Origin of the sequence: Pseudomonas sp. GW456-L13 (assembly GCF_017350115.1) — a bacterium.
Taxonomy (GTDB): domain Bacteria; phylum Pseudomonadota; class Gammaproteobacteria; order Pseudomonadales; family Pseudomonadaceae; genus Aquipseudomonas; species Aquipseudomonas jessenii.
On sequence record NZ_JACNAS010000001.1, the window covers coordinates 56,180 to 113,333 of the forward strand.

The window sequence follows — 57,154 nt, forward strand, 5'->3', positions numbered from 1 at the left end:
TTGTGTCGGGGGACAAGATCAGTGTCATCGTCACACCCATGAGAGGCAACCTGGGCTCCGCCGAGGATCCGATTATCGGCGCGGAGTTCGAGGCCGACTTTACGCTCGGTACCACCGGGTTCCCGGTGACGGGATTCACGTTTCTAGTGCAGCCGTACGATAAACATATCCTGCCGCTTTACGACGAAAACCCAACTCGTGTAGGTCGCCTGAAGATTCAGTATTTCTTCAATGACGGCACCGAAGACATTGAATCGGTGCCGTGGATCGTGCGCACAGCGTTCGGCACACCGACGGGATCCTGCCCGATTACGGGCCCCTAGCTTGATGATGCCGGGTCGGCACGGACTGCTTCGGTTCGTATCGACCCGGATCCGGCGGCAGGTTTGTTCACACTCAAACCAAACGGCCCGTTGAGCGGTGCCAAGCGTTTTGAGGATAAATCCTACATACCGCAAGTACGCATTTTACTTAGGATCGCCGTCCCTAAACCGCCCGACCCGGTTCAACGGCATCCTGTCGGCGCGAATTTACAGTCCGTTGGTGTATTCAGGAGCGACCCTATGCGACTCACTCATTCATTTCCCGTCACACCGCTTGCGTACTGGTTCAAACTGGCCACGTTGACGCCATTATTCCTGATTGCCCCAAGCGCGCTGGCGGACTTGATTGATGGCCGGAGCAAAACCATCGACGGCTCTGTTGCGGCTGATGAGTATCGACTGATCAACGCGGCCAGCCTGACGGCGAATGGCGCCACCACCCGGGAAATTAGCGCGCAAACCGGTTCGAAGGTGACGCTCAACGGCACGGCGGTCAATGCAACGGGTACCGCCAATGGCGTTCGGCTGTCCGGGAGCGAGGCGACTATTGCCAATAAAAGCAGAGTGGTCAGCGCCAGCACCGGGTTGAGTCTGATACGTGCTGGCAGGTCAGCCTCGAGTGCGACGGTCAGCGACAGTGAAATCGTCGGTGGTAACCGTGGCGCCACCGTCAGCGCCGAGAGCCAACTGACGCTGCAATCCGGTGCACGCGTCATCGGTACCAATGCCGCCAGCATCGGCATCGAAGCGTTTGGCAGCAGAATATCCGCCACTGACAGCACCGTCATGGGTGGGCTCAATGGGGTCAGGCTGTTCAGCAATGATTTGATTACCGACGATGCGCTGGTTTTGAACAACAGCCATGTCGAGGGAGTCAATGGCTCGGCGATTGTTATACAAGGCGTGAACCAGACCAACAGTGAGCAGGTCAATATCGAGGTCAATAATGGTTCCACGCTCAAAGGTGGCAACGGCATATTGCTGGAAGTGCTCAATGGCGCGGCGGCCAACTTCGCGGTCAACAACAGTCACCTCGTCGGCGATATCGTCGTGGCCGACGGCAGCAGCGCCGAAGTGCTGCTGGACCGCGCCGCAACCTTGACCGGGCGCCTGGAAAACGTCGAGAACCTGACCGTCAACAACGATGCACGCTGGGTGATGGTCGGTGACGGCAGTGTCAAAAACCTTTCGCTAAACGGCGGTGGCGTCCAGTTCGGCAACCCGGGGCAGTATTTCAATCTCTCCGTGGAAACCCTGTCGGGTACGGGGGGAACGTTCTATATGCACAACGACTTCACCACCGGGCAGGTGGATACCCTGACCGTGTCTGGCAATGCCAGTGGCAACCATCTTGTCGCCCTCGACAGCCAGGGCACTGAACCGGTAGGGGCAGGCTCCAAGGCCGTGGTGAGTATCGGCTCGGGTGACGCCACCTTTGCCTTGGCCGGTGGTGCCGTGGACCTCGGGGCGTTTTCCTACGACCTGATCAAGCAAGGCGACAACGACTGGGTCCTGGACACGGCCACACGGGCGATCAGCCCTGGTACACAGTCGGTCATGGCGTTGTTCAACGCGGCCCCGACGGTCTGGTACGGTGAACTCAGCACGTTGCGCACCCGCATGGGCGAGGTGCGCATGGATCAGGGCAAGGCCGGTGGCTGGATCCGTGCCTACGGCAATAAATACAACGTGAGTGACAGCGCCGGCGTAGCCTACAAGCAAACCCAGCAAGGTATTTCGTTCGGTGCCGATGCGCCGCTGCCCATGGGCGACGGGCAATGGTTGGTCGGTGTGCTCGGCGGTTACAGCCAGTCCGACCTGGACATGAGCCGTGGCACGAGCGGTGAAGTCGACAGCTACTACCTGGGTGCCTATACCACCTGGCTGGACGCGCAGAGCGGCTATTACTTCGACGGTGTCGTCAAATACAACCGGTTCCAGAACGAATCCGACGTTCGACTCAGCGACGGCAAGAAAACCAAGGGCAATTACGACACTGACGGCATCGGTGCGTCGCTGGAGTTTGGGCGAAACATCAAGCTGGCGGATGACTACTTTGTCGAGCCCTACGCTCAACTGTCCGGTGTGATGATCGATGGCGCCGATTACGACCTGGACAACGGCCTGGCCGCCAAAGGTGATCGTGTGCATTCCTTGCTCGGTAAAGTGGGTACCACGGTGGGTCGCAACTTTACCTGGGCGCAAGGTAAAACGGTCCAGCCGTACCTGCGTGCCGCGTACGTACACGAGTTTGCCAAGAACAGCGATGTCGAGGTCAATGACAACCGTTTCAGTACCGACCTGTCGGGCTCTCGTGGCGAGTTGGGCGCGGGCGTGGCCATGGCGGTGACTGACAAGGTTTCCATGCATTTGGACCTTGATTACAGCAATGGCGACAAGATCGAACAATCGTGGGGAGCCAATATGGGAGCGCGCTATAAATGGTGATCATGCGCCGGTAGTGTGGCGTGCAAAGAACTAATCCACCGGCCGGCTAATGTCTGAGTGACAGTAACCAGCCTGCGATGCGAGGTTGAGTTTTCATTGAACGGTCGGACCTCGGCGGCTAGTTTTTTTTCCTGTGTCTGGCACTTGGCGAAGCACAACACCAGCGAGCTATGAAGGCCTATACCTCCCGAAAGGATCAGACCGTGCGGTTTACTAGCAAACCACGCGCAATGAAAAGAAAAGGTACTGAATAGCGGCTCTTGTAAAACACGGCCGCTGGGGCGTCCCCATTCTGTTGGCTACTCAAGCAAGCGCTGCTGCTATGTTTGAATTTTTCGAAGGAGTCGAAATTATGGCGAAAGACTATTCATTATTGGAAGTTCTTGAAAGGATTTACCACAACCAGTTGGCCTTAGAGGCGGCTTTGATGGAGCTGACAGTCTGGGTGGAGCAGCGGGGCTCAGCTGAGATCGGAGGGAATGTTCGAGGAGCATTGGAGGCAATTGGTGATAACGCGGGTCATATAAAACAGGGATTGGCTCGACTGAAGAATCTCAACATCGACTGAAAAAAAACGCCCATTGAACGATCCTACCTTCCTTAGGCAAATGGCCTCAGGTTGATTGCCGCAGCGTAGATGCCAGGGTGTATTTGCACTTTGAGAGTCTGCCTGGCCGATGCAACAGGTGGGTAACTCATTCAGTGGGCGTTTCGTAGTTTGGTGTTTTCCGTGGACGACAGTCGGGTTGCCTTGCGTTCCCGAGGGTGCATTGCACGCTGTAAATACTGGTGCAAGCCCTGCTCGATCTGGGTGATGAAGTGATCGGCACTTGCGGAGCGAAAGTGGTGCCGGTGGCGGAACGTCTGGAGAACAGCTTTCAGGTCGCCTCGGTGGACGTGGTGGCACTGATTACTCCCCCCCAGGCCAGTGCCATTTTGCTCAAAAGTCCGAACAATGCTTTCGGCGCCAATTTTCCGCTGAAGGTCTGGCTGGGATTGGCGTCGCTGTGATTTCGTCATGACCTGTGGCTAATCAGCGACGAGGTCTACAGCGAATTGCTATATGAGGTCCAGCAGCCCAGCGAGTTTGCCGGGAATGGCCGAGCGTATGGCGACGATCAATAACCTTTCGAAATCCCACACCATGAGCGGTTGGCGAGTGGGATGGGTGATCGGACCGAAACTTATATCCGAGCATCTGGTGAATTTGTCGTTTTCATTCTGTTCGGCATTCCGGATTTCATTCAGAACGCTGCGTACATGGGCCTGGATGAAAATCTGCCGGAAGTGGCGTTGATGCGCGAAGAGTATCGCCAGCGCCGTGATCTGGTGTGTGCGAACTTGAACCATTATCCGGGTATCCGGGCGATTCAGCCGGTTGGTGGTATGTTCGTGATGGCCGATGTGCTTCAGATCGAGTCGTCTGCCCAGCACTTCGCGGAGCGGCTGCTGGTAGGTTATTGCTTGTCGGTACTGGCCGGTGAGGCGTTCGGGGGCGAGCGCGATGGCGCATATTCGTTCGGGTTGGTGGTGGATTAGCGGGAACTCTCGGAATAGTTGATGGCGCGGTGGGCCTGACGGATTTGCATTGCCTTTTCTGGCCTCATCGCGAGCAGTCTCGTTCCCACATTTGATCTGCGGCGCTCACAGATATCCTGTGGGATCGAACTTGCTCGCGATAGTTACTTACAGGCAACAAATCTCTCAGGCTTTCCACACCTGTATGTTCACCAGATTCTCCGGCCGCTCACCCGCCAGCGCCGCCAGCAGGTTGTCCACCGCACAGCGGGCCATGGCTTCCCGTGTTTCATGAGTCGCCGAGCCCATGTGCGGCGTCGCCACCACGTTGTTCAATTGCAATAACGGCGAATCAAGGTTCAACGGTTCGCGCTCAAACACATCCAGCCCCGCCGCGCGAATCTGCCCACTGCGCAACGCCTCGACCAACGCCGCTTCATGCACGACTTTTCCTCGAGAAATGTTGATGAAGATGCTTTCCGGGCGCATCAGTGCAAATTCCTCGGCACCGATTAACCCTTCGGTTTCGGCCGTCAGCGGCAAGGTCAGGCAAATGAAATCCGCTTGCTGCAACAGTTCGGGCAGGCTGCGGTATTGCGCGTTGAACCGTTTTTCGACCGCCGGTTTCGGCGAGTGGCTGTGATAGATCACCGGCATGCCGAAGCCGAAATGCCCGCGCTGGGCCAGGGCCTCGCCGATGCGGCCCATGCCAATGATGCCCAGGGTCTTGCCGTGTACGTCACTGCCGAAATGTGCGGGGCCGATGTTGCGGGTCCACTGGCCGTCGCGAACCATGTTCGCCAATTCCACCACGCGCCGCGCAGTGGCCAGGATCAGTGCGAAACCGGTGTCGGCGGTGGTTTCGGTGAGCACGTCCGGCGTGTTGCTGAGCAGGATGCGCCGCTCGGTAAGGTAATCGATGTCGTAGTTGTCGACGCCCACCGAAACGCTGGCGATGGCTTCAAGGTTGGGCGCCAGGTCCAGCAGTTCGGCATCGAGTTTCAGGCTGGCACCGAGCAGACCGTGGGCATGGGGCAGGGCGTCGCGCAGTTTGCCGAGACCTTCGGCATCGAGGCTGTCGATCAGCGTCACATCGGTGTGCTCATGCAGACGAGCCATGAGCAGCGGCGAGAGTTTCTTGTACAGGACGACCTGCTTTTTCATCTTCGTGATCTCAACTTCAATTCAGGAATGAGCCGTGAGGGGGCGCGCTACCGTGGGCCGCTCCCGGTCGCTGGCGCCGGGCTTGAGGAACACCGTGAGCACCACCGAAAGCATCAGCGCACCGCTCATCAACAGATAGGATGCACCGGGCGAACCGGTGGAGCTGTTCAGGTAACCGACCAGATAAGAGCCGCCAAACGAACCGAGCGCGCCCATGCTGTTGATCAGCGCCATGGCACCGCCCGCGACGTTGGCCGGAAGGATTTCCGGGATGATCGCGAAGAACGGACCGTACGGCGCATACATGCAGGCACCGGCAATCACCAGCAGGGTGTACGACCACCAGAAGTGTTCGGCGCCCAGCGCGTAGGAACCGTAGAAAGCAATCGAGGCAATCAGCAGCGGCGGCCAGACGAAGCGTTTGCGCTTTTGCAGTTTGTCCGAACCCCAGGACACCAGCAGCATGCCGATCACCGCCGCCAGATAAGGCAGCGCCGACAGCCAGCCGGCCTCGACCATGTCCATCTGCGCACCCGCCTTGAGGATCGACGGTAGCCACAATACGAAACCGTAGACACCGATGCTCCAGCAGAAAAACTGCAGCGCGAGGATGATCACTTTGGGTGAGCGAAACGCTTCGGCGTAGTTTTTCACCGCCTTGATGCCGACCTGTTCGGCCGCCAGTGCGCTTTCCAGATCTTGTTTTTCCTGATCGTTGAGCCACTTGGCCTGGGACGGACGATCATCGGCCAGACGCCACCAGATGAAGGCCCAGAGCACTGCCGGCAAACCTTCGACAATGAACATCCAGCGCCAGCTGTAATGCTGCACCAGATACCCCGAGACCACCGACATCCACAGCATGGTCACCGGGTTGCCGAGGATCAGGAAGGTGTTGGCCCGCGAGCGTTCGGCACGGGTGAACCAGTGGCACAGGTAGATGAGCATCGCCGGCATCACCGCGGCTTCGACCACGCCGAGCATGAAGCGGATGACGATCAGCCAGTAGGCGTTGGAGACGATCCCGGTCAACGTCGCCAGACTGCCCCAGAGGATCAGGCTGACGAAAATCAGCTTTTTCACGCTGTGTTTCTGGGCGTAGATCGCCCCCGGCACCTGGAAGAAAAAGTAACCGAGGAAGAACAGCGCGCCGAGCATCGACGACAGGCCCGGCGTGATCATCAGGTCGGCGGCCATCCCGGAGGCGGCGGCAAAACCGTAGTTGGCGCGATCGAGGTACGCCAGGCTGTAGGTGATGAACACGATGGGCATGATGTACCACCAGCGGCGGGTGGCGAGCGTTGCGGTTTTCATGGGTGATGCTCCTGAGCTTGTTGTTTTTGTCGCAGCAGGTAACGGTTTGTTCTTCAGTGCCTGTATTGGCCTCATCGCGAGCAAGCTCGCTCCCACAGGGGAATTACATTGGAATACGATCCAGTGTGGGAGCGAGCTTGCTCGCGATGGCGGCCTCAAATTCGCTGACCATTTCGGATCGGGTCGGCAACCCCTCCATATCCCCCCGACTCTGCACCGCACGGCTGCCAATCCAGTTGGCCCGCCGCACGGCGTCGGCAAAGCTGTGGTTTTCCAGAAGTGCGCTGATCATGCCGACGGCAAATCCATCGCCGGCACCCACGGTGTCGACCACCGTTTGCACCGGTACACCGGCGACGAAACCTTGATCAAGATGCGTGCGGTAATAAGCACCGTGGGGGCCGAGCTTGATTGCCACGGCTTCGGCGCCCTGGTCGAGGTAGAACGCGGCGATGTCGGCCGGGTCTTCGAAGCCGGTGAGCAGGCGACCTTCGCTCAGCCCTGGCAACACCCAATGAGCGAGGGCGGCGAGGCGGTTGATCTCGGTGATCATCAGGCGCTCGCTGGCCCACAGGCTCGGGCGCAGGTTGGGGTCGAACGACACGCTGCGCCCGGCATCGCGCATGCGGGTCATCAATTCGAAGGACATCTGCCGTGCCGTTTCCGACAACGCCGCAGGAATGCCGGTGGCGTGCAGATGGCGGGCCTTGAGCAAGTCGGGCACGATCGAATGCGACGACAAGTGACTGGCCGCCGAGCCACGGCGAAAGTACTCGACGACAGGATCGCTGCCATCGTCGGTGCGCGACTTGAGTTGGAAACCGGTGGGGTGCGCGGGGTCGATGTCGACGTGGCGGCAATCCAGGCCTTCCTTTTCCAGCGTGTCGATCACGAATCGGCCCAGGGAATCGGCGCCGACGCGGCTCAGCCATGCCACGTTGAAACCCAGGCGCGACAGGCCGATGGCGACGTTGCTGTCGGCGCCGGCAATGCGTTTGTGGAACTCGTTGACGCTGGCCAGGTCGCCGGTCTGCTCGGCAACGAACATCGCCATGGTTTCGCCGAACGAGAGGATATCGATCTCAGACATGAGCGTTCTCCAGCGACGATTGGCCGAGGTGGGCGAGGGCGGCGACATGCTCGTTTGTCAGCTGCACCAGGTCTTCGCCTTGCAGCGGATATTCCGCGGCTCGCATAACGCCTTGGTCCATGTGCCGCAGCAGGTGTTCCCACTGTTGCAAGTCGCTGGCGGCGGGTGGGATGGCAACCAGTTTGCCGTCGGCACGGCGCGTCACCGCTTTACAGTGCACATAACCGACGTGCCGACCGAGCAACCGCGCGGCGCTGGCGGCGGACTGGTCCTGCCACTGCCAGTTGCCGATATCGAAGGTCATTTTGATCGGCAGGTTGTGTTGCTCGACTTCATTGAAGAAACGCTGGAACGGTTCGATGCGGCCACCGTGCAGGGTCTGGTCGTTCTCCACCAGCAATTGCACCGCACTTTCGCCGAGCATGCGGGCGAGGCGTTGCAGGTCGCTGTTGTCGGTGAAGTAACCCAGCGAGACTTTCAGCCATTTGGCGCCGAACATTTGGGCGCGTTGCAGTGCTGTCAGCAATTCGGGATTGGGTCTGGATTGACCGGCCAGCCACAGCTCCATCGGTGATGAGTACACGCTTTCCAGACCCTCGGCCTGAGTCGCGTCGGCCAGGTGCTCGGGGTTCTCAAAGGTCAGCAGCTCTTCGCGCCATTCGATGCGCGTGGCCCCGGCGGCGGCCAGTACTGCGATGAAGCTGCCCTGGCCGCGTTGGCGCACCAGATCGGCGCCGTAGCTGGACAGGCTGATGGAAACGGCTGGTTTATTCATTGTTTTTTTACCTCTGAAACCGGTTTCATTTTTGTTCAAAAAAATATCAGTGAGTGATGTGTTGTTCTGTCGGGCCTCATCGCGGGCAAGCCCGCTCCCACAGTGTTTTGTGTCGTACATAAATGTTGTGTACCCCAGAAATTCCTGTAGGAGCGAGCTTGCTCGCGATGGGGCCAGCCCAGTCATCTAAAAACGCCAAGGGTCGACCCCCGCACAACCAGCTGCGGCGAAAAATCCAGCGTCCGCACCGCCCCGTCATCCCCTCGCAACCGCTTGAGCAAACACTCGAACGCACTCGCGCCAATCTCGGTGGTCGGCTGGGCCAAAGCGGTGATGCCACTGCCCACCAACGGATACCAATCCAGGTCATCCAGGGCTATCAGCCCCACGTCTTCAAACAGATTGCACTTGAGCTCACGCAAGGCATGGGTGCTGGCCAGCGCCGCGATCCCGTTCGCGCAAAACAGCGCTTTCGGACCGGGGCCTGGCGTGTCGAGGAAGTTTTTCAGGTGCGCAGTCAGTTCGCTGCCGGTCTCAATCATCGTGCCGCGCAGGGCCGGGCGCTGTGCGATCTGTGCCTTGAAACTGCTGACCCGCTCGATCCGCGAACTGGTGCCGTCAAACGGCTCTGTCACCAACAGCACGTCGCGATAGCCGCGTTCTTCAAGGTGGGCAAGGGCCATCTCTACAGCCGCCGGGTTATCCAGGCCGACCATGTCACTCTCAAGATGCTCGACTTTGCGGTCCACCAACACCAGAGGCATTTCCCGGTGCAGTTCATGCAACTCGTCACGGTGATGGCCGAGGGTGTTCACGATCAGGCCTTCGATGTTGTACGAGCGCAGCAGGGCCAGGTGCTGGCGTTCCTGCTCGTCGTCGCGATCGGTGTTGCACACCACCAGGCTATAGCCGTGTTGACGGCAGGCGGTTTCCACCCCGTGCATCACGGCAATCGAATATGGGTTGCGGATATCGGCCACCAGCATGCCGATCAGGCGGGTGCGCCCCCGTTTCAGGCCACGGGCCATCTGGTTCGGGCGATAACCCAGTTCGGCAATGGACTGTTCGATGCGCTGGGCAATGGCATCGGAGAGCAGGGCGCGGTCTTCGCCGATGAACCGCGAAACGCTGGCCTTGGAGACCTTGGCGTGTTCGGCCACGTCGAGCATGGTCACGCGGCTGCGCTGGGCGGCGGAGAAATCGTTCACGGTCTGAAACCTTCTTATTGGATTTATAGGGTCGAGTGGTTCGTGAGATCCACCTGAAACCGGTTTCAGAAGACACCAAAAGCCAATTCGCCGTCAAGCCCCGAATGATGGATTGTCGAACAACGACCGAGAAGTGGCCGTCAGGCCAACACGCTCAACCATGCCGAACCCAGCAGCAACAGCGCCACACCGCCCCATTTAACGTCCGCTCCGAGGGCGATGACTAGAACGTTTGTGCAGCGTTCAGTTGAACAGCCCGGCGGCAATATTAATCGAAAACCCGAGAATGGCCGTGTTGAACAGAAAACCGATCAACGACTGCGCCAGCACGATCTTGCGCAATTCCCGTGTCGCCACGCCGACATCCGAGGTCTGCACCGCCACGCCGACGGTGAACGAGAAGTACAAAAAGTCCCAATAGTTGGGCGTTGTCAGGCCTTCAGCAAAACGCAACGCCGGCTCCTTGCCTTCCCAGGTGTAAAACAGGCGCGCGTAGTGCACGCTGAAAATCACCCCGATCAGCAGCCACGAACCGATCACCGTCAAAGCGGTGAAGCCGTAGTGCAGCAGTTTGCGGGTGGTTTCCAGGTCTTTGCCGCCGGCCAGTTCGAGGGTGATGGCTGCCAGGCTGGCAATTGCCGCAACGCACACCACGAACAGCACCAGCCCGGCGTTCTCGTCCTCGATTTCGGCAATGCGTTTCACATCAGTCGCTTTCGAACGCACGACGAGCCAGGACATCAGGATCAGGTAAGTCCAGACCCCGGCATTCCAGCCGATGAGGATTTTGCCGATGACCGAATCGGCCGGAACCAGGATACCCGCCGCGATACCGAGCGTCGTGGCGGCGGACAGGCGAGGGTGGGTGTGGCTGAGGTAGGGCATGAGCGCTCGATGGGTCGGAGTATTGCAAACACCTTAGCCCAGGTAAGCACAATCTTGAAATCACCGGGATCCCCTGTGGGAGCGAGCTTGCTCGCGATGAGGCTGTCACATTCAACATCCATGTTGACTGTTACACCGCTATCGCGAGCAAGCTCGCTCCCACAGGTAATCGGTGGTGTTGGTTAGATGTTTTTATGGCGCTTGCGCACCAGCTTCATCACCACCACAAAAAACACCGGCACGAACACCACGGCCAGCGTCGCGGTGATCATCCCGCCGATCACCCCGGTGCCGATGGCCTGCTGGCTCGCCGAACTGGCGCCGGTGGCGATGGCCAGCGGCACCACGCCGAGGATGAACGCCAGGGAGGTCATGACAATCGGCCGCAACCGCAGGCGTGCTGCTTGCAGGGTCGCGTCGATCAGGTCGTGGCCGTCGTCGTACAGGCTCTTGGCGAACTCGATGATCAGGATCGCGTTCTTCGCCGACAGGCCGATGATGGTGATCAGCCCGACCTTGAAGAACACGTCGTTGGGCATCCCGCGCAAGGTCACGGCCAGCACCGCGCCGAGTACGCCCAGCGGCACCACCAGCAGCACCGAGGTGGGGATGGACCAGCTCTCGTACAACGCCGCCAGGCACAGGAACACGATCAACAGCGACAGCCCCAGCAGGATCGGCGCCTGGCTGCCGGACAACCGTTCCTGCAACGACAACCCGGTCCATTCCTGGCCCAGGCCCGCCGGGCCTTGCGCCACCAGCCGCTCGATCTCGGCCATGGCCTCGCCGGTGCTGTGCCCCGGGGTCGGTTCACCGGAAATGCTGATCGCCGGGTAGCCGTTGTAGCGGGTCAACTGCGCCGGGCCCTGAGTCCACCTGGCCTGTACGAAGGCTGACAAAGGCACCATTTTTTCGTGGGTGTTGCGCACGTGAATCTTCAGCAGGTCTTCCACCTGACTGCGCTGGTCGCCCTCGGCCTGCACCACGACGCGCTGCATCCGCCCCTGATTGGGGAAGTCGTTGATGTAGGCTGAGCCCACGGCCGTGGACAGCACATTGCCGACGTCGGCAAATGACACCCCCAGTGCGTTGGCCTGCTTGCGGTCGACGACCAGTTGCACCTGCGGTGCCTCGGCCAGGGCACTTTCGCGCACGTTCATCAGGATCGGGCTTTTTTCGGCTGCCGCGAGTAACTCGGTGCGCGCTTGCATCAACTTCTCATGGCCGAGACCCCCGCGATCCTGCAGGCGGAACTCGAATCCGCTGGACGTACCCAGGCCATCCACGGGCGGCGGCAGTACGGCAAACGTCACCGCGTCCTTGATCTGGCTGAGGGCGACGTTGGCCCGGTCGGCAATCGAAGCCGCCGAGTCGTCGCTGCCTCGCTCGGACCAGTCTTTGAGCGTGCTGAACGCCAGCGCCGCATTCTGCCCGCTGCCAGAGAAGCTGAATCCGAGAATCACCACGCTGTCCCGAATGCCTGGTTCCCCGGCGTTGTGCGCTTCAACTTGCTCGGCCACCTGCACCGTGCGGTTCTTGCTCGCACCCGGTGGCAACTGGACGTCGGTGATGGTGTAACCCTGGTCTTCCACCGGCAGGAACGAGGAGGGCAAGCGACTGAAGGCCAAGCCCAGGCCGATCAGCAGCACGCCGTAGATCAGCAGGTAGCGCCCGGTACGTTTCAACGCATAGGCGACCCAGCCCTGATAGCGCTCCGTCAGTTGTTCGAAGCGACGGTTGAACCAGCCGAAGAACCCGGTCTTTTCGTGGTGCTCGCCTTTGGCAATCGGCTTGAGCAGTGTCGCGCACAGGGCCGGGGTCAAGGTCAGGGCGAGGAAGGCCGAGAACAGGATCGAGGTGGCCATCGACAGCGAGAACTGCTGGTAAATCACCCCGACCGAACCCTGCATGAACGCCATCGGAATGAACACAGCGACCAGCACCAGAGTGATGCCGATGATGGCCCCGGTGATCTGCTGCATGGCCTTGCGCGTGGCTTCCTTGGGCGACAAGCCCTCGGTGGCCATGATCCGCTCGACGTTTTCCACCACCACGATGGCGTCGTCCACCAGAATGCCGATGGCCAGCACCATGCCGAACATGGTCAGCACGTTGATCGAAAACCCCAGCGCCAGCATTGTCGCAAAGGTGCCCATCAGCGCCACCGGCACCACCAGCGTCGGAATCAGCGTGTAGCGGATGTTCTGCAGGAACAGGAACATTACCGCGAACACCAGCAGCATCGCCTCGAAGAGGGTGTAGACCACTTTGGTGATCGAGACCTTGACGAAGGGTGAGGTGTCGTACGGTATCGAGTACTCGACGTTCGCCGGGAAATAGCGCTTGAGTTCGTCCATCTTCGCCCGCACCAGGGTTGCGGTGTTCAGGGCGTTGGCGCCGGGCGACAGTTGCACGGCGACGGCGGTGGACGGTTTGCCGTTCAGGCGCGTGGAAAACTGGTATTCCTGGCTACCGATCTCGACCCGCGCCACATCGCTGATGCGCACGGTCGAGCCGTCCGGGTTGGCCTTGAGGACGATGTCGGCAAACTCTTCGGGGGTCGACAACTGGCCCTTGACCAGAATGGTCGCGGTGATTTCCTGGGTGGTGCGGGTTGGCAGGTCACCGATGCTGCCGGCCGACACCTGGGCGTTTTGCGCGACGATGGCGGTGTTGACGTCCGCCGGCGTCAGGTTGAAGGCGAGCAGTTTCTGCGGGTCGATCCAGATCCGCATCGCCCGTTCGGCACCGTACAGTTGCGCCTTGCCGACGCCGTCCAGACGCTTGACCTCGTTCATCACGTTGCGCGCCAGGTAATCGCTGAGCGCCACGTCGTCGAGCTTGCCGTCGCTGGAGGTCAGGGTGATCAGCAGCAGGAAGCCGGAGGAGACTTTCTCCACCTGCAAACCTTGCTGGATGACCGCTTGTGGCAGGCGAGACTCCACGGCTTTCAGGCGGTTCTGCACATCCACCTGAGCCAGTTCCGGGTTAGTGCCCGGCTGGAAGGTGGCCTTGATGGTGGCGCTGCCCAGGCTGCTCTGGGATTCGAAATACAACAGGTGATCGGTGCCGTTGAGCTCTTCCTCGATCAGGCTGACCACGCTCTCGTCCACGGTTTGCGCCGAAGCGCCGGGGTACACGGCGTAGATTTCGATTTGTGGCGGTGCAACATCGGGGTATTGCGCCACCGGCAATTGCGGAATGGCCAGCGCACCGGCCAGCAGGATGAACAGGGCAACCACCCAGGCGAACACCGGGCGGTCGATAAAGAACTGCGGCATAAAAAGCGTCCTGCTTACTGACCAGTCGCCTGGGCAAGTGGAAGAGGGGTGTCGTCGATCTGCACTTTCTCGCCGGGGCGGGCGTGCTGCAGCCCTTCGATGACGATGCGGTCACCTGCCTTCAGGCCTCCGGTGACGATCCAGCGATCGTTCTGCACGGCACCCAGTTCGACCGGTCGCTGCCCGACCCGCTGTTCGGCGTCGAGCAGCAGCACCTGGGCGATGCCGGCGCTGTCGCGCTGGATGGCCCGTTGCGGCACGCTGATGCCCTGCTGGTTGATCGCTTGTTCCAGGCGTACGCGCACGAAACTGCCGGGCAGCAAGTCGAGGTCGGGGTTGGGGAACTCGCTGCGCAGGATGATCTGGCCGGTGCCCGGGTCGACGGTGATATCGCTGAACAGCATTTTGCCCGGCAGCGGGTAGAGGCTGCCGTCATCCTGAATCAACGTGGCCTTGGCCTGGTCCTGGCCGACCTGCTGCAACTGACCTGAGCGGAAGGCGCGGCGCAGTTCGTTGAGTTCGCGGGTGGACTGGGTCAGGTCGGCATGAATCGGGTTCAGTTGCTGAATCAGCGCCAGGGGCGTGGTTTCGTTTTGTCCGACCAGTGCGCCTTCGGTGACCAGTGCGCGACCGATACGCCCGGAAATCGGCGCGGTGACCGTGGCGTAACCGAGGTTCAACCGGGCACGTTCCACCGCCGCCTTGTTGCCGGCGACGTCGGCAGCGGTCTGCCGGGCGTTGGCCCGGGCGTTGTCGTAGTCCTGGCCGCTGATGGCCTTGTCGTCGATCAACCGGGCGTAGCGCTGTTCCTGCAATCTGGCCTGGAACGCGTTGGCTTCAGCCTTGCGCAACGCGGCTTCGGCGCTGTCCAGGTCAGCCTTGAACGGCGCCGGGTCGATGCGGAACAACACTTCGCCCTGTTTCACGTCACTGCCTTCACGGAAGGTGCGCTGCAAGACAACGCCAGCCACCCGGGCACGCACTTCGGCCATGCGCGGTGCGGCAATCCGCCCGCTCAGTTCACTGCTGATGGTCAGTGGCCGCGCTTCGATGGTCTCGATGCGAACTGTGGCCAGCGGCGCCTGTTCCTCGGCATTCGAGGACTTGTCACACGCGCCCAGTGTCAACGCCAGTGCAATCAGGCTGAGCCTGGCAAGCAGATTCTTCGACATGTAATACCCCAATAAAGACCCCCAGCATCCTACTGGGCGAAGGCGAGGGTAGCGGTGAAGCTTTGTTGGTGCTGTGTGAAATTGTGTAAGGGTTTTACTCAGGTGTGCGTGAGGGCGTATATCCTGCAGTCCTTGATTTCTATTGCGCCGGATAGATTGCCATCGCGAGCAAGCTCGCTCCCACCGGAATTTGATGTGAACACGAATGTTGTGAACACCACCGACCACTGTGGGAGCGAGCTTGCTCGCGATGGCGGCATATCTGGCGCCACGGCTCTTTCTGGAAACACCCCATGCCCAACATCCTCCTGGTCGAAGACGACACCGCCCTCGCCGAACTGATTGCCAGTTACCTGGAACGCAACGGTTATTCCGTCAGCGTGATCGGTCGCGGTGACCATGTGCGCGAACGTGCGCGGCTCAATCCGCCGGACCTGGTGATCCTCGACCTGATGCTGCCCGGCCTCGACGGCTTGCAAGTCTGTCGCCTGCTGCGCGCCGATTCGGCGACCCTGCCGATCCTGATGCTCACCGCCCGCGACGACAGCCACGACCAGGTCCTGGGCCTGGAAATGGGGGCCGACGACTACGTCACCAAACCCTGCGAGCCGCGGGTGCTGCTGGCCCGGGTGCGGACCTTGTTGCGCCGCAGCAGCCTCAGCGAGCCGCAGACTGCCAACGACCGCATTCTGATGGGCAACCTGTGCATCGACTTGTCCGAGCGCACCGTCACCTGGCGCGGGCAATTGGTGGAATTGTCCAGCGGCGAGTACAACCTGCTGGTGGTGCTGGCCCGGCATGCCGGAGAGGTGTTAAGTCGCGACCAGATCCTGCAACGCTTGCGCGGCATCGAATTCAATGGCACCGACCGTTCGGTGGACGTGGCGATTTCCAAGCTGCGACGCAAGTTCGACGACCACGCCGGCGAGGCGCGCAAGATCAAGACCGTGTGGGGCAAGGGTTACCTGTTCAGCCGATCCGAGTGGGAATGCTGAGCCGATGTTCAGAATCCTCTTTCGTTTGTACCTGGTGACCATCGTCTCGTTCAGCGCGGCGATCTATCTGGTGCCGGATCTGGTGGTCAAGGTGTTCCAGGAACGCTTTGTCACCTACAACCTCGATTACTCGCGAGGGCTGCAAACGCTGATCGTCAAACAGTTCCATGGGGTCCCGGCCGAACAGTGGCCGACCCTGGCCGCTGAAATGGACAAGGACTTCTCTCCTCTGCACATCGTGCTCAGTAGCAATGACGACAGCAGCCTGACGCCCGATGAACAGCAGCGCTTGCGCCGCGGCGAGAACGTCGTGCGCGTGGGCGACTGGGGCTGGCGCACGCTGGCGGTCGCGCCGCTGAATGAGCGCACCGTGGTGCAAATGGTCGTGCCACCGGATCCGCTGGACGTCAATCTGTTGTACTGGAGCATCAACGTCCTGATCGGCGCGACCATGCTCGCGTGCCTGTTGTTGTGGCTGCGCCCGCACTGGCGTGATCTGGAGCGCCTCAAGGGCGCCGCCGAACGCTTTGGCAAGGGCCACTTGGGCGAGCGCACGCAAATTCCCCCGAGTTCCAACATCGGCAGCCTGGCCAGTGTGTTCGACACCATGGCCGGCGACATCGAGAACCTGCTCAACCAACAGCGAGACTTGCTCAATGCGGTGTCCCACGAGTTGCGCACGCCGCTGACGCGCCTGGATTTCGGCCTGGCGCTGGCCCTGTCCGACGACTTGCCGGCGGCCAGCCGCGAGCGCTTGCAAAGCCTGGTGGCGCACATTCGGGAACTCGATGAATTGGTGCTGGAGCTGCTGTCCTACAGCCGCCTGCAAAACCCGGCGCGGCTGCCGGAGCAGGTCGAAGTGTCGATGGATGAATTCATCGACAGCATTCTCGGCAGCGTCGACGAAGAAATGGAATCTCCGCAAATCGTCATCGACGTGTTGCTCCACGGCCAGCTCGAACGCTTCAGCCTGGACCCGCGCCTGACCGCCCGAGCCCTGCAAAACCTGCTGCGCAACGCCATGCGCTATTGCGAGAAGCGTATTCAGATCGGTGTGCAGGTCTATGCCAGTGGCTGTGAAATCTGGGTCGACGATGATGGCATCGGCATTCCGGATGACGAACGCGAACGGATCTTCGAACCGTTCTACCGCCTCGACCGCAGCCGCGACCGCGCCACGGGTGGTTTCGGACTGGGACTGGCGATCAGCCGCCGAGCACTGGAAGCCCAGGGCGGCACGTTGACGGTGGAAGCCTCGCCGCTGGGCGGGGCACGGTTTCGTTTGTGGTTGCCGGCTTCAGCCTGACGCGCTTCGCAGGCGCTGCCGCAGCGCCTGCGTTGTGCCAAGGATTCTCAGGTGCTCAGGCGACTACGCAGCAGTTTCGCCATCTCCTCCAGGTCCGCCATCGGCTGATGCCCGATCAGCATCCAGGCGTGTTCCATGTCAGCCCAATACACGATGTTCAGCTCGCGCCGCTGTTCCCGGGCGAAATGGCGGCTGCCGCTGTTGGAGCGGGTAACACACAGCGCCATGGGGCCGTGGGCCGGATCGAGGTAGGTGATCTGGGCGATGGGTGCACCGTCGTACTCGAGTATTTGCGCGCGCCTGAACTCGGCACGGGGCAGGCTCAGTTTTGCCGGCGCGAGGTTGAGGCCCAGACGCGCATCGATCGTGCGCAGTTGTGCCCGTTGGGCAGCTTCATCGCCGGGCAGGTGATCCAGGGTTTCCGGCACATAGAGCGCCATGTAATCGGCCACCAGGCCGCGCCAGCTATGTGACTGTTGGCTCGCTTGCCAGCCGAGGAACAAACGGTCCGCCAGCACGCCGCCGGCCAACAGCCCGGCCGCGGCGGCCAGGAACCAGCGTCGATTGAGCCCGGGGCGGGCGGGTGAGGGCATTGTGGCGAGCATGGTTTGCAGGCGATCGACCGGCGCCTGTCGGGTCAGTTCATCGTAGGCGTCCTTGAACGGCAGGCTGCTGCGATCCAGCCATTGCAGGCGCAGGCCGAGCATCGGGTCGGCGCTGATGGCCGCGTCGATGCGCGAGCGCTGCTCGGCATCGAGTTGGTTGTCGAGGTAAGCCACCAGTTGTTCGTCCGAGGGTATCGCGTTCATCAATGTTCTCCTCGGTTAGGGGTGGGCACCGTGTGCAACGGTGGATATTCGGCCAGTTTCGCCCGAGCGGCGGCCAGGCGACTCATGACGGTGCCGATGGGCACTTGCAGCACCTCGGCGACTTCGCGGTAGGACAAGCCTTCGACATAGGCGAGAAACACCGTTTCGCGCTGGGCCTCGGGCAAGGCATCGACGCGGCGGATGACCTGCGCTGCCAACACGTGGGTTTGCGCCACGGATTCTCCATCGAACGACAAGGCCTGATCAGCGTCTACCTGGCCCTGCCCCTGGCGCACCCGCCGGGCGCGGACCTCGTTGAGCCAGATCGAATGCAGAATGCTCAGCAGCCAGTGGTCCATGCGCGTTCCCTGCACGTATTGCCCGGCCCGTTCCAGCGCCCGCAGGCAAGTGGCTTGCACCAGGTCATCGGCGACATGCCGTTGCCGGGACAGCAGCAGTCCGTAGCGCCATAAACGCGCCAGATGCTGGTTCAGTTCCGTTCGTATTGCCTGATCGCTGGCGATGGCGACCTCCGTCCGCTCGGGTTGTCAGGTTTTCGATGAACCGTTGATGGCTTCGGCCAGGTCCTGGTACTCCTCGCACTGGGTACTGCCACAGATGGATTCGATCTGCCGCAGTTGCTCCTGTGCAAGATCCAGCCGGCCTTTGACTACATAGGCTTCGCCGAGGTATTCGCGGACCTGCGCATATTGCGGGTCTAGTTTCACCGATTGCAGGTAATAGCCGATGCCTTCGTCGGTACGTCCCAGTTTACGCGTGGCGTAGCCGCGATAGTTCAACGCTTTTGCGGTATTTGGCTGTTTCAGCGTGTCGAGCAGGGCCAGGGCTTCTTCATAACGCCCGTCCTTGGCCAGTCGATAGGCATAGTTGGTACGGTCTTCGTCTGGCACCAGGCTACTGGTCTGCCGGACGCAACGTTTCGATTTGCTGTCGAACACCTGACCTTTCGGGCAGTTGGGTCTGATGGGCGCGTCGTCGTCCCCGCCACCGCCGTTGGCCAGGGCGAGGGAACCGGACAACGCAACGGCCAGCAACAGAGGGGGCGTCAGAACAGCAAAACGAATATTCATGGGCTTTGCTCCAGAGCTTCATGGGTTCAGATCAGGACGCGTCCCGCCAGACGCAGTGCAAGGTTGATGTGACGAGAACACCGCAGCATGAACAATTATTCGTTACGCCCTGATGGTGTTTTCAAGGAAAACTCATATCGGGGCGGATGCATGGTTTTTGTGCCTTGTGCAGCGTTGTGTGCGCCAAAGAGTCCCTGTGGGAGCGAACTTGCTCGTGATGCGGAGTGTCATTCGACATTGACATCGACTGATACACCGCTATCGCGAGCAAGCTCGCTCCCACAGAGGAATTGTGCCGGGCACAATTACTGTGTTCGCCAATGTAGCTCTGTGGGAGCGAGCTTGCTCGCGATGCGGAGTGCCATTCGACGTTGATGGCGACTGAGCCTCCGCTATCGCAAGCGAGCTTGCTCCCACAGAGGATTTGTGCCGGGCAAAATTGCTGCGTCCTCCGATGTAACCCTGTGGGAGCGAGCTTGCTCGCGATGCGGAGTGTCATTCGACGTTGATGGCGACTGAGCCTCCGCTATCGCAAGCAAGCTTGCTCCCACAGAGGATTTGTGCCGGGCACAATTACTGCGTTCGCCGATGTAACCCTGTGGGAGCGAGCTTGCTCGCGATGCGGAGTGTCATTCGACGTTGATGGCGACTGAGCCTCCGCTATCGCAAGCAAGCTTGCTCCCACAGAGGATTTGTGCCGGACAAAATTGCTGCGTCCTCCGATGTAACCCTGTGGGAGCGAGCTTGCTCGCGATGCGGAGTGTGATTCGACGTTGATGGCGACTGAGCCTCCGCTATCGCAAGCAAGCTTGCTCCCACAGAGGATTTGTGCCGGGCACAATTACTGCGTTCGCCGATGTAGCCCTGTGGGACCGAGCCTGTTCGCGATGAACGATGACGCGGTATCAACCCAGCAAACGAATCGGAGCACCCGCCGACCAGGCCTGAATGTCCTCGATCATTTGCAAGAAAAACAGCCGGTAGTTCTGTTGGCTCACGTACCCGACATGGGGCGTCGCCAGTACATTGTCCAGGGTCCGGAACGGATGGTGGGCGGGCAGCGGTTCCTGCTCGAAGACGTCCAGGGCGGCACCGGCCAGCCGTTGTTTCTGCAGCGCCTTGATCAGCGCCGCTTCATCGACAATGGGGCCACGCGCGGTGTTCACCAGCAGCGCCGAGGGCTTCATCCAGCCAAGGGCTTGTGCGTCCACCAGACCGCGACTGCGCTCGCTGAGCACCAGGTGCACCGACAGCACGTCGGCCTGTTCGAACAGCTCCTGTTTGCTGACACGGGTCACACCGACCTGTGCCGCGCGTTCGGCGGTGAGGTTTTCACTCCAGGCGATGACGCGCATGCCGAACACCTGACCGAACTGCGCGACTCGCTGGCCGATGCTGCCCAGACCGAGGATGGCCAGTGTCTTGCCATGCAAGTCGCCACCCAGGCCTTGTTGCCATTGGCCGGCGCGCAGGGCATTGGCCTCGACCACCAGGTTGCGGGTCGCGGCCATGATCAGCGCCCAGGTCAGTTCCGGTGCGGCGTGTTTGTAGCTGTCGGTACCGCTGACCTGAATACCCAGCGCGGCAGCGGTTTTCAGGTCCAGGGCCGCGTTGCGCATACCGCCGGTCACCAGCAGCTTGAGCTTGGGCAAGCGCCTCAGCAGGTCTTCATCGAAGCGGGTGCGCTCGCGCATCACGCAGATCACCTCGAACCCGGCCAGGCGCTCGGCCAGGGATGAGGTATCGGTGGGGTAGTCATGGAGAAAACTTACCTCACCGACGCTGTCCAGTGCCGACCAGTCCACTACATTGCGCGCCACATCCTGCCAATCATCGATCACTGCAATCTGCACAGGCATCAGCCTTTCCTCTTCAATGCACGGGGTTGGTCTTGCTCAGCCAGGCGAGCAGGGCCTGGTGGAATCGGGCCGGTTCTTCCATCTGCGGCGCGTGGCCCATGCCAGGGAATTCGACCAGCGTGGACTGGGGAATCAGCCCGGCTATCTGTTTGCCGAGGACGTCGTAGTGCCCGATCTTCGCCTTGACCTCGGGAGGGGCGATGTCACTGCCGATGGCGGTGGTGTCGGATGTTCCGATCAACAGCAGGGTCGGCATCTTCAGGTTCTGGAATTCGTAAAACACCGGTTGCGTGAAGATCATGTCGTAGATCAGTGCCGAGTTCCACGCGACTTGCGTATGTCCCGGGCCTTTGTTCAGACCGGCGAGCATGTCGACCCAACGATCGAACTCCGGCTTCCAGCGACCGCCGTAATAGGTGGTGCGTTCGTAGTTGCGGATACCCTCGGCACTGAGTTTGAGTTCGCGCTCGTACCATTGATCAACCGTGCGATAGGGCACACCGAGGGCTTTCCAGTCTTCCAGGCCGATGGGGTTGACCAGCGCCAGTTGCTCGACCTGTTCGGGGTATTGCAAGGCGTAGCGAGTGGCGAGCATGCCGCCGGTGGAATGCCCCAGCAGGGTGGCTTTCTGGATGCCCAGCGCCTTGAGCAATTGCTGGGTATTCGTCGCCAGTTGCTGGAAGCTGTACTGATAGTGCGCCGGCTTACTGGAGGTGCAGAAGCCGATCTGGTCCGGGGCGATGACCCGATAGCCGGCGTCGCTGAGGGCTTTGATCGAGGTGTCCCAGGTGGCGCCGCAGAAATTCTTGCCGTGCATCAGCACCACGCTGCGGCCATTGGCCTTGCCGTGGGCGGCGACGTCCATGTAACCCATTTGCAGGGATTGGCCCTGGGAATCAAAGGCAAAGTGCTTGAGCGTGTAGGGGTAGTCGAAACCTTGCAACTCGGGGCCGTATTGCGGCCCTTCGGCGTGGGCGATGACGGGCAGGACGGCGGTCAGTAACAGGCTGGGTAACCAGCGGGAGAAGGGGCGCGACATCGGAGAGCTCCATGGGAATCCGCCTATATTGGATCGACACGATTAGGGCGGCATTAATCACAGGCAATCGCCGCCCTTGAAGGTTCAACCCATCCAGCCCAAAGTCGCCAACGCCAGCACGCTGTAGCGGGCGCCTTTGGCCAGGGTGACGATCAGCAGGAAGCGCCCCAGCGGCTCGCGCATTACCCCGGCGACCAGCGTCAGCGGATCGCCGATCACCGGCAGCCAACTGAGCAGCAATGACCAATGGCCGTAGCGTTGGTAATGAAGCCGGGCCTTTTCCAGATGCCGGGGGCTCACCGGAAACCAGCGTCGGTCGCGGAACCGCTCGATCCCGCGCCCCAGCCACCAGTTGATTAGCGAGCCCAGAACGTTGCCGAACGTTGCCACCGCCAGCAGTGCCCAGAGCCAATAGCGATCGCTGAGCAGCAGTCCGACCAGCACGGCTTCGGATTGCAACGGCAGCAGCGTGGCGGCACCGAATGCCGCGAAAAACAATCCGAAGTACGCGCCGGACATCAATGGGCGGGGTAGTCCGCAACCACCACGTCAGTGCCGTCCTTTTTCAGGCCGATGACCTGATAGGCATCGCTCATGCCGTCCATTTCCATGCCGGGCGAACCCATGGGCATGCCGGGGGCCGCGACGCCCAGCAGATCGTCGCGTTTGCTCAAGGCCAGGACCTGATCGGCCGGGACATGGCCTTCAACGAATTTGCCATTGATCAATGCGGTGTGGCACGACGCCAGGCGTGGCGGCACGCCGTGCTGTTGCTTGAATTCGCTCATGCTGGCTTCTACGTGGTCATCGACCTTGAAGCCATTGGCCTCCAGGTGGGTGATCCATTTTTTGCAGCAACCACAATTGGCGTCGCGATGAACCTCGATCGGAATGAGGTCGGCGGCCTGGACCAGGGAAGACATGAACAGGGCGCTCAGGGCGATCAGACGCAGAGGGTTTCGCATGGGATTCGTCTCGGCTAACGGGCAAAAAAACGCATTCTGACCATTTTTATGGGTCAGGCATTCAAGGAGTGTTTCCAGTTGCTACAAGATAGGCCATTCAATGATGGTAGATCAACGCTGTCAGGGAGATGAGGGGGACATTACAAAATTGTCAGCTTGAAATGTGGAGGGTAAGTATTGGTGTTGATATAAACCAACTATCCGCCCTGTACGAAAAGTCTGAAAGACTATTCATCAATCTTCCGAAGTCCAATAAACATGAAGTTTTACAGCATGTATCTTAATTGTACGAAAATTGTTAAAGCGCTGAATTAAAGTTTGGTGGCGTTAGTGCTCCGGCCGATACTTCTGACCTTCTAACTTGATCAAAAAGAAGGAGTTTTCAATGACTATCGGTTATACCGGCGCCTGGACCCCGAAGGCGGGCTTGTTGGTTCGAGATACCGCCAGCAGATCAAAGCCTGTTCCCCAGAGCGTCAAGGTCAGGCAGATGCTTGACCTGGTGGGCAACAATCCAGTTGAACTGGATACAGTCAAGATGGACAAGATGAAATTGCGCAAGCAGATGAAGGGTTTTGATCCCACTAATATTTCAGTCAAATCCATGGGCAGTCTCAGTGTCTTACTGAAAGAACGCGGCCTGATCAGTGATGTGACGGCGGTCACGCTGAGCAATGCCGGTGACAAGTTCGACCGGTTTGGCATCAAGGACCCTGATGCGAAGTTCAATGCACTGGAATATTTCGCGACGCAACTGGAGAACATCCAGAACAACAATCTGAAGGGTAACAAGTACGCCAATTACTTGGTTCCCGAGTTCAAGAAAGCGATCTACGTGCTGCAAAACCTGGAAACTTATGGCAAAAGCAACGGCCCCATGGTGAGGCCGGGCACTGTTCTCTCGGACGAAGCCTGACGCCCTGTTGCCCGGCCCGCCCGGTTCATTGAGCGGGCCGGCGACCCTTAGCGGTCGAGCAGCTTCATGACTTCTTCCGGATAACGCAGGCCAGCGGTGGCATTCGCCGCAAAGACCGCTTCCAGCGCGTGCAGTTCTTCGGCGCTCAGCGTCACCTCCAGAGCGGCCACGTTTTCTTCCAGGTATTTACGTTGCTTGGTGCCCGGAATCGGAATCAGGTAATCACCCTGGGCCAGCACCCACGCCAGCGCCAGTTGGCCCGCCGTCACGCCTTTTTCTGCCGCCAGCGCTTGTACCTGTTGCACCAGCAGCAGGTTTTTCGCGAAGTTTTCGCCCTGAAATCGCGGGCTGAAACGACGGTAATCGTCGGCCACGAAATCATCCGGACTTTTCAACGCGCCGGTCAGAAACCCTCGGCCCAATGGGCTATAAGGCACAAAGGCGACGCCCAGGCGTTGGCAGGCGGCCAGGCAACCGTTTTCTTCCTGATCGCGGCTCCACAGTGAGTACTCGCTTTGCAACACACTGATCGGATGAACCTTGTGCGCTCGTTCCAGGGTCGCCGCCGAGGCCTCGCTCAAGCCCAGATAACGCACCTTGCCGGCACTGACCAGTTCGGCCATGGCGCCGACGGTTTCTTCGATGGCCACCTGCGGGTCGATTCGGTGTTGGTAATACAGGTCGAGGGTGTCCACGCCCAAACGCTTCAACGTGCCGTCGATGGACTGGCGAATGTATTGCGGCCGACCGTTGACGCCACGGGCGGTGGGGTTGGCCGGATCGCGGACGATCCCGAACTTGCTGGCCAGGAACACCTGATCGCGCTTGCCGGCAATGGCCTTGCCGATCAGCTCTTCATTGGTGTGCGGGCCATACATATCGGCGGTATCGAGCAGGTTGACGCCCAGTTCCAGCGCGCGATGCAGGGTGGCCGTGGCTTCGCGGGCGTCGGTGCCGGTGGTGTAGAAATCCGGCAACTGGAGGAGGGGCGTTTGTGTGAAGTGCTGAGGGAAGTGCCGCCACCGGGCATGCCGATGACGGCGCTTTATCCGCCGCACCGCCAGTTATCCCGGCGGGTGCGTGTGTTCGTCGATTGGTTGGTGGAACTGTGCGCCCAGCCGGGCAATGACTTTTACCGAAAGGATTCAGGCCGTTGAGCCACTGTTAACGATGTGGGTAGTAACCTGGTCCGCCATGGTTGGCATAGTGATCGTGATGCCCGCCCCCGTGGGGGAAAACAATGCATCCGCTCAGGGTCAGGATGGCCAGCAGGGGAATCAGCAATGTGATTCGACACAACATTTGAAAGTCCTCATGGTTATCGCCGCAATGAAGCCAAAACTCTTCATCGGCTGTAACATGAGGCCCCGCTTGTAGCCGCTTATCCCCGAAACAGGGTAAGCGCTTGGCATGCGCGTCGATACAAACCGGATACATTTTCAGATTCAGGAACCCGCAATGACTCAGTCGCAACGTTTGAAATACTCGATTCTGATCTCCCTGGTGGTGCTGGGGATCATGTTTGGCCTTTCCTGGTTGCAGAACACCGGCGTCATCAGCGAAAAACTGTTCCAGTACATCGCCATTGGCGTGGCGGTGGTCGTGGTGGTCATCAATGGCGTGATGCGCCGCAAGGTCAAAGTCTGATCATTCGATCATCGGTTACGCAAAATGGCAGCAGCCTGGGGATGCAGGCTGTAGCTCTTGTCGGGGTTGAGGACAATCACGCCTTCGCTGCACAAGCGCTTCAGCACTTCACGCACGCTGAGAAAGGACAGGGGAATATCCAGGTCCAGCAATTGGCTGTGCACGCCACGCACACCAAGGCTGCGGTCGTTTTCGGCGGCCGTCAGCAGGGCATCGATGACTTTCAGGCGGATCAGACTGGTTCGAAGGCCAAAGCTTTTGAGCAGGACCCTGATCCGCTCGTTGCCGTGGCGATCGGTACGCGGCTCGAATACGCCGACTCCCATGGAAGTACCCTTTGGCGCGTTGCTACCGTCCGTTGGCAGTTGCGAGTTGTACATTGCAAAACTCCTTTCAGAGCCTGATCAGGAAAAAATGGGCGCTCTTACAGCATTAGACGTATGAGCAGCCCGAATCATGAAGGCTCGAATGTAGAAATTTTGTCGCCATCGCGTGATCAACCTGTCAGACGCATTGGGCGTTGCGCAGTAATCTCTAAAATTTTTGTAGTGAGCTTCGTCCCTACAGGGAGGCCCGGTGCGCGTGGGTATGCGCAGCCGTGACCATCGTTTTTTCGATCAGGAGCGAGCGTGATTATTTCCAGCCAGTTAACCAGGTTGAGCCTGGTGGGTGTGACTCTGGGGTTGAGCCTGGGGCTGAGCCTTGCGACGAGTGCGAGTGATACGCCTGCGCAAACGAGCGCCGAGATCCGCCGCACCGGTTTCGGCGTGCCGCACATCCGCGCCGACAACGAGCGCGGGCTCGGCTACGGCATCGGCTATGCCTACGCCCAGGACAACCTGTGCCTGTTGGCCAACGAAATCACTACGGTCAACGGTGAACGTTCGCGGTACTTCGGGCCGGATCAGTTCACCGTCGAAGAGCGCGAGAACCTGGCCAGCGATGTATTTTTCACCTGGCTGAACACTCCGCAAGCCGTCGCCGGTTTCTGGCAGGCCCAGACCCCGCCAGTGCGTGAGTTGGTCGAAGGCTATGTGGCGGGGTACAACCGCTCCTTGAGCGAGCGTCGCGTCCAGGGATTGCCGCCGCAGTGCCAGGGAGATTGGGTGCGCGACATTACCACGTCGGATCTGGTCAAGCTGACCCGGCGCCTGTTGGTCGAAGGTGGCGTCGGCCAGTTTGCCGAAGCCCTGGCCGCTGCCACGCCGCCCCAGGCCGTGGCCCGGGCGTCGAGCGCACAGGCGGCGTTCCAGGTGGCTGCTACGCGGATGCAGCGTTTTGCCCTGGACCGTGGCAGCAACGCCGTCGCGGTCGGCAGCGAGCGTTCCTTCAACGGACGCGGCATGTTGCTGGCCAATCCGCACTTTCCGTGGGTGGGCGGCATGCGTTTTTATCAGATGCACCTGACCATTCCCGGCAAACTGGACGTGATGGGCGCGGCGTTGCCCGGCCTGCCGGTGATCAACATCGGTTTCAATCAACATCTGGCCTGGACCCACACCGTGGATTCGTCCAGGCATTTCACGCTGTATCGCCTGCAGCTCGATCCCAAGGATTCGACTCGTTACCTGCTCGACGGCCAGTCCTTGCCGATGGACAAGCAGACCGTGACCGTCAACGTCAGGCAGGCGGACGGGCAGGTCCGGGCAATTTCCCACGAGGTCTACAGCTCGAAATTCGGTCCGGTGGTGCAATGGCCGGGAAAACTGGATTGGGATCATCAATACGCCTACAGCCTGCGCGACGCCAATCTGGATAACGACCGGGTTCTGCAGCAGTGGTACGCGATGAACCGCGCTGAAAACCTCAAGGATTTCCAGGCTTCCGTGCACGAGATCCAGGGCATTCCGTGGGTCAATACGCTGGCAGCGGACGATCAGGGGCAGACGCTGTACATGAACCTCTCGGTGGTGCCCAACGTCAGTGTCGACAAGCTGGCGCAATGCAGCGATCCGCGCGTTGGCTTGCAGATGATCATTCTCGACGGCTCCAACAGCGCCTGTGCCTGGGACATCGACCCGCAGGCTGCACAACAGGGTATCTATGCTGCGGACAAGTTGCCGCAATTGCTACGCAAGGACTTTGTCCAGCACTCCAACGACTCGGCATGGATGGCCAACCCGGCGCAACCGCTGACCGGCTATTCGCCGTTGATCAGCCAGGACAGTCAGCCACTGGGGCTGCGCTCGCGCTTTGCCCTGGACCGTTTGAGCGCGCAGGCCCAGGCCGGCAAGGTCGAGGCAGCGGACTTGCAACACATGGTCATGGACGATCGGGTTTATCAAGCCAGCCTAGTGATGCCGGACCTGCTGCAATTCTGCGCGGCGGATCTCGGTACCGATGTCAAAACGCTCGCGCCACTGTGCGCCAGCCTCAAGGCCTGGGACCGCAACGCCAACCTGGGCAGCGGTCTGGGCTTTGTGCACTTCCAGAATGTCATGGAGGCGTTGGAGTCGGTGCCGGACGTATGGCGTGTGGCATTCGATCCGCGGGATCCGCAACATACCCCACGGGGCCTGGCAGTCGATCACCCGCAGGTGGCGAAGGCGCTACGGGCAGCGATGCTGGCTTCGGCTGAACAGGTCAAGGCGGCAGGACTCAAGCCGGACAGTCGCTGGGGCGATATCCAGGTGGTCAGCAGCGGCGGACAACAGACACCGATCCACGGCGGGCCGGGAACGTTGGGGGTCTATAACGCGATCCAGAGCGTACCGCGCAGCGATGGCAAGCGCGAAGTGGTCAGCGGCACGAGCTACCTGCAAGTGGTGACCTTTGACGAAAACGGACCGCAGGCCAAAGGGCTGCTGGCATTCTCGTTGTCCAGCGACCCGGCCTCGAAGTATTCACGGGACCAGACGCAGGCCTTTTCCAGGAAGCAATGGAGCGTGCTGCCTTTCACCGAGCAACAGATCCTGTCCGATCCGGACTATCAGGTGCAGACGATCCGCCGGCAGGATGCCAAAGTGGCCGCGCAGTAAGGTAGTGGAGTTTTGCATGAACGCTGAAGGCCGCCTCCGCAAGGGTGGCGGCCTTTTCAGCTTTTCGGGGAGATTTGTGGAATCGCGTTGACCACCAGATTGCCGTTCTGGTTACGGGTCAGGTAGACCGGCAGGACCCGCGGCAAGGACTTTACCAGGCCGTTGATCTCTTTGATGTTGTAGATGCCGCCGATATGGATCGAGCCGGTGCTGTGGTCAGCCACCATCAACGGTTTATCCAGGTAGCGATTGATCAAGGGCAGCGCATCGCTCAAGGCCAGATCGTCGAGCACCAGCTTGCCCTGGCGCCAAGCCAGCGAGCTGTCATTGTCATAGGTCTGGCTGATGCGGGGAATGAAGTCGCCGCGGCGATAACTGGCCTGCATCGCCGGGCCAAGGCGCAAACCGTCGCCTTGCAGGTCGGCGTTGCTGCTGACCAGTACCGAACCTTCGATCAGGTTGACCTTGACCTGGTCTTCATACATCCAGACGTTGAATTGGGTGCCGGTCACGCGAATCCGGCCTTCGGCGGCCTTGACCACGAAGGGGTGGCGGGTGTCATGGCTGACCCTGAAGAAGGCTTCGCCTTTATCCAGCGTGACTTGCCGCTGATCCTTGTAGTTGCTGTACGTCAGCTCGCTGCCCAGGTTCAGCTCCACCTGGCTGCCGTCTTTCAACGTGACGGTACGCACATTGTCGGTCGCTTCGAAATGCTGGTACGCGTTCGGTACCCAGCCCAGGTGCCAGCCGCCATAACCGGCCAAAGGCAGTGCCAGGGCACATACCGCCGCGGCAATGGCCAGGCGGCGCCACGGGGTTTCGGGTTGGCGGCGAACCAGCGGCACGACGGGTTCGGGACGAGGCAACTCGCCGGCGACATCCCAGATCTCCAGCATCGCTTCGTACTCGAAGGCATGGAGCGGATGTGCATCACGCCATTGCTCGAACGCCTGGCGCTCTTGCTCGGTGCAGTCACTGGCGTGCAGACGCATGCACCAATGCGCGGCAGCATCGGTGATAGCGTCGAATTCGGCTTCCGAAAGTGTGTGGTCGGTCATTGGCCCTTCCTGATTTCCTGCATTCTAACCTTGGGGGAAGTCTGCGAGAACATCAGTCATGGCATTTAACCATCAATGTGTTGTTTTTTTTCAACGCATCGCCTTTGGAACATCTGTTGTCGAATAAACAGTATCCATAGGGTGCGTGAAAAAAACATCAAGTCAAACACCGTTGTGCTGCGCAGACCCGGGGATCTGCGCGTTGTTACGCCGCGGTCAGGTTTCAGTGGTCGGAGTGACCGGCACCGGGTCCAGTTGCCGGCCCATTTCGCAGATCAAAAAGGCGATCGAGTCGGCATTGTGCAAAATGACATCGGTTCGGAACTTCGATTCCTGCCTGTTTAAAAAAGCTTCCCGTGCCTTATCCATGGTCTGGCTGCCCGTCAGCCGCAAAATGGTCTTGCCAATGTGATAAGAATCCGGAATCGAATCCAGGCTGATCCAGGATTGCAGGCCACTGTTCCAGCGTGCGAACAGTTCCGCTTCCGGCGTTTTCATCGATAAGGCTTCTCGCTGGAAATCCAGCTGAGACTGTTTCTTTGCCGCGCCATAGCCGGTGACCGACGCTACCAGATCGCTGAACGGCAGCCTGGCCTCAAGGTATGCAATGTCAACGGCCCCGGAAAACAAATGAGCGAATTCGTGTATCAGGGTCGCGGCCTGGCTGTGGCCGTCGACATCGAAGGGCTGTGTCAGGCTGGATTTGTACCAGTCGAGTTGTTGATTGAAGAATTTTTCCGTGAAATGCACATTGCGCTGTAGATCCTTGTCCACGACAAACGCGATGAGGTTGTCCTTCGGGTCCCGACTTGAACCCACGATAAAGCGTTGCGAGTTCATCCAGTCTTCATCGGGATCGACCAGCGCGTTGCAGACGGGGACGATGGCCTGTTTGATTTTTTCGAGCAGTGATTTGTCGACCTGACCAACATCAAAGAACTGTTTGAGGAAGGTATCGAGCCGTGTGCCCGGGACGAGTTTCCTGAGTTGCACCAGATTGTGCAGGCTGTTGAACGCATAATAACGAGCCATGTCGATGGCCTGCACGATCATGCAGGCTTTAGCGGGATGCTTTGCCCGGATTTCGTCCATCCCCCGGGCCTCGATGTTCAGGACCGCCCGCGCAACATAGGCGTTGGCATACTGATTGTGCATTTTCGAGACGACTTTGCCGAAGTGAACGGTGTGGAAATCCGGGTCGATGACCAATTGCTTGTCAGGAGTAATCGTTAACACGGGGCCTTCTTCCTTGCCTTTGATCGTTCTCCAGACCGCTCCGGTCTTGTTCACGCCGTACACCTTTCCGGCAATGGCGGCGTAGGTTTTCTTGCTGCCCGCGTCCACATAGGTGCCGTCAGTGCTGTTTTTCGCCAGGTCCTTGAGTTCAACCGTGGTTTCGAACGGTTGCAGCCGGGTGCGCATTGCTGCTGTCGACCGAATCTTCGACCAGGGTTGAGCGATCACGGGGGTGACAGCCGGTGGAGCAACGGCTTCGCCGGTTTCCTGGGCGCTTTCGCCCCATCCTTCAAGTGACAGCCGGCCCAATGACAGGATTTGCGCCGTCCCGGCAATAAACTCGCGCAACGCGGTCATCCAATGATGGTCCTGCAAGGCTTCGGCCGAATTGAGGGCATCCTTGTAGGCCTTCCAAAGAAACTGCACGTACGCGAGTTTGCCCGGCAGCAGGCTTGAAATGCGCTCGATGCCGGCGCCGAACAGGTGTTTAACGGCCTCCCAGTCCGACTGACCGCTAGCGTGTGACTGGCTGGCGAGCATCTTCACCAACAGTTGGGTGTTGTCATGGAACAAATGGGTGAGCAGGTTGCCGCCGATGGGGTTGGACGCAAGGGTGATTTCGCTTGACTGGCCGACGGTGGACTCCAACAGGTTGCGAAACACCGTTTGCTCACTGTCCGGCAGGCGACGTATCAACATGTCCTGCAATGGCCCCGGTGTGTTGAGTGCCGAAACAACGCTGGCCTCATTGTTGAACTCAACGAAGGGTGAACCACCCGGGTGGTAAGGGGCATAGAGGATTTGCGGGCCTGCCTTGCCCGCGCCTGGGCCAATCAGGTACAGGCCCAGTGCCTTGACGGCGGCGGCACCGGTTGTCTTGATCAGTTCCAATGGTCGGGCAATGGCGTGAGCACCTTCTACGGTCGCCCGGGCGATGGCGTCCGGCATGTCGAATACTTGCCGAAGCAAATCGAAAGCGCTGTCGGAAAGTCGTTGCTGCAGTTTCAGTTCGTGCGCGTGTTGCAGCAGTTGCCAGGGCAGTTGCTTGACGAAGCGCAACATCTTGCTTTCGACGTCGGCCGCTTGATTCGACAAGCTGTCCGTGACCTGTTTGGCGTAGTTCTGCGCAATGTCCAGTGATCGCAACAGTTGGCGGACAGCCGCCTGATCCAGATTTCGGGGCAGCGTTTGAGTGGTTGCCGACCCGACCTTGAACCCTGTGCCTTGCGCAATGTTGATGTGCTGCAAGGCGAACTCGGTGAGGCTCCGGGCGGGGCCGACCAGGGCCAGGTCCGGGGTGATTTCGATATTGTCAGGGTCCAGCGCTGTTGCGGGGAAGCGGCTGGCGAGCAACGATTTCAGTGTTTCCTGCACATACGACTTGAGGGGTTTGGTCCCGTGTAAATAGTCTTTGTCCTCAACAACGCTGTGGCGGTATTGCTCCAGCAGTTCAAGGTGCAGTCGCTGCTCTTGCAGCGGAGCCATTCCCAGCCAGGCGGGCAGGGACTGCTGCTGGCTGATCGCCCGGGCAATCGACGTGGCTCTTCCCAGGTTGGTGTTGAGGACCGTTGTGGTCAGGTCTTCAAGGGCTTTTTTCTGCTTCGTGTCGCTCAGGTCGAAAGTACGTACGTGTTCGCAGCGAGCCAAAAAGTGCTCGATGGACGATTGCGCGACCCGTTCCAACACAGACCCTTCAATCAGCCGCAACGGTCCCAGTGAGTATCGTTGGTGAAAGACGCGCTGGGCCGGGGTCAGGTTTTCCAGCAGCGCCAGGCGTTGCTGCGGCTCGAGCAGGCGGCGGTTCAGTTCCAGCCGTGCACGACTGATGGTGTCAAAGACTTCCAGGCCCTCGGCGGGCGTCCACAGGATCGTCCGGCCGGAATGCGAGGGATCGAGTCCGCCACGCTCGGTCACGAGCAGACAATGGGCCAGGGGCAGGACATCCTGCTGGCCGGAGCGCTCCAGCGTCAACGAGTAGGCATCGGGACGGAAACCCTTGAGTGACAGGCGGTTTTGCCGGTCGGGCTGGTCCGGGTTGAAGACTGTTTCGACAATGGCCCGATCCGCATCCCGCAATGTTGCACCAAGCACCCGCAGGCTGGCCTCGCCACGCAGGCCAACGGCAAGTGCATGGGCCAGGCGGGGTTTCATGTTTTCCAGATAGACCCGTTGCAAGGCCAGAGACGCAACCGGTTGTGCTGCAAAATCCGCGTTGATCAGTGTTTCGATGTCGCAGAAGGTTTTGACGAAAGCTGCCGCTGTATCGGCCAGCACGGTGGAGGGATGCTGATTGCCGGATAACACGGGGCGTGTGCTCCAGCGTCCGCCGGCATCCAGCGTCAGCAGTCGCTCGCTGATCATCGAGCGGATATCCAGCGCCTTGTCGAACAGGGCGTGGATGTCCACGTTGCCGTCACTGTGACGGAACACCTGCAGGGCATATTCCATGTTCTGCCGTTGCTTGCTGATGATCCCGTCGAAGAGCTTGGGGAAGATCGCGCCGCCAATCACTTCCCCGGTCACATTCGGCCGGTCAAAACCAATGAAACGCTGGCGTTCATCCAGGCTCAGCAGACCATAGAGTTCATCCTCATGACCGGCCGCACTGAACTTGCTCAGCACCGTATCGCAAAAGTCCTGATAGTTCTCGAGCACCTGCAGGCCTGCGGTGGGCGTGTAGAGAAACGCATTGCCGGCGCTGACCATCAGTGAGCCGGCCAACTCTACATAGTTGGCCTGGTACTCCCACAGACGCACGGTTTCGACCGTCATAGCTTTGTTCGTCCGGCTGGCCGTCGAGATCAACGCGTGCAAGTCCTGGCTTTGCTCAGGGGTGATGATCCCGGCTTCGCGCTTGAGCAGCAGTTGTACCCTCGCCTGGTCGGCGATGGCCTGGCCGAAGAACTGGCGACGCGATGCACCTTCGGTGCTCGCCGCAGCCCAGAAACCTTCGAGCTGCCCGATCAGCAGGCCGATCAGTTGGCGCGAGATTGTCGTGACGGCTGTTTCCCAGAGTGGCTGGTCGGCTTTTGCCGGGGACTTTCCCGGATGGGAAAATTCATGGGACTGCCCGGATGGCCAACGCTGATGGCGATAGTGCAGGAGTACCGCGTCACTCAGGGAAAGGGTGTTGACCCAGCGTCGCGCCGGATGGCTTACGCCCGCATTTTCTGGCGTTGTAGCCAGGTAGAAGTTCACTTGGGTCCGGCTCTGATCTAGACCGGGAAACGACGCCGCCAGACGTTGACTCAGCAATGTGTCGAGCAGAGAGGTCAGGGACGGCAGCGCTTTCAATTCGTCGAGCAGGGCCTGGTCGTTAAGTTGCTGCTGGGTGGAGAGGGTGCTGCGCTGGTCTTCGAACACGTCCCCGTCGATGGTTTGAAAGTCCAGTTCGATGTCGGTGGCGCCCACCACGGCCTTGCGTTGAGACAGCGCCATGAAGGCCAGCAGGTCGTCGTCTTCACCGGCCGCTTTGAGTTGCGTCACCAGCTGTTCGGTCAGGGCCGTACGGTCGGCGAACTTTTTTATTCCCGCGTACGGGGTGTAGAGAATCACGCCATTGTCATCGGGCGTCGCAGTCAGCAAAAAACTGCCGGCCAGCGCCACGGGTTCCAGTCCAGGGATTTTCAGCAGGATTCTCTTCGCCAGCATGGGCGGCGTCTGCTCGTCGCGCAGTGCCTGGGTGGCCAGTTCGATATGGCTGAACCATTCGAAGTCCCTTCGCGTCAGTCCGTGGGTTTGGCCAAGTTCTCTCCAGAGACCGCGCGACATCAGCGCCTCGGGGAAAAACAGCGGAGTTACTGGTGTAGACATCGTCGAGTCTCGTTCTAGGTGCCACTCAATGGCGCCTGTGGATTGAGCATCGAGACTAAAAGCCGGTGCGTTGACGCGGGTGGTAAATAGATAACGCACGGGTCGCGGGCGTTTGTGACAGGGATAGACCTCATCGACCCTGAGCGAAAGGTTGACAGTTCGCACGCCGCGCGTTGTTAATCGGCGGGTCTTTGTACGCTGTTGCCCCCTCCAATAATTAGTCTGGAGCTTCAGATGTCTGCGCCACACGATCACGCCTCTACCGCGGTCCCGTCACACCTGTCACTCGAAGCGCTGAGCGCTTTGCTGGAGAAGATTTTTCTGCGTCACGGCACGTCGGTCGAGGTTGCCCGGGTGCTGGCACAAAACTGCGCCTGTGCCGAGCGCGACGGCGCGCACAGTCACGGGGTATTCCGCATTCCTGGTTATGTTTCGACGCTACAAAGCGGCTGGGTCAATGGCCAGGCCGTTCCGCTGGTCGAAGATGTGGCTTCAGGGTTTGTGCGAGTCGACGCCAATAACGGTTTTGCGCAGCCGGCCCTGGCGGCGGCACGCGAGTTACTGGTACAGAAGGCCCGAAGTGCCGGCATCGCGGTGCTGGCGATCCGTAACTCGCACCATTTCGCGGCTTTGTGGCCGGATGTCGAACCCTTCGCTGAAGAGGGTCTTGTGGCATTGAGCGTGGTCAACAGCATGACCTGCGTGGTGCCCCACGGGGCCGACCGGCCACTGTTCGGCACCAACCCGATTGCCTTCGCTGCACCGCGGGCCGAGGGCGGGCCGATTGTCTTCGACCTGGCCACCAGCGCCATTGCCCATGGCGATGTGCAAATTGCCGCCCGCGAAGGTGAACGCTTGCCGGAAGGGATGGGCGTGGACAGTCTCGGCCAGCCGACCACGGACCCGAAGGCGATTCTCGAGGGCGGCGCGTTGCTGCCTTTCGGCGGGCACAAGGGCTCGGCGTTGTCGATGATGGTCGAGTTGCTCGCGGCGGCACTGACCGGCGGCAATTTTTCCTTCGAGTTCGACTGGAAGAACCACCCTGGTGCCAAGACCCCCTGGACTGGCCAGTTGCTTATCGTGATCGATCCGGACAAGGCGGCGGGGCAAAGTTTTGCCGAGCGCAGCCAGGAACTGGTGCGGCAAATGCACGGTGTCGGCCTGAAGCGCTTGCCGGGTGACCGGCGTCATCATCAGCGCGCCAGGTCGCTGGCCAACGGCATTGAGCTGGATGCCCGGACGCTGGCGAACTTGCGGGAGCTGGCGGGTCTCTAAAGGAAAAGTTTTGCGCAACCCCCTGTGGGAGCGAGCTTGCTCGCGATGACGTCAGCCTGTTCAACGTAGATGTTGACTGGACTGCCGCCATCGTCGGAACGCCGCCCGGAGCAAGCTCGCTCCCACAGGGGGGATTCATGGCTGACAGATCGCGTGCTTAGCGACGACCCAGCAGCAACCCCACCACCAGGCCGAACCCGGCGGAAATCGCCACGGTTTGCCATGGATGCCCGCCGATATAGGTTTCAGTGGCCTCGACCGCGGGCCGGGTGCGGTCGCGCACGCTGCTCACCGAATCCCCTGCCTGCCGGAGTTTCAGGGCGATTTGTCCACGAAGGGTCTCTGCTTCTTCCCCGACCAGCGAGGCGCTGCTTTTCAGCAGCTTTTCCGATTCTTCGATCAGCGTTTGAAGTTCGCTGAAGGCTTGATCCTTGATTTGATCTTCGGCGGCTTGCACGGCGGTTTTGCGGGCCATTGAAGTACTCCTTGCAGGTACGTGGACAGTGAACAATGGAGTCTGCCGTCGTCGGAAAAGTTGCAGCTATTTTGCCCGGGGAGGCCATCTTGCTGAAAAACCGGCGCAGGACCTTTCGTCCTACAGTGTAAGATGTCGCCTATTTTACGCAGCAGGAAATTCCCATGAGCTTCAATCTGGCCGACAAACCCCTCGCCGAGCGCGCAGCGCTTGAAGACGAGAAATCCCGTCTGTTCGAACTCTGGCAAAACAACCTGGGCAAGGCCAAGGGTGAGGCTGCGCGGTTGTTCGGCGAACGGGCCAAGCGCAAAGGCAAATGGGCCGAATGGGTGCGCGCCGAACTGGACGGCATGTCGCCGCCGGAATACGCCAACATGGTGCGCAGTGAAGTCAATCGCCTGATGGCGGCCAACAAGTAACAACGGCTGTCAGGCGAAACTCGCGACGATTGCCTCGCGCACTTTCAAGAGCACCGGGTCGAGCTGGGTGCTGGTCCGCCAGCCCAGTTCGATCGGGTAGCGCGGCAACGCCAGGGGGCAGGGCAGCAGCGCCAGCCCGCTGAGCGTTGCGATGCTTTGGGCGGCATGGGCCGGAATGGTCGCCACCGCCCGACTGCCTTTTAGCAAGTGCGGTAACGCGGCAAAATGCGTGGTCGAGGCGCACACCCTCCGGCTCAGCCCCAGCGCTGCCAAGCCCTCATCGGTAATCCCGATAAAACCGCCGGACGACACCAGAATGTGTTCGCGGGCCACAAACTCCTCGAGACCGATGCTTTGCTGGCCCTCGACCAGGCTCGACGGGTCCACCAGGCACAGATAGCCACCTTCCCCCAGCACCTGACGGCTGAGCAGCCGCTCGGCAAACCCGCCCGCGGCAATCGCCAGGTCGATACTGCGCTCCATCAACGCCTGGGCGACGATCTGGCTGTGGGTCTGGCGGAAAATCAGCCGCAGTTTCGGCGCGCAACGGGCGATCTCTTCGATCAGCCGCCGGCCGTAGGCAATCTCGAAATCATCCGACATGCCGACCGTGACCGAGCGACCTTCGTACTGTTGCGCAGCCGGATCGACCATCGCCAGGCTCTGCCGGCATTTGTTCAGGGCATCGCTGACCACTGGTTTGAGCTGATTGGCCTTGAGCGAGGGGGCCAGGCCGCGTCCGGTGCGCACGAACAGCTGATCGCCATACAGCTCGCGCAAGCGACGCAAGGCCGCGCTGACGGCCGATTGCGTCACGCCCAGGCGCAGCGCGGCACGGCTGGCGCTGGACTCTTCGTGCAGCGCTTCGAAGACTTTGAGCAGGTTGAGGTCGACGTCGGTGATATTCATTTGGTTCATATCATTCAGCAGTGAATCGGTCTTTATTGATGATTGCCTGACGCCGGAGAATGAGCAACACCTGATGCGAATGGAGTTTCCAAGATGCCCAAATCAATTGTCGCAGCCCTGCAGATCGGCGCCTTGCCCGGCGGCAAGGCTGAAACCCTGGAACAGATCCTGTCCTATGAAAACGCAATCATCGAATCCGGCGCCGGGTTGGTGGTGATGCCGGAAGCGCTGCTGGGCGGTTATCCCAAAGGCGAGGGCTTTGGTACGCAATTGGGTTATCGCCTGCCGCAAGGGCGCGAAGCCTTTGCCCACTATTTTGCCAATGCCATCGACGTACCCGGTGCGGAAACCGAGGCGTTGGCGGCACTGTCCGCACGCACCGGGGCCAATCTGGTGATCGGTGTGATCGAGCGCGCCGGCAGCACCTTGTACTGCACCGCGCTGTACTTCGATCCGCAGGCCGGGCTGGTGGCCAAACACCGCAAACTGATGCCCACCGGCACCGAACGGCTGATCTGGGGCAAGGGCGATGGCTCGACCTTGCCGGTGATCGACAGCCAGGTCGGGCGTGTCGGTGCGCTGGTGTGCTGGGAAAACATGATGCCGCTGCTGCGCACGGCGATGTACGCCAAAGGCGTGGAGGTATGGTGCGCGCCGACCGTGGACGAACGGGAGATGTGGCAAGTCAGCATGCGCCACATTGCCCATGAGGGGCGCTGTTTCGTGGTCAGCGCCTGCCAGGTCCAGGCATCGCCCCAGGCCCTGAGCCTGGACATCGCCAACTGGCCGGCGGATCGACCGTTGATTGCCGGTGGCAGTGTGATCGTAGGTCCCATGGGCGACATCCTCGCCGGACCGTTGCTTGAAAGTGCCGGGTTGCTCACAGCGCAAATCGACACCGACGACCTGGTGCGCGCCCGCTACGACTATGACGTGGTCGGCCACTACGCGCGGCCGGATGTGTTCGAACTGATCGTGGACGAACGCGCCAGGCCCGGGGTGCGCTTCACCTCCTGATGCCCAGCGGGCTTTGGCCAAAGCAGTCAGACAACTTGATAGCTTTGACCATTGCCCGGTAACCCGCGCAGAGCGAGTATTTCCCTGTTGATTACGGTTCCCCCCAACCTAATAAAAAACACAGTGGGATTCTGGCAATGCGCGATTACTTGTCTGCTACTTCTCAGTTCAATTATCAGCACACCGTCGATGCCGCGCTCGCGGGCGATCTGACGGCCCTCAACGCCTGTGTCGAATGCTGTGACCGGCATGCCTTGCCGGGTCGCATCGCGCTGTTCTGGGAAGGACGTGATGGCGCTGGTGCTTCGTACACCTTCACCGACTTGCAGGACAAGGCCGCGCGTTTCGCCAACTACCTGCTGGCCCAGGGCGTGAAGAAAGGCGACAAGGTCGCCGGCCTGTTGCCCCGCAATATCGAACTGTTGATCACAGTGTTCGCCACCTGGCGCATCGGCGCAGTGTATCAACCGCTGTTTACCGCATTCGGCCCCAAGGCCATCGAGCACCGCCTGGGCAGCTCTGGCGCCAAAGTGGTGGTGACCGATGCAGTGAACCGGCCGAAACTCGCCGAAGTCGCCGATTGCCCGACCATCGTGACTGTCACCGGTGCCAAAGGGCAGGGCCTGGTGCATGGCGATTTCAGTTTCTGGGCCGAACTGGCCAACTATTCCGCCGCCTGTGAACCGGTGCTGCTGACCGGTGAAGATCCGTTCCTGCTGATGTTCACCTCGGGCACCACTGGCCCGTCGAAAGCGCTGTCGGTGCCGCTCAAGGCCATCGTAGCGTTCCAGAGCTACACCCGCGATGCGGTGGATCTGCGCCCGGAAGACGCCTTCTGGAACGTCGCCGACCCGGGCTGGGCCTACGGCATTTATTTCGGTGTCACGGGGCCAATGTCCATGGGCCATCCGATCACCTTTTACGATGGCCCGTTCACCCTCGAAAGCACCTGCCGGGTGATCAACAAATACGGGATCACCAACCTCACCGGTTCGCCCACGGCCTACCGCTTGCTGATTGCCGGCGGCGATGAATTCGCCAGGTCGATCAAGGGCAAGCTGCGTATCGTCAGCAGCGCCGGCGAGCCGCTGAACCCGGAAGTGATCCGATGGTTCGCCGATAACCTCGACGTGGTCATCCACGACCACTACGGCCAGACCGAACTGGGCATGGTGCTGTGCAACCACCACGGCCTGGAGCACCCGATTCACATGGGCGCCGCCGGTTTTGCCTCGCCGGGCCACCGCATTGTGGTGCTGGATGACGAGTACAAGGAACTCGGCGTTGGGCAGCCGGGCATCCTGGCTATCGACCGCAGCCAGTCGCCGATGTGCTGGTTCGCCGGCTACGAAGGCGGGCCGACCAAGGCCTTTGTCGGCAACTACTACTTGAGTGGCGACACCGTGGAGTGGAACCCGGACGGCAGCATCAGCTTCGTCGGTCGCAGTGATGACGTGATCACCACCTCCGGCTACCGGGTAGGTCCCTTCGACGTGGAAAGTGCGCTGATCGAACACCCGGCCGTGGTCGAGGCCGCCGTGGTCGGCAAGCCAGATCCGGAGCGCACCGAACTGGTCAAGGCGTTCGTCGTGCTCAGCCCGCAATACCGCGCCGCCTCCGAGTTGGCCGAAGAGCTGCGCCAGCACGTGCGCAAGCGTCTGGCGGCGCACTCGTATCCCCGTGAAATCGAATTTGTCAGCGAATTGCCGAAAACCCCCAGCGGCAAATTGCAGCGCTTTATCTTGCGCAACCAGGAAATCGCCAAGGCTCAAGAGGCCGCGGCGAAGAACCTTCCAGCTTGAATCCAGGGAAATAATGATGCAGATCCAGAACAAGATTTTTATCGTCACCGGTGGCGCTTCCGGCCTCGGTGCCGCCACCGCCGAGGTGCTGGTCGCCGCTGGCGCCAAAGTGATGCTGGTGGACATGAACGCCGAAGCCGTTGCAGCCCAGGCCCAGCGCCTTGGTGCACAAAGCGTGGTGGCGGACATCAGCAACGAAGCAGCGGCCGAAGCTGCCGTGCAGGCGACGGTCAAGGCCTTTGGTGGCCTCAATGGCCTGGTGAACTGCGCCGGCATCGTGCGTGGCGAGAAGATTCTCGGCAAGACAGGTCCGCATGCGCTGGCCAGTTTCAGCCAGGTGATCAACGTCAACCTGATCGGCAGCTTCAACATGCTGCGCCTTGCGGCCGCGGCGATTGCCGAGACCGAAGCGGATGCCGATGGCGAGCGCGGCGTGATCATCAACACCGCGTCTGCCGCGGCTTACGACGGCCAGATCGGCCAGGCGGCTTACTCGGCGTCCAAGGGCGCGATTGTCAGCCTGACCTTGCCGGCGGCCCGTGAGCTGGCGCGCTTCGGCATTCGTGTCATGACGATCGCCCCCGGCATCTTCGAGACGCCGATGATGGCCGGCATGACCCAGGAAGTCCGCGATTCCCTGGCCGCTGGCGTGCCATTCCCGCCGCGTTTGGGCAAACCGAGCGAGTATGCCGGGCTGGTCAAGCATATTATTGAAAACAGCATGCTCAATGGCGAGGTGATCCGTCTCGACGGTGCCTTGCGCATGGCCGCCAAGTAAGGAGGATTTGTCATGACAATGTCCAACGATCCAATTGTTATCGTCAGCGCCGTCCGCACCCCGATGGGCGGTTTCCAGGGCGAACTGAAAAGCCTGACCGCACCGCAACTCGGTGCGGCCGCCATCAAGGCCGCCGTCGAACGTGCCGGTGTTGCCAGTGATAGCGTCGACGAAGTGCTGTTCGGCTGCGTGCTGCCGGCAGGCCTTGGCCAGGCCCCTGCGCGTCAGGCGGCGCTGGGTGCGGGGCTGGATAAATCGACCCGCTGCACCACCCTGAACAAGATGTGCGGCTCCGGCATGGAAGCGGCGATTCTGGCCCATGACATGCTGCTGGCGGGCAGTGCCGATGTGGTGGTTGCCGGTGGCATGGAAAGCATGTCCAACGCGCCTTACCTGCTGGATCGCGCCCGTGCCGGATACCGCATGGGCCATGGTCGAGTGCAGGACTCGATGTTCCTGGACGGCCTCGAAGACGCCTACGACAAGGGCCGCCTGATGGGCACCTTCGCAGAAGACTGCGCCGAAACCAACGGCTTCAGTCGTGAAGCCCAGGACGCGTTTGCCATTGCCTCGACCACTCGCGCGCAACAGGCGATCAAGGACGGCAGCTTCAAGGCCGAAATCGTGCCGCTGACCGTGACGGTCGGCAAAGAGCAGGTGGTGATCAGCAACGACGAGCAGCCGCCAAAAGCCAGGCTGGACAAGATTGCTTCGCTGAAGCCGGCGTTCCGCGAAGGCGGTACGGTGACGGCGGCCAACTCCAGTTCGATCTCCGACGGTGCCGCCGCGCTGGTGCTGATGCGCCAGTCCCAGGCACAGAAACAAGGCCTGAAACCCTTGGCGGTGATTCATGGCCACGCTGCGTTCGCCGACACCCCGGGCCTGTTCCCGGTGGCACCGATTGGTGCAATCAAGAAGTTGATGAAGAAAACCGGCTGGTCGCTCAATGACGTGGATCTGGTGGAAGTCAACGAAGCCTTCGCCGTGGTCGGCATGGCCGCGATGACTCATCTGGAAATCCCTCACGAGAAACTCAACGTGCACGGCGGTGCTTGCGCCCTCGGGCACCCGATCGGTGCGTCCGGTGCGCGGATTCTGGTGACCCTGCTTTCGGCCCTGCGCCAGAAAGGCCTCAAACGTGGTGTTGCGGCGATCTGCATTGGCGGCGGTGAAGCGACGGCGATGGCCGTGGAATGCCTCTACTGAGGCCAACACCAATCCCTGTGGGAGCGAGCTTGCTCGCGATAGCGGTGGGTCAGATAGCAATAAAGTTGACTGACACGGCCCCATCGCGAGCAAGCTCGCACCTACAGGGTTTCGCATTTAGCTTGATTTAAGGATTCACCATGATCCCCAATGACGACCAACAACAAATCCGTGACATGGCCCGGGACTTTGCCCAGGAACGGCTGAAGCCCTTCGCTGCCGAGTGGGACCGCGAGCACCGTTTTCCCAAGGAAGCCATCGGCGAAATGGCCGGGCTGGGCTTCTTCGGCATGCTGGTGCCGGAGCAGTGGGGCGGATGCGACACCGGTTACCTGGCCTACGCCATGGCGCTGGAAGAAATCGCCGCCGGCGATGGCGCCTGCTCGACCATCATGAGCGTGCACAACTCCGTGGGTTGCGTACCGATCCTCAACTACGGCACCGATGAGCAGAAAGAGCGCTTCCTCAAACCATTGGCCAGCGGTGCGATGCTCGGTGCCTTTGCGCTGACCGAGCCCCAGGCCGGTTCCGACGCCAGCGGCCTGAAAACCCGTGCGCGCCTGGAAGGCGATCATTATGTGCTCAACGGCTGCAAGCAGTTCATCACCTCCGGGCAGAATGCCGGGGTGGTGATCGTGTTTGCGGTGACCGATCCGAGTGCCGGCAAACGTGGCATCAGCGCCTTTATAGTGCCGACCGATTCGCCGGGCTACAAAGTCGCGCGGGTCGAAGACAAGCTAGGTCAGCATGCGTCCGACACCTGCCAGATCCTCTTCGAAGACGTGAAGGTGCCGCTGGCCAATCGTTTGGGCGAGGAGGGCGAAGGCTACAGGATTGCCCTGGCCAACCTTGAAGGCGGTCGCGTCGGCATCGCTTCGCAATCGGTGGGCATGGCCCGTGCCGCGTTCGAAGCGGCGCGCGATTACGCCCGTGAGCGCGAGAGCTTCGGCAAGCCGATCATCGAGCACCAGGCCGTGGCGTTCCGCCTGGCGGACATGGCGACCCAGATCGCCGTGGCGCGGCAAATGGTGCACTACGCCGCCGCTCTGCGTGACAGTGGCAAACCGGCCCTGGTCGAAGCGTCGATGGCCAAGTTGTTCGCCTCGGAAATGGCCGAGAAGGTATGCTCCTCGGCGCTGCAAACCCTGGGCGGTTACGGTTACCTCAACGATTTCCCGGTGGAGCGGATCTACCGCGACGTACGGGTCTGCCAGATCTACGAAGGCACCAGCGATATTCAACGCATGGTCATTTCGCGCAATTTATAAGAAGGAGTCCCCTGTGAGCTACGAAACGATTTTGCTGGAAACCCACGGCCGCGTTGGCCTGATCACCCTCAACCGTCCACAAGCGCTGAATGCGCTGAATGCGCAGATCGTCAGCGAACTGAACCAGGCCCTTGATGGTTTCGAGGCTGACTCGAACATCGGCTGTATCGTCCTGACCGGTTCGAAAAAAGCCTTCGCCGCCGGTGCCGACATCAAGGAAATGGCGGAGCTGACCTACCCGCAGATCTACATCGACGACCTGTTCAGCGACAGCGACCGCGTAGCCAACCGCCGCAAGCCGATCATCGCGGCGGTCAACGGTTTTGCCCTGGGCGGCGGCTGTGAGTTGGCGTTGATGTGCGATTTCATCCTGGCCGGTGACAACGCCAGATTCGGCCAGCCGGAAATCAACCTCGGCGTGTTGCCGGGCATGGGCGGCACCCAACGCCTGACCCGCGCCGTGGGCAAGGCCAAGGCCATGGAAATGTGCCTGAGCGGCCGCTTGATCGATGCCGTGGAAGCGGAACGTTGCGGCATCGTGGCGCGTATCGTGCCGAGCGATGAGCTGCTGGATGAAGCGCTGAAAGTCGCCGCGTTGATCGCTAAAAAATCGTTGCCGATTGCGATGATGGTCAAGGAAAGCGTCAACCGTGCTTTCGAAGTGAGCCTGGCCGAAGGCGTGCGCTTTGAGCGTCGGGTGTTCCATGCGGCGTTTGCGACGCAGGATCAGAAGGAAGGGATGGCGGCGTTCATTGCCAAGCGTGAGGCTGAGTTCCAAGGCAAGTGATGTAGTCACCTTTCGGACGCTTTCGCGAGCAAGCCCGCTCCCACATTGGATCTCAGCGTTTATGAGATCCCCTTGTAGGAGCGAGCCTGCTCGCGAAAAACCTGAGGGCACCGGGTTGATTCAGGTACCCCGCGTTATCGTTGGCCACCATCGCGAGCGAGCTCGCTCCTACAGGTACAGGGCATCAAATCAGGTAGTTCTTCAGCTCGCGGGCAATCACCATTCGCTGAATTTCGCTCGACCCTTCGTAGATCTGCGTGATCCGCGCATCCCGGTAGTACTTCTCCACCGGATAGTCTTCCAGATACCCGTAGCCGCCATGAATCTGAATCGCGGACGAGCAGACCTTTTCCGCCATTTCCGATGCAAACAGCTTGGCTTGTGACGCCTCCGACAGACAGGGTTTGCCGGCCGTGCGCAGGCGTGCGGCGTGCAGGATCATCAATCGCGCGGCGTTCAACTGCATGTGCATGTCGGCCAGCAGGTTGGCGATGCTCTGGTGTTCATTGATCGCTTTGCCAAACTGCACACGATCACGGGAGTAAGCCAGTGCCGCTTCAAACGCTGCGCGGGCGATGCCCAGTGCCTGGGCGGCGATGCCGATGCGGCCGCCTTCGAGGTTGGACAAGGCGATGGCCAGGCCCTTGCCGCGTTCGCCCAGCAAATTGGCTTCGGGGATGGTGCAGTTGTTCAGGGTCACCGCGCAGGTGTCGGAAGCACGGATGCCCATCTTGTGTTCGGTGCGGTCGACGATAAAACCGGCGGTGTCGGTCGGTACCAGGAACGCCGAGATGCCACGTTTGCCCAGGTCCGGATCGGTCACGGCAAACACAATCGCCAGTTTGGCGCGCTTGCCGTTGCTGACGAATTGTTTGGCGCCATTGATCACCCACTGGCCGTCGCGCAGTTCGGCGCGGGTGCGCAGGTTGTGCGCCTCGGAACCGGCCTGGGGTTCGGTCAGGCAGAAACAGCCGATGACCTGGCCGCTGGCAAGGTCCGCCAGCCAGGTCTGCTTCTGTTCTTCGCTGCCGTAGTTGAGCACCGGCCCGCAGCCCACGGAGTTGTGGATGCTCATGAAGGCGCCGGTAGCACCGTCGCCGGCGGAAATTTCTTCTACCGCCAATGCATAGGCCACATAGTCGACATAGGTGCCGCCCCATTCCTCTGGGACCACCATGCCCAGCAAGCCCAGTTCGCCCATTTTCGCCACCAGACCGTCATCGATCCAGCCGGCCTTTTCCCAGGCCTGGGCATGGGGCGCGATTTCGCCGCGGGCAAAATCCCGGGCCATGTCGCGGATCATGACTTGCTCTTCACTCAATTCGATATCGTGCATGGCTCAGCTCTCGCTCCGGTCAAACTCGCTGAAGAAGCTCGCCACGTGTTCGGCGTCCAGTGCCTGGAGGGTGGGCGGGTTCCAGCGCGGTGTCTTGTCTTTGTCGATCAGCAAGGCGCGCACGCCTTCGATCAGGTCGCCGCGCTCGAACCACTGACGGTCCAGGTGCAGCTCAAGGGCGAAACATTGTTCAAGGGGCAGCTCGCGTCCGCGACGGAGCATTTCCAGGGTCACGGCCATGGCCAGCGGCGAGCGGGTTTCCAGCAGGTCGGCGGTGGTGACGGCCCACTCATGGCTGTCGGCGACCGTTACCTGGCGTAGTTGCTCCACAATACTCGGCACATCGGGTTGGGCGAAGAAGTGGTCGATGGCCGGGCGCAAAGTCGCCAGTGGCGCATCGGGCAGTTGCTGCACGGCGAATTTCGCCAGCAGGCCTTGCAGGTCCTTGAGCGGCGTATCGTGCCATTCGAGCTGGTCGAGTTTTTCGTCCAGGACGCCAAGCTTGCCGCTTTCCAGGTACCAGTCGGCCAGGCCGCAATACAGCGCATCGGCGGCGCGAATCTGCACGCCGCTGACGCCGAGGTAAATCCCCAGTTCACCGGGGATGCGCGACAGGAAGTAACTGCCGCCGACGTCCGGGAAATAACCGATGCCGACTTCCGGCATTGCCAGGCGGCTTTTCTCTGTGACCACGCGCAGGTCTGCGCCTTGCACCAGACCCATGCCGCCGCCGAGGACAAAACCGTCCATCAGGGCCAGCACCGGTTTGCGGTAGTGGTGGATCGCGAGGTCGAGGGCGTATTCCTCGACAAAGAAATCTTCGTGCAGGGTGTCGCCGCTTTTGAAGCTGTCATGCAGCGAGCGAATGTCGCCGCCGGCGCAGAAGGCTTTTTCCCCGGCACCGCGCAAGACCACGGCATGGACTTGCGAATCCTGGGCCCAGGCGTCGAGCTGGCGGTGCAGGTTGCGCACCATGTCCAGGGTAAGGGCGTTGAGGCCGGCGGGGCGGTTGAGGGTCAGGTGACCAATGTGGTTGCGAACCTCGGCCAGCACTTCGTTTTGCATGGCATCCATGGACTGAGTCCTGGGAGAAAAAACCTGAGCAGTCATCACTAACTCCCTGCTTTTATTGTTCTTTATCAAGATGCTCGCGCGCGAGCGATGGCGGATCGTATCAGTGCAAATTTGCCTTGTACAACCCGGATAAGTGCAGGTTATCTGTGCATTTTTGCATGACAGTGTCCGGCATTGTTACAGCGTAGACCACGACGTAGTCAGGCAAACGCCGCGAGCAGATCCTCTTCGAATGCCTTTTGTGCATCGCCGGCCACTTGCACCCGGTGCCGGGCCAGATGAAAAGCGACATCGAAACTCATGTCGCCTCGACGCACGGCCCTGAGCAAACCCTTGTTTTCCCAGGCATGGGCGAAGTGGCTGGGCAAATAACCGACATGCTTGCCGGAAAGGATAAAGGCGAGGGTGCCTTCGACTTGTTCCGAGCGCGCCGAACACAGCTTGCCCTGGAAGGGTTCGTCACTGCGCAGGAAACGGTAGGGGTGATCGACCCGGTCGCTGGCCTGCAGATCCTGATCGCAGGGGGCCGGGTTGGTGAACAGCGGATGGCCGGGGGCGCAATACAGATGCTGGGTTTCAATGAACAATTGGCGGTAGTCAAACGCGCTTTGCACTTGCGAGAAATAGCCGATGGCCAGGTCCAGCCGCTGTTGCAGTAGCAAGCGCTCCATTTCGCCGGGCATGGCGCTGATCAGTTCGATGCGCACTGACTCGTCCCGCTCACGGAAGCGCCGGATCGCCTCGGCCACCCGTTGCAGCACCGATTGATCCAGGGCTTCGGACAGACCCAGGCGCACTTCACCGATCAAGCGCCCGGCCACGCCGTTGGATTGATGACGGAAGGCTTCGATGGATTCGAACAGGGTGCGTGTGGCGCTGAGGAGTTGTTCGCCCTTGGCGGTGACCTTGAATCCGCCCTTGCCGCGGCTGCACAGGCGATAGCCAAGGCGGGTTTCCAGCTTGGCCATTTGCTGGCTGATGCTCGACTGGCTCAAGCCCAGCTCACCCTGGGCGGCACTGAAACCGCCGCACTCCACCACGCTGACAAACAGACGCAACAATTGCAGGTCCAGATCATGGAGTTGGCCGAGCATCAAACATTACTCCGTCATAAAGTCAGGTTAATTAACTTGATATTTCACCAATGTATCCGACGACGCATCCTGCAACCACTTCCTCTGGTCAGGTGTTCGTCATGGCTCCCATGTTCAAGCTGTGTTTACCCGCGCTGTTGCTCGCCGTGGCTGTTTCGGCCCAGGCCGAAGACAAGGTGGTCAATCTGTACAGTTGGGCCGATTACGTGGCCCCCGAAACCCTGCAGCGGTTCGAGCAGGAAACCGGCATCCATGTGCGCTACGACACCTTCGATTCTTCGGAAGTACTGGAGACCAAGCTGCTCACCGGCGGCAGCGGTTATGACGTGGTGGTGCCGTCGTCCAGTGTGCTGGCCCGGGGGCTTGCAGCCGGGGCGTTGAAACCGATTCCCCACGAAGGACTCAAGGGTTACGCCAATCTCGATCCGGACTTGCTGGAAAAACTCGCCGCTGTCGATCCCGGCAACCGCTATGGCGTGCCTTATACCTGGGGCACGCTGGGGTTGGGCATGAACGTCGAGGCGATCAAGCAGCGCTTGCCGGACGTGCCGCTCAATAGCCTGGACCTGCTGTTCAAACCCGAGTACGCAAGCAAATTGAAGGACTGTGGCATCGCCATTCTCGACTCGCCCCAGGAGGTGATCGGACTGGCGCTGCATTACCTGGGTAAAGATCCCTACAGCACAGACAAGAATGATCTGTCAGCCGCCGAGGCGTTGCTGCATCAGCTACAGCCGAACGTGCTGTACGTCGCCACCGGGCGGCAGATCAGCGATCTGGCCAATGGCAGCGTGTGCCTGGCGTTGACCTACAACGGTGACGCCAGCATGGCCGCCGACCAGGCACGCAAAGCCAATAAGCCCTATGAAATTGCCTACCGGATTCCCAGGGAAGGCACCCTCGTGTGGCAGGACAACCTGGCGATTCCCAAGGACGCGCCGCACCCCGAAGCCGCCCGCGCCTTTATCGAATTCATGTTGCGCCCCGAGTCCGTTGCGGCACTGACCAACACCTTGTTCTTCGCCACGGCGAACCAGGCCGCCACGCCGCTGGTGGATGAAGCGGTGCGCACCGATCCGGACATCTACCCGCTGGCCGACGTGCGCGAACGGCTGTACGCCGACCGCAGCATGAACCTCAAGGACATGCGCCAGCGCACGCGCTTGTGGACCACTTTCCGTAGCCGCCAATAACTATAAAAGAAGGAGCCTTCAATGGACGTCCCGATGCAGAACGATCAAGCCCTTACCCGTGACAGCCTTTATGGCACGGCCGCTGAAAGTACCTACGCCGGTATCACCAGTTTCATGCGTCGCCGTTACAGTCGTGACCTGCGCGGCGTTGATGTGGCCGTCAGTGGCGTGCCGTTCGACACGGCCACCAGCAACCGCCCCGGCGCACGCTTCGGGCCACGGGGCATTCGCGCCGCCTCGGCCGGGATCGCCTGGGAACGGCATTGGCCGTGGACGTTTGATCCGTTCGATCACCTGGCGGTCATCGACTACGGCGATTGCGATTTCGACTACGGTTCGCCGCAATCGACGCCCGAAATGATCGAAGCCCACGCCGAGCATATCCTCAATGCCGGCACGGCGATGCTGACGTTTGGCGGCGACCATTTCATTACCTATCCACTGCTCAAGGCCCATGCCCGCAAGCACGGGGCATTGTCGCTGATCCACTTCGACGCCCACAGCGATACCTGGCCGGACGAAGAGGGCAAGCGGATCGACCATGGCACCATGTTCTGGCACGCGGCCAGGGAAGGGCTGGTGGACCCGTCGCGCTCGGTACAAATCGGCTTGCGCACCACCAATGATGATCACCAGGGCTTCGAGGTGCTGGACGCACGGCAGGTGCACCGCCGTGGCTGCGAGGCGATCGTCGAGGCGATTCGCGCGCGGGTCGGCGACAACCCTGTGTACCTGACCTTCGACATCGACTGCCTCGATCCGGCATTCGCGCCGGGCACCGGAACACCTGTATGCGGCGGCTTGAGCACGGTGCAGGCGCTGGAGATTCTCGGCGGTTTGCGCGGGATCAACCTGGTGGGCATGGACGTGGTGGAAGTGGCTCCGGCCTATGACAGCGCGGAGATCACCTCACTGGCGGCGGCGACGCTGGCGATGGAGATGTTGTGCCTGTATGCGGCCAGGCATAAGGTCGATAAGTAATACAAAACCCAATGTGAGCTCAGTGTGGGCGAAGCTACAATTTGACGACATTTAGACTTCCCCATCACCAAGCACAAGTGCCTTAACGAAATAGGTTGCGTCCTCGTCAGCGCTCAGGGAGGAGAGGTCGATACCCTGGATAAAGTGGGGTGTTAATCCGCTTTCACGTCCAGGACGCATTCCATGGCACCGCTCTGCAGCGTACGCTGTTTTCTGGAAACGACTTCAAGCGCGCGGTCAACGGGCAGTACGGGAACGCCGGAGCCCAGAAAGATCGGAATGGTGGTGATGAACAGCTGCTGCAATTCCCCGGCGTCGGCAAAACAGGCTGCCGTTTTGCCGCCACCGACCAGCCAGACATTCTTGCCCTTGGCCGCTTGCTTGGCCGCGGCCGCGATGGCCCCGGCATCACCGCGTACGAAGGTGATATCCAGATTGGCGGGGGCTGACCGATTCCGGTTGCTCATGACAAAGGCGGGTACATCCTGGTAGGGCCAGTCATCGGGAGCGTTCGACATGATCCAGTCATAGGTCTGCGACCCCATGACCACCGCTCCGACCGTTTGATAAAAATCATCATAGGCCGTTGCGTCATCCCCCAGCGCAAAGTTCTCCAGCCAATCGAGTTTGTGTTGTTGAGTGGCAATATAACCATCCAGGGTGGCAGCTACGTAATAGACCAGCGTCGACATGTGTTTTCCTTGTAATCATGCAGGTGGGAAATGACCCGTAAATAGAGAGCCCCTCTGGAAAGTGGCGAGAGGCGATGGTGATCATTTATTTCGGGTAGGCGAAGGTAAGGCCGTTCCCACGCTGTTTTCAATGAGGGTTCTGAATTCAACCTCGTTGCGCTCCTTGCCACCGGCGATACCGAACAAGGACAGCATGTAAAGATCCATCATTGTGCCTGTGGGATTGGGCTGGGCACTTTCACCCTGGTCAATCACCAGGTCCACTACAACCAGCAGCGCACTGTCCGGCATGCTCTTGAAGAAGTCCCCGACGACGATTTCGAAGCAGCCAGCTTTTGCAATCTTGTGCATTTGTTCCTGCGCGATTTTTGCCGCGCCGGGTAAATCGAAGAGTATGCCTTAGCTTTCTGGCCACTTGTCCAGCATGTGCAACAGCAAATGCCCTGAACCACCCCCTACATCGACAATGATCTCACCGTCCTGCAGGTTGATGTTCTCCAGTATTTCCGGGATCTCCAGGTCCAGCCCCACCAGGGCAAATGAACTCGTAATGGCAAAAGGATTCAGCGTTGTGATATTCGCCCCGGGTACCGGAACACTGGTGCGGCGGCCTGAACACTGTGCAGTCGCTCGAGATCCTCGGCGGACTGCGCGGGATCAACCTGGTGGGCATGGACGTGGTGGAAGTGGCTCCGGCCTATGACAGCGCGGAGATCACCTCACTGGCGGCGGCGACGCTGGCGATGGAGATGTTGTGCCTGTATGCGGCAAAACATAAGGTCGATAAGTAAAACGCAATCCCTCTGTGGGAGCGGGCTTGCTCGCGAAAGCGGTGTGTCATTCAATACCAATGTCGACTGACACGACGCCTTCGCGAGCAAGCCCGCTCCCACAGTTTTGATTTGGGTCAGGCCACCGGAATGATTGGCAGGTCGAGGATCTGCCCCCCACTGAACCGTGCGAACGAACCGGAAATGGATTCGTGCGGCACGCCTTTGGCCACGTCACTGACACCGTCCAGCCTTGCCAGTTGATCCGTGCTCAACTGCACATTCAGCGCGCCCAACGTCGCATCCAGCTGCTCACGGGTCCGGGAACCGAGGATCGGAATCAGCGCCGTGGTCGAGCGTCTGGCTTTTTCCCGCAGCCAGGCGATGGCCACGTGGGTCGGGCTGGCGTCCAGTTCTGCGGCGACATCGATCAAGGTGTCGAGCAGGGCGGTTTCGCGGGCGCTTTTTTCGGCGTGGATCAGCACGCCGAGCTTGTTCGCACGGTTGTCGCCTTCACTGTTGCGGTACTTGCCGGTCAGGAAGCCGCCACCCAGCGGCGACCACAAGGTCGCGGCCAGGCCCAGGGCTTCGGCCATCGGCAGTTGTTCACGCTCGGCGGTGCGTTCGGCGAGGCTGTACTCGACCTGGATCGCGGCAATCGGCGCAAAACCGCGTACCTCGGCCAGCAGGTCGGCGCGGGCGATGCGCCAGGCGGGGAAGTTCGAAAGCCCGGCGTAATGAATCTTGCCGGCACTGACCAGATCGTCGAAGCCGCGCAGGATCTCTTCCATGGGCGTGACGCCGTCGCTCATGTGTGCCCAGAACAGGTCGATATGCTCGGTCTTCAGGCGTTTCAGGCTTTCTTCGACGGCGCGCACCATGTTCTTGCGGCTGTTGCCAGTGTGGGAAATACCGGCTGCCGGTGTAGTCCCGAGGGTGTATTTGGTGGCGATGACCAGGCGATCCCGTTCTGCGGCGATGAATTCGCTGAGCATGGCCTCGGACTGCCCGCCCTGATAGCCATTGGCGGTATCGATGAAATTGCCACCGGCTTCCAGATAACCATCAAAAATCCGTTTGGCTTCGTCACGCTCGGCGCCATGGCCCCAACCGGTACCGAAATTACCCGCGCCCAGCGCCAATTCGGAAACACGCAAGCCGGTTTTACGACCGAAAACTTTGTAATGCATGGGATGACTCCAAAGGGATGGCGACAAGGTTTAATAAATTATCTAAAACATCTATTAAATATGATGCTGGTAATCTAAAGCGTCAAGGTGCTTTTCCTGTCTGCACAAAACTGCCGATCACCGGTCGCGTTATCCGTGCGCAATGGCATACTGCCGCCCATGACTATCGATTCCCCCTTAAGCGCCTGGCAGCATGCCATCGAACAAAAGGGCTTCGTCCAGGACGAGGCCCAGGAACATGCGGTGTGGGCGCTGCAAAAATGCCACGAAGCGTTGCACGCAGGCCGCGCGCCCATTTCCGGCGTGTACCTGTGGGGGCCGGTGGGGCGGGGCAAGACCTGGTTGATGGACCAGTTCTACCAAAGCCTGCGAGTACCGGCTCGGCGCCAGCACTTTCACCACTTCATGGGCTGGGTGCACCAACGCTCGTTTCAACTGACCGGCACTGCCGATCCGCTCAAGGCGTTGGCCCGTGAATTGGCTGAAGAGGTTCGCGTGCTGTGTTTCGACGAACTGTTCGTCAATGACATCGGCGACGCGATCATTCTCGGGCGCCTGTTCCAGGTGATGTTCGAACAGGGCGTGGTAGTGGTCTGCACGTCCAATCTGCCGCCGGACCAGTTGTACGCCGACGGCTTCAATCGCGACCGTTTCATGCCCGCCATCGCGGCGATCAAGCAGCACATGCAGGTGATTGCGGTGGATGGCGGGGAAGACCATCGCCTGCATCCGGGGGCCGGTTTGCAACGTTATTGGGTGGCCGAGCCCGGTAACCCCAGCGCGCTGGGTGAAGTGTTCCAGTTGTTGAGCGTCGGTCAGTCAGTATCTCGCGAGCCGGTCAAGGTCGGTCACCGTTCCCTTGAGGTGGTCAAGGCCAGCCCGACGGTGCTCTGGACCCGTTACGCCGCGCTGTGCGAGCAACCCTTCGCGGCCATGGATTTCATCGCCCTGTGCGATACCTACGGCGCTATCCTGTTGAGTGACGTGCCCAACCTCAGCGCACAGAAGCGCGCAGGGCGCATTGCCCGCGGCACCGAGGACGGTGTCGAGCGGGTGGAGGCGGGAGATCGCGAGTTGCCGCAGTTGTCGGTGCATGACGATGGTGTGCGACGGTTCATTGCCCTGGTGGACGAGTGCTACGACCGCAAGGTGCCGCTGTACCTTGAAGCGCAAGTGCCAATGGCATCGCTTTACACCGAGGGTTATCTGGAATTTCCGTTCCGCCGCACCCTCAGTCGATTGCAGGAAATGCAACTGCAGCGGTTTGCCGAAGTTTGATCGGGTTTTGAACGGGAGCAGCGAACATGAATCAGCCCCTGTCACACCATTTGCTGACCATGGCCTATCAGAACGCCTGGGCCAATCACCGACTGGCCAAGGCCTGGCGTCAGTTGAGCCCGCAGGAACTGAGCGCATCCCGGGTCAGCTTCTTCCCCTCGATCCGCGCCACCCTCAACCACATCCTCACCTGTGACTGGTTTTATGTGGACGCCCTGGAGCGCGAACTGCGCGGCGACGACCCGCATCCCGATTGCCGGGTGTTTTTCAAGGAGGACGAACCCTGCCTCGTGGCAACGGACCTGGTTGGCGAACAGGCCCACGTCGACCGCCGGCTGATCGCCTACTGCGAGCAGATGCGCGACGCCGACCTGGGCAAAATCGTGACTATCGCCCGCGACACCCCGCAACACGACAGTCGCTTGCGCCTGCTGTCCCATTTGTTTGAACACCAGATCCATCACCGCGGCCAGATTCACGCCATGCTCAGCGGCACCTCGGTCCAGCCACCGCAACTCGACGAGTTTTTCTGCGTCGGTGAGTCGCACTTGCGGGCTGAGGATTTTGCCGAACTGGGGTGGACGGAAGCCTTGATCTGGGGCGCTTGAGGCCAAAGATTTTCTCGGTTGCGATTGTCGTTGGCACGTTGCTCGCGCTATGGTCTGCGGGCACTTCAGCGTGAGTACATGCTGGGGGCTACTTCATGTGTGATCGAGGATGGAAATGGACTCCGCAGAAATTCTTGTGCTTCAGGCCAGTTACACCAATCCGGTGCATGCCGAGGCTATTTGCCTGGTGCTGAACCACTACGCCGAGGACCCGATGGGGGGCGGCCAGCCGTTGCCGGCCAATGTACTGGAGCAGCTCCCGGCCGAACTTGCCCGGCGCCCCCACGCCTTCAGTGTGCTGGCTTTTGTCGGTGGCGAGCCGGCCGGGCTGGTCAATTGCTTCGAGGGGTTCTCGACTTTTGCCTGCCGGCCGCTGGTCAATGTGCATGATGTGTCGGTGGTGAAAAAGTTTCGCGGCCTGGGCTTGAGCCAGAAGATGCTGCAAAAGGTCGAAGACATCGCCCGTCAGCGTGGCTGCTGCAAGCTCACCCTGGAGGTGCTGGAAGGCAATGCCGTGGCCCAGGGCTCCTATGAAAAAGCCGGTTTCGCCGCCGGCATGTTCGACCCGGCCCATGGACGGATGCTGTTCTGGACCAAGAGCCTCTGATTCAACAGGCAAAAAAAGGGCGTCCATCAGGACGCCCGACAGTCTTCTACCTAGAACTGCAATCAGACGGCCATGGATCATTTCGGTCTGTAGGTTTCAGTCATTTGTGCGGTTTGATCGTCCGGAACCCGCAGTTCAATGCTTTGGATGGGGTGGCCCAGGGCTTCTTGCTGGGCCAGTCGCAGGCTTTCGTAGTAATAGCGCATGCGTTCGGCTCCACCTTCGGCAAAAGCACTGGTTGAGCCCAAGGCCATCAGGCCGGCGAGAATCATTGCGGTGCGTTTCATGGTTTGCCTCCCACTACAGATGTCGGATGCCTTTCGTCCATGAATCAATGAAGCAGTGTCGAAATGGCATTATCCGCCGATTCGGTTAATTGGGAATCAACTTCACCAACGACCTGCAAGGCTGCAACGGGAGCATGAAAAAGGGGCCGGAACCGGCCCCTGAAAGGATTACTGCTGAACGACAGTCGGTGGCGTTTTAGGCTTCATCAGGCTGAAGTCGATCAGCGCACGCTGTTGACGCTCATACGGGTTGCCGATCATCAATGGCCGGGCCTTGAAGCTGTCACTGACCAGGCTTTTGCTGCGATCGAGTTCGTCGAAGCTCAGGCCCGCCAGGTCGGCCCAAGTGTGAATCAGGTGCGAGCTGCTGTAAGGGCGCGAGAGATCACCCACGAGGTTCCAGTCATGGGTTGCGCGCCATTTCGGCGATGCCCAGGCCATGAACGGAATGGTGTACATCGGTGCTGTCGGCTTGTTCTCGTTGCGCCCCAAGGTGTTGTGGCCCATGGAATCGAACACGTCCTCGCCATGGTCGGACAGGTACAGCAGGAAGCCGTTCGGATCGGTCCTGGCGTAGTCCTTGATCAGGCTGGACACCACGAAGTCGTTGTACAGCACGGCATTGTCGTAGCTGTTGTACGTCGGCAACTGGTCATCGCGAATGCCGGCAGGCACGCCCTCACGGTCCTGGAACCTGTCGAAGGTCGACGGGTAACGGTACTGGTAGCTCATGTGCGTGCCGAGCAAATGCACGACGATGAGTTTGCGCGGTGCACCGTCGGCCAGGGCCTTGTTGAAGGGCTCGATCACGTCGCCATCGTACTGGGCGGCGTTCTGGTTGCGGTTGTTGTTCAGGTACACCTGTTCATCGGCCTGTTCGGAAAAGGTCGTGAGCATGGTGTTGCGCTTGGTCATGGTCTGCTGGTTGGTGATCCAGAAGGTCTTGTAACCTGCCTGTTTCATCATGCTGACCAGCGATGGCGTCGACAGGTACAGGTCGGGGTTTTCTTCGTCGGCGAAGGTCAGGACCTGCTGCAGCGCCTCAATGGTGTAGGGGCGCGGCGTAATGACGTTGTCGAAAACGTCCAGTTGATCCTTGAGCTTGTCCAGTTCCGGCGTGGTTGCCCGGGGGTAGCCGTACAGGCTCATGCGCTGACGGTTGGTGGACTCACCAATCACCAGCACCAGGGTCGCAGGCGTGTTGGCCATTGCGTCCTT

50 protein-coding genes and 4 pseudogenes (2 of these 54 cut by a window edge) are annotated in these 57,154 nt (G+C 60.3%); 24 read left to right on the forward strand and 30 right to left on the reverse strand.

Translation table 11 applies throughout. The features are described from left to right. From J4D25_RS00275 to J4D25_RS00290, 4 genes and pseudogenes are all read left to right on the forward strand, one after another. Nucleotides 1-323, forward strand: the 3' portion of a protein-coding gene (locus J4D25_RS00275) for a hypothetical protein (RefSeq protein WP_131726864.1). Its footprint begins 721 nt before the window's first position; the window shows 323 of its 1,044 coding nt (coding positions 722-1,044); its start codon lies off the left edge, out of view; its stop codon occupies nt 321-323. Between the two features lie 240 nt (nt 324-563). Further along, entirely contained in the window at nt 564-2,771 is a 2,208-nt protein-coding gene (locus J4D25_RS00280) for an autotransporter outer membrane beta-barrel domain-containing protein (RefSeq protein ID WP_057714681.1), read from the forward strand. Between the two features lie 352 nt (nt 2,772-3,123). After that, complete coding sequence (locus J4D25_RS00285) at nt 3,124-3,339, forward strand: hypothetical protein (RefSeq protein WP_057714682.1); 216 nt, start codon at nt 3,124-3,126, stop codon at nt 3,337-3,339. Nucleotides 3,340-3,557: 218 nt separating this feature from the next. Then, a pseudogene (locus tag J4D25_RS00290) lies at nt 3,558-4,307 on the forward strand (pyridoxal phosphate-dependent aminotransferase); the annotation flags it as partial. 168 nt (nt 4,308-4,475) lie between these two features. Here the strand turns inward: J4D25_RS00290 and J4D25_RS00295 are convergent. The 8 genes from J4D25_RS00295 to J4D25_RS00330 all read right to left on the reverse strand — a co-directional run bounded on the left by J4D25_RS00295 (nt 4,476) and on the right by J4D25_RS00330 (nt 15,178). Beyond that, nucleotides 4,476-5,453 (reverse strand): D-glycerate dehydrogenase, encoded by a 978-nt coding sequence (locus J4D25_RS00295; protein ID WP_057714685.1) that lies wholly within the window; start codon nt 5,451-5,453, stop codon nt 4,476-4,478. Nucleotides 5,454-5,474: 21 nt separating this feature from the next. Further along, the gene (locus J4D25_RS00300; protein WP_057714686.1) at nt 5,475-6,767 is read right to left on the reverse strand and encodes an MFS transporter; all 1,293 of its coding nucleotides are present in this window, start codon (nt 6,765-6,767) and stop codon (nt 5,475-5,477) included. A 103-nt stretch (nt 6,768-6,870) separates the two neighbouring features. Then, nucleotides 6,871-7,857, reverse strand: a complete 987-nt coding sequence (locus tag J4D25_RS00305) for a sugar kinase (protein WP_057714687.1) — start codon at nt 7,855-7,857, stop codon at nt 6,871-6,873. Further along, nucleotides 7,850-8,632 carry a sugar phosphate isomerase/epimerase gene (locus J4D25_RS00310; protein ID WP_057714688.1) on the reverse strand — a complete coding sequence of 261 codons (783 nt, stop codon included), beginning with the start codon at nt 8,630-8,632 and terminating at the stop codon, nt 7,850-7,852. The genes J4D25_RS00305 and J4D25_RS00310 overlap by 8 nt, the downstream gene beginning before the upstream one ends. Nucleotides 8,633-8,814: 182 nt before the next feature. Next, the gene (locus J4D25_RS00315; RefSeq protein WP_057714689.1) at nt 8,815-9,840 is read right to left on the reverse strand and encodes a LacI family DNA-binding transcriptional regulator; all 1,026 of its coding nucleotides are present in this window, start codon (nt 9,838-9,840) and stop codon (nt 8,815-8,817) included. A gap of 243 nt (nt 9,841-10,083) precedes the next feature. After that, nucleotides 10,084-10,725, reverse strand: a complete 642-nt coding sequence (locus J4D25_RS00320; protein ID WP_057714690.1) for a DUF1345 domain-containing protein — start codon at nt 10,723-10,725, stop codon at nt 10,084-10,086. A 182-nt stretch (nt 10,726-10,907) separates the two neighbouring features. Beyond that, nucleotides 10,908-14,006, reverse strand: a complete 3,099-nt coding sequence (locus tag J4D25_RS00325; protein ID WP_057714691.1) for an efflux RND transporter permease subunit — start codon at nt 14,004-14,006, stop codon at nt 10,908-10,910. Nucleotides 14,007-14,020: 14 nt separating this feature from the next. Continuing rightward, nucleotides 14,021-15,178: an efflux RND transporter periplasmic adaptor subunit gene (locus J4D25_RS00330; protein WP_057714692.1), complete on the reverse strand. Its 1,158-nt coding sequence runs from the start codon at nt 15,176-15,178 to the stop codon at nt 14,021-14,023. A 293-nt stretch (nt 15,179-15,471) separates the two neighbouring features. Here J4D25_RS00330 and J4D25_RS00335 point away from each other — a divergent pair, with 293 nt between their 5' ends. Both J4D25_RS00335 and J4D25_RS00340 read left to right on the forward strand, forming a co-directional pair. Then, nucleotides 15,472-16,173 carry a response regulator transcription factor gene (locus tag J4D25_RS00335; protein ID WP_057714693.1) on the forward strand — a complete coding sequence of 234 codons (702 nt, stop codon included), beginning with the start codon at nt 15,472-15,474 and terminating at the stop codon, nt 16,171-16,173. Nucleotides 16,174-16,177: 4 nt separating this feature from the next. After that, nucleotides 16,178-17,479 (forward strand): ATP-binding protein, encoded by a 1,302-nt coding sequence (locus tag J4D25_RS00340; RefSeq protein WP_057714694.1) that lies wholly within the window; start codon nt 16,178-16,180, stop codon nt 17,477-17,479. Nucleotides 17,480-17,526: 47 nt separating this feature from the next. Here the strand turns inward: J4D25_RS00340 and J4D25_RS00345 are convergent, their stop codons facing one another. From J4D25_RS00345 to J4D25_RS00375, 7 genes are all read right to left on the reverse strand, one after another. Then, a complete protein-coding gene (locus J4D25_RS00345; RefSeq protein WP_057714695.1) occupies nt 17,527-18,288 on the reverse strand; it encodes a hypothetical protein in 762 nt (253 codons plus the stop codon). Then, entirely contained in the window at nt 18,288-18,770 is a 483-nt protein-coding gene (locus J4D25_RS00350; RefSeq protein WP_371318492.1) for an RNA polymerase sigma factor, read from the reverse strand. Before J4D25_RS00350 ends, J4D25_RS00345 begins: the two co-directional genes overlap by 1 nt. 66 nt (nt 18,771-18,836) lie before the next feature. Beyond that, nucleotides 18,837-19,379 (reverse strand): tetratricopeptide repeat protein, encoded by a 543-nt coding sequence (locus tag J4D25_RS00355; RefSeq protein WP_057714697.1) that lies wholly within the window; start codon nt 19,377-19,379, stop codon nt 18,837-18,839. A 905-nt stretch (nt 19,380-20,284) separates the two neighbouring features. Further along, on the reverse strand, nt 20,285-21,238 hold the full coding sequence (locus J4D25_RS00360) for a D-2-hydroxyacid dehydrogenase family protein (RefSeq protein ID WP_057714698.1): 954 nt from the start codon (nt 21,236-21,238) through the stop codon (nt 20,285-20,287). A gap of 13 nt (nt 21,239-21,251) precedes the next feature. Beyond that, on the reverse strand, nt 21,252-22,277 hold the full coding sequence (locus J4D25_RS00365) for an alpha/beta fold hydrolase (RefSeq protein WP_057714699.1): 1,026 nt from the start codon (nt 22,275-22,277) through the stop codon (nt 21,252-21,254). A gap of 84 nt (nt 22,278-22,361) precedes the next feature. Further along, nucleotides 22,362-22,796, reverse strand: a complete 435-nt coding sequence (locus J4D25_RS00370) for a YqaA family protein (RefSeq protein WP_057714700.1) — start codon at nt 22,794-22,796, stop codon at nt 22,362-22,364. Beyond that, on the reverse strand, nt 22,796-23,242 hold the full coding sequence (locus J4D25_RS00375; RefSeq protein ID WP_057714701.1) for a DUF411 domain-containing protein: 447 nt from the start codon (nt 23,240-23,242) through the stop codon (nt 22,796-22,798). Before J4D25_RS00375 ends, J4D25_RS00370 begins: the two co-directional genes overlap by 1 nt. A 385-nt stretch (nt 23,243-23,627) precedes the next feature. On the opposite strand from J4D25_RS00375, the gene J4D25_RS00380 reads away from it, so the two are divergent. Next, a complete protein-coding gene (locus J4D25_RS00380; RefSeq protein ID WP_057714702.1) occupies nt 23,628-24,158 on the forward strand; it encodes a hypothetical protein in 531 nt (176 codons plus the stop codon). A gap of 47 nt (nt 24,159-24,205) precedes the next feature. Here J4D25_RS00380 and J4D25_RS00385 read toward each other — a convergent pair. Continuing rightward, nucleotides 24,206-25,135 (reverse strand): annotated as a pseudogene (locus J4D25_RS00385) (aldo/keto reductase); the annotation flags it as partial. Between J4D25_RS00385 and J4D25_RS00390 the strand changes: the two are divergent. Together J4D25_RS00390 and J4D25_RS00395 are read left to right on the forward strand one after the other, a co-directional pair. Beyond that, nucleotides 25,130-25,315: pseudogene (locus tag J4D25_RS00390) on the forward strand (LysR family transcriptional regulator); the annotation flags it as partial. The pseudogenes J4D25_RS00385 and J4D25_RS00390 overlap by 6 nt on opposite strands. Before the next feature lie 301 nt (nt 25,316-25,616). Then, nucleotides 25,617-25,805: a hypothetical protein gene (locus tag J4D25_RS00395; RefSeq protein ID WP_057714704.1), complete on the forward strand. Its 189-nt coding sequence runs from the start codon at nt 25,617-25,619 to the stop codon at nt 25,803-25,805. Between the two features lie 8 nt (nt 25,806-25,813). On the opposite strand, the gene J4D25_RS00400 is transcribed toward J4D25_RS00395, so the two are convergent. Further along, on the reverse strand, nt 25,814-26,185 hold the full coding sequence (locus J4D25_RS00400; protein ID WP_057714705.1) for a hypothetical protein: 372 nt from the start codon (nt 26,183-26,185) through the stop codon (nt 25,814-25,816). A 249-nt stretch (nt 26,186-26,434) separates the two neighbouring features. On the opposite strand from J4D25_RS00400, the gene J4D25_RS00405 reads away from it, so the two are divergent. After that, on the forward strand, nt 26,435-28,783 hold the full coding sequence (locus J4D25_RS00405) for an acylase (RefSeq protein ID WP_057714706.1): 2,349 nt from the start codon (nt 26,435-26,437) through the stop codon (nt 28,781-28,783). A gap of 56 nt (nt 28,784-28,839) precedes the next feature. Here the strand turns inward: J4D25_RS00405 and J4D25_RS00410 are convergent, their stop codons facing one another. Both J4D25_RS00410 and J4D25_RS00415 read right to left on the reverse strand, forming a co-directional pair. After that, entirely contained in the window at nt 28,840-29,841 is a 1,002-nt protein-coding gene (locus tag J4D25_RS00410) for a FecR family protein (RefSeq protein ID WP_057714707.1), read from the reverse strand. Between the two features lie 216 nt (nt 29,842-30,057). Beyond that, the gene (locus tag J4D25_RS00415) at nt 30,058-34,890 is read right to left on the reverse strand and encodes a dermonecrotic toxin domain-containing protein (protein ID WP_057714708.1); all 4,833 of its coding nucleotides are present in this window, start codon (nt 34,888-34,890) and stop codon (nt 30,058-30,060) included. 234 nt (nt 34,891-35,124) lie between these two features. Between J4D25_RS00415 and J4D25_RS00420 the strand changes: the two genes are divergently transcribed. Continuing rightward, entirely contained in the window at nt 35,125-36,165 is a 1,041-nt protein-coding gene (locus J4D25_RS00420; RefSeq protein WP_057714709.1) for an Ldh family oxidoreductase, read from the forward strand. Nucleotides 36,166-36,322: 157 nt separating this feature from the next. Here the strand turns inward: J4D25_RS00420 and J4D25_RS00425 are convergent, their stop codons facing one another. Further along, the gene (locus J4D25_RS00425) at nt 36,323-36,640 is read right to left on the reverse strand and encodes a YqjD family protein (protein WP_057714710.1); all 318 of its coding nucleotides are present in this window, start codon (nt 36,638-36,640) and stop codon (nt 36,323-36,325) included. A gap of 164 nt (nt 36,641-36,804) precedes the next feature. Between J4D25_RS00425 and J4D25_RS00430 the strand changes: the two genes are divergently transcribed. After that, the gene (locus J4D25_RS00430) at nt 36,805-37,059 is read left to right on the forward strand and encodes a hypothetical protein (protein WP_007970091.1); all 255 of its coding nucleotides are present in this window, start codon (nt 36,805-36,807) and stop codon (nt 37,057-37,059) included. 9 nt (nt 37,060-37,068) lie between these two features. Here the strand turns inward: J4D25_RS00430 and J4D25_RS00435 are convergent, their stop codons facing one another. Beyond that, complete coding sequence (locus J4D25_RS00435; protein WP_057714711.1) at nt 37,069-37,977, reverse strand: LysR family transcriptional regulator; 909 nt, start codon at nt 37,975-37,977, stop codon at nt 37,069-37,071. A gap of 84 nt (nt 37,978-38,061) precedes the next feature. Between J4D25_RS00435 and J4D25_RS00440 the strand changes: the two genes are divergently transcribed. The 6 genes from J4D25_RS00440 (at nt 38,062) to J4D25_RS00465 (ending at nt 44,826) form a co-directional block, all read left to right on the forward strand. Then, nucleotides 38,062-38,985, forward strand: coding sequence for a carbon-nitrogen hydrolase family protein (locus tag J4D25_RS00440; protein ID WP_057714712.1), 924 nt, complete (start codon nt 38,062-38,064; stop codon nt 38,983-38,985). Nucleotides 38,986-39,122: 137 nt separating this feature from the next. Beyond that, nucleotides 39,123-40,787 (forward strand): AMP-binding protein, encoded by a 1,665-nt coding sequence (locus tag J4D25_RS00445; protein WP_057714713.1) that lies wholly within the window; start codon nt 39,123-39,125, stop codon nt 40,785-40,787. Between the two features lie 16 nt (nt 40,788-40,803). Continuing rightward, a complete protein-coding gene (locus tag J4D25_RS00450) occupies nt 40,804-41,565 on the forward strand; it encodes an SDR family NAD(P)-dependent oxidoreductase (RefSeq protein ID WP_057714714.1) in 762 nt (253 codons plus the stop codon). Between the two features lie 12 nt (nt 41,566-41,577). After that, complete coding sequence (locus J4D25_RS00455; protein WP_057714715.1) at nt 41,578-42,771, forward strand: acetyl-CoA C-acyltransferase; 1,194 nt, start codon at nt 41,578-41,580, stop codon at nt 42,769-42,771. Between the two features lie 140 nt (nt 42,772-42,911). After that, nucleotides 42,912-44,039, forward strand: a complete 1,128-nt coding sequence (locus J4D25_RS00460; protein WP_057714716.1) for an acyl-CoA dehydrogenase — start codon at nt 42,912-42,914, stop codon at nt 44,037-44,039. Nucleotides 44,040-44,052: 13 nt separating this feature from the next. Continuing rightward, nucleotides 44,053-44,826: an enoyl-CoA hydratase gene (locus tag J4D25_RS00465; protein WP_057714717.1), complete on the forward strand. Its 774-nt coding sequence runs from the start codon at nt 44,053-44,055 to the stop codon at nt 44,824-44,826. A gap of 184 nt (nt 44,827-45,010) precedes the next feature. On the opposite strand, the gene J4D25_RS00470 is transcribed toward J4D25_RS00465, so the two are convergent. The 3 genes from J4D25_RS00470 to J4D25_RS00480 form a co-directional block, all read right to left on the reverse strand. After that, nucleotides 45,011-46,162 carry an acyl-CoA dehydrogenase family protein gene (locus tag J4D25_RS00470; RefSeq protein WP_057714718.1) on the reverse strand — a complete coding sequence of 384 codons (1,152 nt, stop codon included), beginning with the start codon at nt 46,160-46,162 and terminating at the stop codon, nt 45,011-45,013. 3 nt (nt 46,163-46,165) lie between these two features. Next, nucleotides 46,166-47,272: an enoyl-CoA hydratase/isomerase family protein gene (locus J4D25_RS00475; protein ID WP_057714719.1), complete on the reverse strand. Its 1,107-nt coding sequence runs from the start codon at nt 47,270-47,272 to the stop codon at nt 46,166-46,168. A 164-nt stretch (nt 47,273-47,436) separates the two neighbouring features. Continuing rightward, nucleotides 47,437-48,330 carry a LysR family transcriptional regulator gene (locus J4D25_RS00480; RefSeq protein ID WP_057714720.1) on the reverse strand — a complete coding sequence of 298 codons (894 nt, stop codon included), beginning with the start codon at nt 48,328-48,330 and terminating at the stop codon, nt 47,437-47,439. A 101-nt stretch (nt 48,331-48,431) separates the two neighbouring features. On the opposite strand from J4D25_RS00480, the gene J4D25_RS00485 reads away from it, so the two are divergent. Both J4D25_RS00485 and speB read left to right on the forward strand, forming a co-directional pair. Further along, the gene (locus J4D25_RS00485) at nt 48,432-49,523 is read left to right on the forward strand and encodes a polyamine ABC transporter substrate-binding protein (RefSeq protein WP_057714721.1); all 1,092 of its coding nucleotides are present in this window, start codon (nt 48,432-48,434) and stop codon (nt 49,521-49,523) included. 21 nt (nt 49,524-49,544) lie between these two features. Further along, the gene (gene speB, locus J4D25_RS00490) at nt 49,545-50,504 is read left to right on the forward strand and encodes an agmatinase (RefSeq protein ID WP_057714722.1); all 960 of its coding nucleotides are present in this window, start codon (nt 49,545-49,547) and stop codon (nt 50,502-50,504) included. Between the two features lie 152 nt (nt 50,505-50,656). Here the strand turns inward: speB and J4D25_RS00495 are convergent, their stop codons facing one another. The 3 genes from J4D25_RS00495 to J4D25_RS26860 form a co-directional block, all read right to left on the reverse strand. Next, complete coding sequence (locus J4D25_RS00495) at nt 50,657-51,196, reverse strand: dihydrofolate reductase family protein (protein ID WP_057714723.1); 540 nt, start codon at nt 51,194-51,196, stop codon at nt 50,657-50,659. 81 nt (nt 51,197-51,277) lie between these two features. Continuing rightward, a complete protein-coding gene (locus J4D25_RS00500) occupies nt 51,278-51,547 on the reverse strand; it encodes a hypothetical protein (RefSeq protein WP_057714724.1) in 270 nt (89 codons plus the stop codon). Between the two features lie 48 nt (nt 51,548-51,595). Next, a complete protein-coding gene (locus tag J4D25_RS26860; protein WP_258536464.1) occupies nt 51,596-51,727 on the reverse strand; it encodes a hypothetical protein in 132 nt (43 codons plus the stop codon). Nucleotides 51,728-51,773: 46 nt separating this feature from the next. On the opposite strand from J4D25_RS26860, the pseudogene J4D25_RS00505 reads away from it, so the two are divergent. Continuing rightward, nucleotides 51,774-51,987, forward strand: a pseudogene (locus tag J4D25_RS00505) (arginase family protein); the annotation flags it as partial. Between the two features lie 116 nt (nt 51,988-52,103). Here J4D25_RS00505 and J4D25_RS00510 read toward each other — a convergent pair. Continuing rightward, nucleotides 52,104-53,156 (reverse strand): aldo/keto reductase, encoded by a 1,053-nt coding sequence (locus tag J4D25_RS00510; RefSeq protein WP_057714725.1) that lies wholly within the window; start codon nt 53,154-53,156, stop codon nt 52,104-52,106. A gap of 159 nt (nt 53,157-53,315) precedes the next feature. Between J4D25_RS00510 and zapE the strand changes: the two genes are divergently transcribed. The 3 genes from zapE to J4D25_RS00525 all read left to right on the forward strand — a co-directional run bounded on the left by zapE (nt 53,316) and on the right by J4D25_RS00525 (nt 55,649). After that, complete coding sequence (gene zapE, locus J4D25_RS00515) at nt 53,316-54,434, forward strand: cell division protein ZapE (RefSeq protein WP_057714726.1); 1,119 nt, start codon at nt 53,316-53,318, stop codon at nt 54,432-54,434. Nucleotides 54,435-54,460: 26 nt separating this feature from the next. Then, a complete protein-coding gene (locus tag J4D25_RS00520) occupies nt 54,461-55,042 on the forward strand; it encodes a DinB family protein (protein WP_057714727.1) in 582 nt (193 codons plus the stop codon). 115 nt (nt 55,043-55,157) lie between these two features. Continuing rightward, entirely contained in the window at nt 55,158-55,649 is a 492-nt protein-coding gene (locus J4D25_RS00525) for a GNAT family N-acetyltransferase (RefSeq protein ID WP_008053742.1), read from the forward strand. Between the two features lie 77 nt (nt 55,650-55,726). Here J4D25_RS00525 and J4D25_RS00530 read toward each other — a convergent pair whose 3' ends face one another. Beyond that, on the reverse strand, nt 55,727-55,936 hold the full coding sequence (locus J4D25_RS00530; RefSeq protein WP_057714728.1) for a hypothetical protein: 210 nt from the start codon (nt 55,934-55,936) through the stop codon (nt 55,727-55,729). Nucleotides 55,937-56,104: 168 nt separating this feature from the next. After that, a protein-coding gene (locus J4D25_RS00535; protein WP_057714729.1) for a phosphoethanolamine transferase CptA crosses the window boundary here: on the reverse strand, nt 56,105-57,154 show its 3' portion. 687 nt of this gene lie beyond the right edge of the window; only the last 1,050 of its 1,737 coding nucleotides appear in the window; its start codon lies beyond the right edge, outside the window; the stop codon is at nt 56,105-56,107.

Bases quoted from the DNA above. Each gene is read 5' to 3' on its own strand.
- J4D25_RS00280 (WP_057714681.1), top strand. From the start codon at position 564: ATGCGACTCACTCATTCATTTCCCGTCACACCGCTTGCGTACTGGTTC.
- J4D25_RS00285 (WP_057714682.1), top strand. From the start codon at position 3,124: ATGGCGAAAGACTATTCATTATTGGAAGTTCTTGAAAGGATTTACCAC.
- J4D25_RS00295 (WP_057714685.1), bottom strand. From the start codon at position 5,453: ATGAAAAAGCAGGTCGTCCTGTACAAGAAACTCTCGCCGCTGCTCATG.
- J4D25_RS00300 (WP_057714686.1), bottom strand. From the start codon at position 6,767: ATGAAAACCGCAACGCTCGCCACCCGCCGCTGGTGGTACATCATGCCC.
- J4D25_RS00305 (WP_057714687.1), bottom strand. From the start codon at position 7,857: ATGTCTGAGATCGATATCCTCTCGTTCGGCGAAACCATGGCGATGTTC.
- J4D25_RS00310 (WP_057714688.1), bottom strand. From the start codon at position 8,632: ATGAATAAACCAGCCGTTTCCATCAGCCTGTCCAGCTACGGCGCCGAT.
- J4D25_RS00320 (WP_057714690.1), bottom strand. From the start codon at position 10,725: ATGCCCTACCTCAGCCACACCCACCCTCGCCTGTCCGCCGCCACGACG.
- J4D25_RS00325 (WP_057714691.1), bottom strand. From the start codon at position 14,006: ATGCCGCAGTTCTTTATCGACCGCCCGGTGTTCGCCTGGGTGGTTGCC.
- J4D25_RS00330 (WP_057714692.1), bottom strand. From the start codon at position 15,178: ATGTCGAAGAATCTGCTTGCCAGGCTCAGCCTGATTGCACTGGCGTTG.
- J4D25_RS00335 (WP_057714693.1), top strand. From the start codon at position 15,472: ATGCCCAACATCCTCCTGGTCGAAGACGACACCGCCCTCGCCGAACTG.
- J4D25_RS00340 (WP_057714694.1), top strand. From the start codon at position 16,178: ATGTTCAGAATCCTCTTTCGTTTGTACCTGGTGACCATCGTCTCGTTC.
- J4D25_RS00345 (WP_057714695.1), bottom strand. From the start codon at position 18,288: ATGAACGCGATACCCTCGGACGAACAACTGGTGGCTTACCTCGACAAC.
- J4D25_RS00355 (WP_057714697.1), bottom strand. From the start codon at position 19,379: ATGAATATTCGTTTTGCTGTTCTGACGCCCCCTCTGTTGCTGGCCGTT.
- J4D25_RS00360 (WP_057714698.1), bottom strand. From the start codon at position 21,238: ATGCCTGTGCAGATTGCAGTGATCGATGATTGGCAGGATGTGGCGCGC.
- J4D25_RS00365 (WP_057714699.1), bottom strand. From the start codon at position 22,277: ATGTCGCGCCCCTTCTCCCGCTGGTTACCCAGCCTGTTACTGACCGCC.
- J4D25_RS00370 (WP_057714700.1), bottom strand. From the start codon at position 22,796: ATGTCCGGCGCGTACTTCGGATTGTTTTTCGCGGCATTCGGTGCCGCC.
- J4D25_RS00375 (WP_057714701.1), bottom strand. From the start codon at position 23,242: ATGCGAAACCCTCTGCGTCTGATCGCCCTGAGCGCCCTGTTCATGTCT.
- J4D25_RS00380 (WP_057714702.1), top strand. From the start codon at position 23,628: ATGACTATCGGTTATACCGGCGCCTGGACCCCGAAGGCGGGCTTGTTG.
- J4D25_RS00395 (WP_057714704.1), top strand. From the start codon at position 25,617: ATGACTCAGTCGCAACGTTTGAAATACTCGATTCTGATCTCCCTGGTG.
- J4D25_RS00400 (WP_057714705.1), bottom strand. From the start codon at position 26,185: ATGTACAACTCGCAACTGCCAACGGACGGTAGCAACGCGCCAAAGGGT.
- J4D25_RS00410 (WP_057714707.1), bottom strand. From the start codon at position 29,841: ATGACCGACCACACACTTTCGGAAGCCGAATTCGACGCTATCACCGAT.
- J4D25_RS00415 (WP_057714708.1), bottom strand. From the start codon at position 34,890: ATGTCTACACCAGTAACTCCGCTGTTTTTCCCCGAGGCGCTGATGTCG.
- J4D25_RS00420 (WP_057714709.1), top strand. From the start codon at position 35,125: ATGTCTGCGCCACACGATCACGCCTCTACCGCGGTCCCGTCACACCTG.
- J4D25_RS00425 (WP_057714710.1), bottom strand. From the start codon at position 36,640: ATGGCCCGCAAAACCGCCGTGCAAGCCGCCGAAGATCAAATCAAGGAT.
- J4D25_RS00430 (WP_007970091.1), top strand. From the start codon at position 36,805: ATGAGCTTCAATCTGGCCGACAAACCCCTCGCCGAGCGCGCAGCGCTT.
- J4D25_RS00435 (WP_057714711.1), bottom strand. From the start codon at position 37,977: ATGAACCAAATGAATATCACCGACGTCGACCTCAACCTGCTCAAAGTC.
- J4D25_RS00440 (WP_057714712.1), top strand. From the start codon at position 38,062: ATGCCCAAATCAATTGTCGCAGCCCTGCAGATCGGCGCCTTGCCCGGC.
- J4D25_RS00445 (WP_057714713.1), top strand. From the start codon at position 39,123: ATGCGCGATTACTTGTCTGCTACTTCTCAGTTCAATTATCAGCACACC.
- J4D25_RS00450 (WP_057714714.1), top strand. From the start codon at position 40,804: ATGCAGATCCAGAACAAGATTTTTATCGTCACCGGTGGCGCTTCCGGC.
- J4D25_RS00455 (WP_057714715.1), top strand. From the start codon at position 41,578: ATGACAATGTCCAACGATCCAATTGTTATCGTCAGCGCCGTCCGCACC.
- J4D25_RS00460 (WP_057714716.1), top strand. From the start codon at position 42,912: ATGATCCCCAATGACGACCAACAACAAATCCGTGACATGGCCCGGGAC.
- J4D25_RS00470 (WP_057714718.1), bottom strand. From the start codon at position 46,162: ATGCACGATATCGAATTGAGTGAAGAGCAAGTCATGATCCGCGACATG.
- J4D25_RS00475 (WP_057714719.1), bottom strand. From the start codon at position 47,272: ATGACTGCTCAGGTTTTTTCTCCCAGGACTCAGTCCATGGATGCCATG.
- J4D25_RS00480 (WP_057714720.1), bottom strand. From the start codon at position 48,330: ATGCTCGGCCAACTCCATGATCTGGACCTGCAATTGTTGCGTCTGTTT.
- J4D25_RS00485 (WP_057714721.1), top strand. From the start codon at position 48,432: ATGGCTCCCATGTTCAAGCTGTGTTTACCCGCGCTGTTGCTCGCCGTG.
- speB (WP_057714722.1), top strand. From the start codon at position 49,545: ATGGACGTCCCGATGCAGAACGATCAAGCCCTTACCCGTGACAGCCTT.
- J4D25_RS00495 (WP_057714723.1), bottom strand. From the start codon at position 51,196: ATGTCGACGCTGGTCTATTACGTAGCTGCCACCCTGGATGGTTATATT.
- J4D25_RS00500 (WP_057714724.1), bottom strand. From the start codon at position 51,547: ATGCACAAGATTGCAAAAGCTGGCTGCTTCGAAATCGTCGTCGGGGAC.
- J4D25_RS00510 (WP_057714725.1), bottom strand. From the start codon at position 53,156: ATGCATTACAAAGTTTTCGGTCGTAAAACCGGCTTGCGTGTTTCCGAA.
- zapE (WP_057714726.1), top strand. From the start codon at position 53,316: ATGACTATCGATTCCCCCTTAAGCGCCTGGCAGCATGCCATCGAACAA.
- J4D25_RS00520 (WP_057714727.1), top strand. From the start codon at position 54,461: ATGAATCAGCCCCTGTCACACCATTTGCTGACCATGGCCTATCAGAAC.
- J4D25_RS00525 (WP_008053742.1), top strand. From the start codon at position 55,158: ATGGACTCCGCAGAAATTCTTGTGCTTCAGGCCAGTTACACCAATCCG.
- J4D25_RS00530 (WP_057714728.1), bottom strand. From the start codon at position 55,936: ATGAAACGCACCGCAATGATTCTCGCCGGCCTGATGGCCTTGGGCTCA.